This is a genomic window from Reyranella sp. (assembly GCF_965229815.1).
Lineage (GTDB): Bacteria > Pseudomonadota > Alphaproteobacteria > Reyranellales > Reyranellaceae > Reyranella.
In genome coordinates, this window is the sequence record NZ_CBDDJN010000002.1 from 1,846,966 (window position 1) to 1,901,262 (window position 54,297).

A 54,297-nucleotide genomic window follows, 5' to 3' on the forward strand; every position below is an offset into this window, starting at 1 on the left:
TGCGGCTCTCCTCGCGCAGCTTGACCTCCTCCTCGGAATAGCCGTCCTCGACGATGCGGTAGTTGAGCGGCACGACGTTGAAGGCGATCGGCGCCGCCCACTTCTCCGGCGTCGGGAAGGCGAAGGCGCGACCGTCCTGCATCAGCGCCGAGGCGCCCATGCCGGCGCACTGCATCTGGCCCTCGAGCTCCTCGACGCCCGCCAGGCCGGCGCCCGACACGGCCTGGTAGGTGCTGACCACGAGGCGGCGCAGCCCGGCGCGGCGGTGCAGCGGCTTCAGCACCGGCATCGCGGCCATGGTGGTGCAGTTGGGGTTGGCGACGATGCCCCTGGGGATCGACTTCAGGGCGTGGGCATTCACCTCCGACACGACCAGCGGCACGTCGGGATCGCCGCGAAAGGCCGAGGAATTGTCGATGACGATGGCACCGGCGGCGGCGACCCGGGGCGCCAGCCGGCGCGAGGTCTCGCCCCCGGCCGAGAAGAACACGATGTCGAGGCCGCGATAGTCCGCGGTCCAGGCATCCTCGACCGCGACGTCGCCGTCCTTCCAGGCGCGGCGCTTGCCGGCCGACTTCGGCGAGGCGAACAGGCGCAGCGTTGCCACCGGGAAGTCGCGCTCGGCGAGGATGGACCGGATGATGTCACCGACCAGGCCGGTGGCGCCGACGATGCCGACGGCCAGCGGCCGGTTGGTAGGCGGGATCTCTGACATGGCTGCGTCTCCTGCGTTGGGCCGACAGGGGACGCCTCAGAATGACAAAGGCCCCGTCCGGTCGGCGGGGCCTCAAGGTTTGCTTGCTCTGACTGACGTCTACCGCGCGCACATCCTTTCCGTCCCCTCGCAATGAGCGGCTTTTTTGACGACGACGGTGTGGCCTCGGAAAGACATCGCGATCCTTATACGGCGAAGCCCGCAGTTTTGCAAAGGCAGACGCGCGCTTGCGTGTATTCTGACGCTCCTCGAGCGCGTTTCAGCGGAGCCAGCGTCGACCATGCCCAACACCTACGATGCGATCGTCCTCGGCCTGGGGGCCATGGGTTCGGCGGCCGCCTGGCAGCTCGTGCGGCGCGGCGCCCGGGTGCTGGGGATCGATCGCTTCGCGCCACCGCACGACCAGGGCTCGACGCACGGCGAGACCCGCATCACCCGCATCGCCTGCGGCGAGGGACCGGAGTACGCGGCTTTTGCCCGCCGCAGCCACGAGATCTGGCGCGAGCTCGAAGCGGCGCAGGGCGTCGACCTGTTCACACAGAACGGCTTCCTCGCGATCTCGGGCGCGGGGCCGCGCTCGGCCAACCACGGCGTCGAGGATTTCCTCGGTGGCACGGTGGCGGCCGCGAAATCCGCCGGCGTGCCCTACGAGCTGCTCGATGCCGCCGCGATCCGTGCCCGCTACCCGGCCTTCGGCGTCGCCGACGGTGATCGCGCCTACCACGACGGCGAGAGCGGCTTCGTGCGGCCCGAGCGGGCGGTCGCCGCGCAGCTAACCGCCGCGACCGCCGTCGGTGCGGTGTTGCGGCTCGACGAGACGGTGACGTCGTTCGCGCAGGACGGGGGCTCGGTCACGGTGACGACCGACAAGGCGCGCTACCGCGCCGGGCAACTGATCGTGGCCGCCGGCGCCTGGCTGCCGACGCTCCTGCCGCCCGAGCTGTCGCAGCCCTTCAGCGTGCTGCGCCAGGTCCTCTACTGGTTCCGCGCCACCAGCCCGGCGGCGCATGCCGAGTTCGCGCCCGAGCGCTTCCCCGTCTACATCTGGCAGCTCCCGGCGCCGCAATCGATCTACGGCTTTCCTGCCGTCGGTCCGTTCGAGGAGGGCGTCAAGCTCGCGACGGAGCAGTACGACGTCTCGACGACGGCCGCCGCGGTCGACCGCGCGGTGACGCCGGAGGAGACGCGCGAGATGTACGACACCTACGTCGCGCCCTTCTTTCCCGGCCTGTCGCCGCATTGCGTGCGGCACAAGGTCTGCCTCTACACCTGGGTCGACAATGCGCGGTTCGTCATCGACCGCCATCCCGGGCTCGATCGCGTCATCGTCGCCTCGCCCTGCTCGGGACACGGCTTCAAGCATTCGGCCGGCATCGGCGAGCTGCTGGCCGAGATGGCGCTCGAGGGCCGCAAGTCCGACCCGAAATTCGCCTTCAGCCCGGCGTAGCTCGCGACAACGCCTCAGTCCGCGCGTGCGCGCGGCGGGGCGCAGATGCGGCAGATCTGGTCGACATGGCGGTGGTCGGTGCCGCAGCAGCCGCCCAGCACGGTGAGGCGCGGCAGCAGCGCCTGCAGCGCGCGGTACTCGGCGCCCAGCGCCACCGGGTCGCCGTCGTCGAGGTCCGGCGCCTGGTCGAGTTCGGCATGGCTGCGCCGCGAGGCATTGGCGCGCAGGCCGCGCACGCGGTCGAGCCAGGGCGCGCGGCCGCCCAGCACGTCGGCGAAGTGGCTGGGATGGGCGCAGTTGATCATGTAGTAGTCCGGCGCGCCGTCCGTCGCGCGGTCCGTCGCCTCGATCGCGTCGCCCAGCGTCTGTCCGGTGGGCAGGCGGCCGTCGGTTTCCAGCGTGAACGAGATCACCGACGGCAGGCCGTGCGCCCGGGCCGCGCGCGCCACGCCGATCGCTTCGGGGACGTTGGTCAGCGTCATGGCCGTCACCAGATCGGCCTCGGTGGCGGCGAAGGTCGCGATCTGCTGGCCATGATAGGCCTCGGCCTCGGCCTCGCTCATCACCTGGCCGGGGTCGTAGCCATCGCCGCGCGGGCCGATATTGCCGCTGACGACCACCGGCGTGCCGCCGCCGGCATAGGCGTCGCGCAGTTCCGCCATCAGCGCCACCGCCTTGGCATTGACCTTGGCCAGCGCCGCCGCGTCGCAACCCAGCCGCGCGCCCCAGTCGGCGTTGGCCCGCCAGGTCGGGGTCTCGAGCACGAATCCCAGGCCCGCGGCGCGGGCGATGTCGAGGTAGGTTCGGTAATAGGCGCGCAGGCGCTCGGCGCCGTCCGGCTGCTCCACCAGCGGGAACGCCGCGAAATGAGGCAGCTCGACTCCCTGAAGGAAGACCAGCGTCGTCTCCATGCCGCCGTCGGTCAGGAAAAGACGGTCGGCCGTCTGGGGGAGCGCGTTCCTGTATGAAGCCATGTCGTGTATCCTTTCGTCCGGGCCACGACCGGCATCCGACGGGAGAGGGTCCCGCCGGCACGTCGTGGTCTCATCCTTTCAGGCGTGAGGAGGACCCTCACAGCGTGAGGCCGCCCGGGGCTGGCCAGGGATGTCGTGCGGCGACGCCAAGTCATCGAGAATCCGGGATTTCCCCACCTGCCGAGGGACAATATGGCCGGCCGCGCCCCCCTGCTGATCCTCCTTCCGTGCGCCGCAGGCGAGGCCGCCGACGAGCGGCTGCTCGCCCGGGGATTCACCGAGGACCTCCAGGCCGAACTCGGGCGTTTCCGCAGCCTCCAGCTCGCCTACGGAGCGGGGGTGGACCCCGCCGGGAGCGATGCTGCAGACGCGGCCGGGCCATCGACGGAGGGCGCCTTCCTGCTGCGCACCTCCCTGCGGCGCCGCGACGACTCGGTGCGGATCACGGCGACGCTCGCCGAGGCCGCGGGCGACCGCCAGCTCTGGCATCAGCGGTACGACGTCGGCGGCTGCGACCTCTATGCCGTCGAGGACGACGTCGTGGCCCGGGCCGCCGTCGGCCTGGCGGCACGTCTCGACGAGGTTGTCCTGCGCGGCAGCCGCGGCAAGTCGATCGACAATCTCGAAGCCTACGAGCTCTGGTTGCGCGGCAAGGCCCTGCTGCTGGAGGGCACGCCGCAGCACGATGCCGAGGCGCGGGCGCTCTTCGAGCGGGCACTCGCCCTCGATCCGGGCTTCGCGCGCGCCTATGCAGGCCTGTCGCTGTCGTGGTTCAACGAATGGAGCTGCCAGCACTGGAACCTCTACAGCGAGAATGGCGGCAAGGCCTACGAGTATGCCCATCAGGGGCTGGCGCTCGACGAGGCCGACCCGTTGCTGCACCTCGTGATCGGACGCGTGCTCCTGTACCGGCGGGAGTTCGATCTCAGCGCCTGGTATCTCGACCGGGCGTACACGCTGTCGCCCAACAATGCCGACTGCCTGATCCAGCTGTCGCTGTGCCACTCCCTGCTGGGCAACCACGGTCCCGCCGTCGAGTGCGCCGAGAAGGCGTTCGCGGTCCATCCCTTCCATCCCAACTGGTATCATGCCTATGCGGCGTTCCCCTATTTGATGGCGCGCCGCATCGACGAGGCGATCGCCTGCGGACGCAAGGCGCTCGGCGTTCCGATCGTCGACCTGCCGGCCGGGCTCGCCATCTGCCACGCGCTGAAGGGCGAGCGCGACGAGGCGCGGCGCTGGTACGCCGCCTTCGAGGACCAGTTCCGGCAGAAGATCACCGGCGGCCGCGAGCCGCGCCCGGGCGAGGCGATCGAATGGCTGCTCGACATCAATCCCGTGCGTCGCGCCGAGGACGTCGCCTTCATCCGCGACGGCTTCGACCGCATCGGCTTTGCCTCGGCGCGAACGGCGAGGGGTCGTCCGTCGTCTGCCGCCGCGGAGCCCTCGGACGGGATCTTCGTGCGCGAGGGCGACAGCTGGTCGCTGCACTTCGCCGGCCGCACGGTGGTGCTGCCGCATATGAAGGGGTTGGGCGACCTCGCGACGCTGCTGCAGCGGCCCGGCGACTCCATCCACTGCTTCGACCTGTCCGAGCATGTCGCGGAGTCGGGCGGACCCGATCCGGTCCTCGACGGCAAGGCGCGTCGCGCGTGCCAGGAGCGGATCCGCGACCTGCAGGAGGAACTGGCCGACGCCGAGGACGCCAACGACCTCGGCCGCGCCGAACGCGCCCGCGCGGAGATGGACCGCCTGCTCGAGACACTGTCCGGCGCGCTTGGTCTTGGCGGCCGGGCGCGGCGGCTCGGCAGCATGGCGGAGCGCGCCCGCACGACGGTGACCTGGCGTATCCGCTATGCCATCCGCCGCATCGAGGCGGTGCACGAGCCGCTCGGCCGTCATCTGCGCAAGTCCGTCCGCACCGGACTGTTCTGCGCCTACGATCCCGAGACGCGGGTCGGCTGGCGGACGGTCGCCGGTCAGGCCGCCGCGGGCAGCATCTCGAAGGCCGGTTGATGCCTGCGCCGCCGGCGTCCGGGAAGGGAATCCTTCAACCGCGCTTCATCGCCCGCTCGCGCGCCCGGTAGGCGTCGGCCAGGCGCCCAGCGCGGCTGGCGGCGGTGGTGAACAGGTCCGGCGCGCCGCCGCTCGCGGCGAGCAGCTCCTCCTCCAGCACCGCATGCGGCTTGCGCCTTCCGTCGGCCAGGAGATGCTCGACCGTGGCGCCGCGCTCGGCCAGCCGCCGCGCCACCAGGACGGTGCGGTGGCAGTCGAGCGGCTCCTTCTCGGCGCACATCAGGCAGGAGACCGTGTCGGCGGCGCCGGCGACCAGCCGGTCGATCGCCTGGGCGAAGGCCGGGCGCGCCGCGAGATCGTCGTAGCTAGTGCCGTCGTGCGGCTTGCCGCCCAGCGCCGCACCCTCCCAGCGGTAGAGCAGCCCCGCCGCCGACAGGCTCTGCGCCAGCCGCTCGCGGCCGAACTGCGGCCAGCGGCGCGAGTAGGGGGTCGAGCGCACGTCGACCACCGTCTCGACGCCGCCCGCCCTGAGCAGGTCGAGGAAGCGCTCGATCGGATGGTTCGAATGGCCGATGGTCTTGATCATGGTCATGCGAGGCGGCGCACCAGGTCGACGAAGCCCAGGGTGGCGGCCGAGCGTTCGTCGGCGCGGCAGGCGAGGTTCAGCGGCACCTTGACCGCGGGCCGTCCCTTGAGCGTCCGGTAGACTACACCCTCCAGCGGCAGGCGACTCAAGGAGGCCGGGACGATCGTGATGCCGAGCCCCGCGGCCACGAGGTTGAGGGTCGACACGATGCGCGGCGCCTCCTGACCGACATGCGGGCTGAAGCCCGCCTCGGCGCAGGCCGTGACGATGACGTCGTAGAGCCCGCGCCCGTCGGGCCGCCGGTAGAGGATGAACGTCTCGGCGGCGAGGTCCCTGAGCGTGAGCCGCGGCCGGCGCGCCAGCGGATGGCGGACCGGCAGGGCGGCCGCCATGTCCTCGCGCAGGAGCGCGTGCACGGAAAGCCCCTGGGGATCGGCCAGGCCCGAGCGGATGAACGCGATGTCGAGCCGCTCCTCGCGCAGGCCCGCCACCAGCTCGCCCGACCCGGTCTCCTCCAGCACGAAGGAGACGTCCGGCCGGGTCGCGCGGAACTCTCGGATGGCGCGGGCCACCAGGGGATGGAAGGGCGCCGAGGTGGTGAAGCCCACGGCGATGCGCCCGGTCTCGCCGCGCGCCGTGCGGCGGGCGCGCACGGTGGCGCCCTCGACCGACGCCAGGATCGCCTCGGCGTCGGCGAGAAACGAGCGGCCGGCGTCGGTCAGGCTGACGCCGCGCGGATGGCGCAGGAAGAGCGGCGCCCCGATCTCGGCCTCCAGCGCCTTGATCTGCTGGCTGAGCGGCGGCTGCTGCATGTTCAGCCGCTCGGCCGCCCGCGTGATGTGCCCCTCGCGGGCGACGGCGACGAAGTAGCGGAGATGGCGCAGTTCCATGGGAGATCGCTCCGCTGTCGGAGTGACAGACGCACAAAGTATGGAGAAGCCATATATCATATATTTGATGTGTGCATCCGGCGGGCGCATCGTCCGGTCATCGTCAACCGGACGCCCGACCATGACCGCCCTGCTCGCCGCCAGCCTGTCCTGCCTCATGATCCTCACCGCGCTGCTCTCGGGCGTGTTCGGCATGGCGGGCGGGCTGATCCTGATCGGCGTGCTGCTGGTCATCATGCCGCTGCCGCAGGCCATGGTGCTGCACGCGGTGACCCAGATGGCCTCCAACGGCTGGCGCGCCGTCCTGTGGTGGCGCCATATCGAGTGGCGGATCGCGGCGGCCAGCGTCGCCGGCAGCGTGATCGCGGTCGGCCTGTGGTCGATCTGGCTCTACGTGCCCGACAAGGCCGTGGCCCTGCTGCTGCTCGGCATCTCGCCCTTCATCGTGCGGGCGATCCCGGCCAGCGTGCTGCCGAAGACGCTGGGACCCGGCCAGATGTTCGTCGGCAGCGCCATCTGCATGATGCTGATGCTGGTGGCGGGCGTCACCGGGCCGCTGCTCGACACGCTGTTCCTGCGCTCCTCGCTCGACCGCCGGCGCATCATCGCCACCAAGGCGGCCTGCCAGCTCTTCAGCCACGGGCTGAAGCTCGTCTACTTCGCGGCCCTGATCGACCAGGCGGGCTCGGTCGAGCCGTGGTTCCTCGCGATCGCGGTGGCCTCGTCGATGCTCGGCACCTCGCTCGGCAAGCTCCTGCTGGAGAAGCTCAGCGACACGCAGTTCCGCCTGTGGTCGAACCGGATCATCACGGTGATCGCCACCTACTATGTCGGCTACGGGCTGGTGCTGATGACGCGGATCGTCTGACGGTCCGCATCGGGCCGGGGGTCGCGGGCATCGTTGCGGGCGCCCGTGACCCCTCCGGCCTTTCGTGCTCTACAGGCGCCGTGTCGAGTTCCTCCGATGTCCCGCCCGGCTTCCGCCGCCTCACCGAAGCCACCGGCTTCGCCGCCGCCAACGGTCCCTGGTACGAGAGGATCGAGAACGGCCGCGTGATCCGCGGCTTCCGCCCCGGTCCGCAGCACGCCAACGTCCTCGGCATCGTGCACGGCGGCATGCTGGCCGCGTTCCTCGATTCGGCGATGGGCACGGCGGTGATGCACGCGCTCCAGCGCCGCTCCGTCACGGTGCGCCTGTCGCTCGACTATCTCGCGCCCGGCTTCGTCGGCGACTGGCTCGAGGCGGAAGGCGAGGTGGTCGGCCACGACGAGCAGGTGGCGCAGGTGCGGGGCCGCCTCTATGGTCCGCGCCACGACGTGCTGACCGGGCAGGGCGCCTTCGCGCTGCTCAGCCGGCTGCGCCCGCTTCACCCCCGGAGCTGACCAGAGTTGCTGCAAGACAATCCGCCGCCCGGCTTCCTGCGCATCGATTTCGATCGCGGCCGGCCCGATCCGACGTTCAACAGCCATGTCGGCACGCTCTATGCCCGGCGCGGCGAGAAGGGCACGCGCGACGAGTTCGTGCTGGGCTTCCGCGTCCATCCCCACATGTGCAACCCGGCCGGCGGCCTGCACGGCGGCATGATGATGACGGTGGCCGACCTGGTCGGCACGATGGGCGGCGGCACGCTGGCAGGGCTTCGCAAATTCCTGCCGACGGTCAGCATGACCTTCGACTTCGTGGCGCCGGCCCGGGCCGGCGACTGGGTCGAGGGCCGCTGCGAGATCGTGCGCCAGACCCGGTCGCTGCTCTTCACCAACATCTTCCTCAGCGTCGGCGAGGAGCGGTTCCTGCGCGCCTCGCAGATCGCCAAGATCCCCTCGGGCGAGGGGCTGGCCTTCGGCAGGGCGCGGCTCGATCGAACCCAGTCAGACGGCGGCGCCGAAGTCGCGGCTGAGCGCCCGCCGGCCTGAATCGGTCAGCCGCACCGTGCGGCTGCGGCGCAGCTTCTCGGCCCAGCCGCGCAGGAAGAACGTGTCGGCGATGGCGGCGCCCAGGGCGCCCGAGATATGCGGCCGCCGCTCGCTCCAGTCGAGGCACTGGCGGGCGAAGTGCCGGGTGCCGGCGCGGCGCGCGCCCGCCAGGTCGACGCCGATCCTCTGGCAGAACAGCTCGCCCGAGCCGGTCAGGCTCCAGTCGCGTGCGCCCTGCGGCTCGATGTGCCCGGCGCGGGTCAGCGAATCGGTGACGGCGATGCCGACCTGCCCGGCGAGATGGTCGTAGCAGGTGCGGCAGAAGCGCAGGTCCGGATCGCGACGCCAGGCGGCGCTCATCGAGGCCGGCGGCGCGCGCGTGCCGGCCAGCGCCATCAGCGATTCGATGGCGTGCGCCACGTCCGAAGAGGCCAGCCGATAGAAACGGTTGCGGCCCTGGGCACGAGCCGCCAGCAGGTTGCCCTCGACCATGCGCCCGAGATGGCCGCTCGCGGTCTGCGCCGTGATGCCAGCGGTGAGCGCCAGCTCCGACGCGGTGTGGGCGCGTCCGTCCATCAGCAGCGACAGCATGGCGGCACGCGCCGGATCGCCCATCAGGGCGGCGACTTCGGACAGGGCGTTGACGGTGGTCATGCGCCGACTCTAGGCCCGCGCGCGGCGGCGGGCGACGGTCAATCGTTCGGTGGCGGCCGAAGAATGCCAGCGCCATCGCTGGGGGGCCGGCACTCCAGTGCCGCTCATGGGATGGCGCAACGATGAGGATGAGCGCCACTGGTGTGGCGCGTCCCCAGCGAAGACTTGGGCGAGCCGGAGGCTCGCGGTCCAGAAGAGAAGAGTCACGTCAGCGGAGGTTCATCGCTGGGAGCGGGCCACTCCAGTGCCGCTCTTGGGATGGCGCAACGATGAGGATGAGCGCCACTGGAGTGGCGTGCCCCCAGCGAAGACTTGAGCGAGCCGGAGGCTCGCGGTCCAACAGAAGAAGATCATGATCTTCCGGACCGCGAGCCTCCGGCTCGCTCATCACGTCTCTTACCGCCACTTCGGATTGGCGATGGCGATCTTGTCGGCGATCGTGGCGTCGAGATGCGCCATCAGGGCGGCGTCGCGCTCGTCGCGCTCGCCGGCGCGCAGCTGGCGGGCGAGCTCGCGGTTGAGGTCGTCGAGCGGGGCGTCCCGGCCCAGCAGCGCCACCAGCCGGCGATGCTCGCCGGCATTTGCCGCGGGGCCGAGACGCGCCTCGCGTTCGAGGATGGCGAGCGCGTTGGCCGCCACGCGCATCTGGAAGCCGAGCCGCGGATCGGCCAGGTCGAGCGCCGGCGTCGCCTCCTCGCGCAGGAAGTCGACGACGGCGGCCAGCATCTCGGCCGCGGTGGGACGGTCCTGGGCCATCAGCCGTTCTCCTTCAGGAGCTGCAGCAGGTCGACCTCGGTCTCGACGGCGCGGCGACCGATCGCCGCCAGCTCCATCGACTTCACCGAGCCGCCGAGATGCCGCCACGCCTGCTGGTGGCAGATGACGCCCCAGCGCACCGTGCCGAACACCTCCCACCAGCGCGCCCGCGCCGGATCGACCGGCGCGCCGCCGGCCTGCTCGTAGGCTGCCCACAGCGTCTCCCGGCTGCCGAATCCGCCGGCCGGCCGGTCGACCGCGCCGAACCGCCAGCTCTTGACGCACAGCCAGCCGAGATCCTCGACGGGATCGCCGAGATGGGCGCCCTCCCAGTCGAGGATCGCGGTCACGCCGGTCTCGTCGGCGAGATAGTTGCCGGTGCGATAGTCGCCATGGACCAGCCGCGGCGCGGCGCCCGGCGGAGGCCGGCGGCGGTCGAGCCACGACAGGGCGAGCTCGAACACCGGCTGCGGCTGGCCGAGCGTGTCGAGCGCCTGGCGGAGCGTCGCGATGCCGTCGGCCGCCTCGCGATGGGGGAGCGGCGGCAGGGTCGCGATGTCGACGGCATGGATGGACGCGAGGATGGCGCCGAGCTGCCCGGCGATCACGCCGCGCGCCCGGGCGTAGGGCGGGTCGCGCAACAGCTTGCGGGCGATCGCGATGCCGCCGACGCGGCGCATCACATAGGCCTCGCCCAGCCCGTCTTCGGGCGTGAGCTCGAACAGGACCTCGGGCGCGCGCACGCCGGCGCGGTGGGCGGCCGCCAGCACGCGGAACTCGGTGGCGCGGTCCAGCGCCGTGGCCGGCCGGTCGGCGGCGCCGCCGGCCGAAGGCGGGTCGCGGCGCAGGATCAGGGGATGGCGCTCGCCGCCGGCCACCGCGTCGAAGCGCCACGTCTGGCGCGAAGCGCCGCCGGAATCGCGGCCCAGCCCCTCGATGGTCGCCGGGGCGGCGAAATGGCGACGGGCGGCCCGGGCCAACGCGTCGCGAACGAGGTCGGCTTCCGTCGCCGGGTGAACGGTCATTCATGCGACTGTGGCACAGGGCCCGCCGCGTGGTAAGAGGTCCGCGCCCAAACAAGGGGAGACCGCATCCACGTGTCGAACGCGTTCGCGGCCATGAACGGCCTTTATCTCGAGGATCTCAAGCCCGGCATGTCGGCGATGTTCGGCAAGACCGTGACGGAGGCCGACATCGCGGCCTTCGCCGGCGTCTCGGGCGACACCAACCCGATCCACCTGCACGACGGCTTCGCGCGCACGACCCGCTTCGGCCAGCGCATCGCCCACGGCATGCTGGGCTCGTCGTTCATCTCGACGGTGATCGGCACCAAGCTGCCGGGGCCGGGTGCGGTCTACGTCTCCCAGTCGCTGAGCTTCCTCGCGCCCGTGCTGATCGGCGAGACCATCACCGCCGTCGCCACCATCACCGAGATCGACCAGAAGCGCCGCCGCGTGACGCTGAAGACCCAGTGCCTGAACGGCGAGAAGGTGGTGATCGACGGCGAGGCGACGGTGCTCGTGCCGCGGCGCGACGTCGCCTGAGCGGACCATGGTGCCGGCCTTCGACGACTGGCGGGACGTGCCCGCGTCCTGGAAGGGCGCGGTGGTGGCCCTCGGCAATTTCGACGGCGTGCATCGCGGCCACCAGGCGCTGATCGCGCGCGCCGGCGAGGAGGCCGCCGCCCGCGGCGCGCCGCTGGTCGCGCTCACCTTCGAGCCGCATCCGCGCCGCTTCTTCGTGCCCGACACCGGGCCGTTCCGCCTCACCCTGCCGCCGGCCAAGCTGCGCCTGCTGGCGCAGTATGGCGTGCAGGCCGTGCTGGCGCAGCGCTTCGACGCGGCCTTCGCCGGGCTGTCGCCCGATTCCTTCATCGACGACGTGCTGCTGACCGGGCTCGGCGCACGCCACGTCGTCTGCGGCTACGACTTCACCTTCGGCGCCCGCCGCGGCGGCAATGTCGAGCGATTGCGCGAGGAGGGAAGGCGCAAGGGCTTCGGCGTCACCGTGCTCGACCCGGTGATGCGCGAGGGCGAGATCTATTCCTCGACCCGCATCCGCGAGGCGTTGCGCGCCGGCTGGGTGAGCGAGGCGGCGGAGCTGCTGGGCCATCGCTGGGAGATCGAGGGGCCGGTCGAGCTCGGCGACCAGCGTGGCCGCACCATCGGATTCCCGACTGCCAATGTCGGGCTGGGCGAGCACCTGCGGCCGCGCTTCGGGGTCTATGCCGTGCGCGTCCTGCGCGACGGGCAATGGCGGGCCGCGGTCGCCAACCTCGGCCGCCGGCCGACCTTCGGCAAGCTGCAGGAGAATTTCGAGGTCCATCTGTTCGACTTCGCCGGCGACCTCTACGGCCAGGCGCTGCGGGTCGAGATGGTCGACTTCATCCGGCCCGAGATGAAGTTCTCCGGCCTCGACCAGCTCAAGGCCCAGATTGAAGCCGACGGCCGGGCCGCTCGCAGCAGGCTGCTGGCCTGAGCCGGATTCCCGGGCGGTGTGCCTGCACTGCCGTCAACCCACCGCTTGTGGGTGGGGGCTTCCCGTCCTCTATATGGACCCCCCTTCCGGAGCCCAAAAAGTCCCGTTTGCGAAATTGGCGTCGGCGTCCCGGGCACGCCTTCTTGCTCCGATTGAATACTCGAGTTATGATGGGCGGGCGCCGTTTTCGCGGGCTGCCATCTCCTTGACCCCCCGGACCCCCATCCCTAGATTGCGCGCCCTATGCCTACCAGGGTCCTTCGGGAGCGAATTATCCGCCCGGTCCGCTGACCGCGGCCGGGTCATCCTGCCTGTTCGCGGCTGCCGTCCGGGCGGCCGCCGTCGCTCCTCCCTGAATCCGGGTTTCTCGTGACAACCGATTACAAATCCAGCGTTTTCCTGCCCAAGACCGACTTCCCGATGCGCGGCGGCCTGCCCAAGAAGGAGCCGGAGCTCCTGAAGCGGTGGGCCGACATGAAGCTGTTCGACCGGCTGCGCAGCGAGAGCCGGGGCCGGCCCAAGTTCGTGCTCCACGACGGGCCTCCGTACGCCAACGGCCACCTTCATATCGGCCATGCGCTCAACAAGATCCTGAAGGACCTGATCACCCGCAGCCAGCAGATGCTGGGCAAGGACAGCCACTACGTGCCGGGCTGGGACTGCCATGGTCTGCCGATCGAGTGGAAGATCGAGGAAGAGTACCGGGCCAAGAAGCAGGACAAGGACCAGGTGCCGATCGGCGAGTTCCGCCGCCAGTGCCGGGCCTTCGCCGACCACTGGATCACGGTCCAGCGCGAGGAGTTCAAGCGGCTGGGCGTCGAGGGCGACTGGGACCACTACTACTCGACCATGGCCTACGAATCCGAGGCCGTGATCGTGGGCGAGCTCGGCAAGTTCCTGATGAACGGCGGCCTCTACAAGGGCTCCAAGGCCGTGCTGTGGAGCGTGGTCGAGAAGACGGCGCTGGCCGAGGCCGAGATCGAGTATCACGACCATACGTCGGACACGGTCATGGTGCGCTTCCCGATCCTGTCGTCGAAGGACGGCAAGCTCGACGGCGCGGCCGTGGTCATCTGGACGACGACGCCGTGGACCATCCCGGGCAACCGGGCGCTCGCCTTCGGTCCCGACATCGCCTACGCGCTGGTCGAGGTCGCGGCGGCGGGCGAGGGCAGCCGCGCCCGCGTCGGCGAGAAGATGGTGCTGGCGCGCGACCTGGTGGAAGCGGTCGCCGCCGAGGCGCAGTTCACGCCGAAGGTCCTGGCCGAGCTCGGCGCCGCCGACCTCGAGGGGCTGGTGGCCGCCCATCCGCTGCGCGGCCAGGGCTACGAGTTCGACGTCCGCCTGCTCCCGGGCGACTTCGTCACCGCCGACGCCGGTACCGGCTTCGTGCACATCGCGCCGGGCCACGGCGCCGACGACTACGAGCTCGGCGTCGCCAACGGCGTCGAGGTGCCCGACACGGTGGCCGAGGACGGCAGCTACTACGGCCACGTGCCGCTGTTCGCCGGCCTGCAGGTCTACACGTCGGTCGGCAAGAAGGGCCCGGCCAACAAGGCCGTCGCGGAGGCGCTCGACAAGGCGGGCAAGCTCGTCGCCTCGGGCCGCATCACCCATTCCTATCCGCATTCCTGGCGGTCGAAGGCGCCGGTCATCTTCCGCAACGCGCCGCAGTGGTTCATCGCCATGGACAAGCCGATCGCCGAGATCGGCGGCACCCTGCGCCAGAAGGCGCTCGATGCGATCGACGCCACGCGCTTCGTGCCGCGCGCCGGCTACAACCGCCTGCGCAGCATGATCGAGCAGCGGCCCGACTGGTGCGTGTCGCGCCAGCGCGCCTGGGGCGTGCCGATCGCGGTGTTCGTCGACAAGAAGACCGGCGAGCCGCTGCGCGATCCGGAGGTCATGACGCGCGTCGTCGAGGCCTTCCGCAGCGAAGGCGCCGACGTCTGGTTCGAGAGCCCGCCCGAGCGCTTCCTCGGCAACAAGTACAAGGCCGAGGACTTCGAGCAGGTGAAGGACATCCTCGACGTCTGGTTCGACTCGGGCTCGACGCACGTCTTCACGCTCGAGGGCAATCCCGAGCTCAAGTGGCCGGCCGACCTCTATCTCGAAGGCTCGGACCAGCATCGCGGCTGGTTCCATTCCTCGCTGCTCGAGAGCTGCGGCACGCGCGGCCGCGCGCCCTACGACGGCGTGCTGACGCACGGCTTCACGCTCGACGAGCAGGGCCGCAAGATGTCGAAGTCGCTGGGCAACATCACGGCGCCGCAGACGGTGTGCGACCAGTACGGTGCCGACATCCTGCGCCTGTGGGTGGTCGGCACCGACTACACCGAGGACCAGCGCATCGGGCCGGAGATCCTGAAGCACCAGGCCGAGGCCTATCGCCGGCTGCGCAACACGCTGCGCTACCTGCTGGGCAGCCTCGATGGCTTCTCGGCGGCGGAGCGTGTGCCGGCGGCCGACATGCCGGAGCTCGACCGCTGGGTGCTGCATCGCCTGGCCGAGCTCGATGCCCTGTTCCGGCCGGCGGTCGACGATTTCGACTTCCACCGGATCGCGACCGAGCTGCACAATTTCTGCGCCGTCGACCTCTCGGCCTTCTACTTCGACATCCGCAAGGACGCGATCTACTGCGACGCGCCGGGCACGCTTCGGCGGCGGGCGGCGCGCACGGTGATGGCCGAGCTGTTCTCGTTCCTCACCGCCTGGCTGGCGCCGATCACCTGCTTCACCGCCGAGGAGGCCTGGCTCGCCCGTCCGAACGACATGCCGGACGGTGCTGTCGAGAGCGTTCACCTGCGCGTCTATCCGGCCGTTCCGGCGGCATGGCTCGACCCCGCGCTGGGCGAGAAGTGGAAGACGGTGCGCGCGCTGCGGCGGGTGGTCACGGGCGCGCTCGAGCTGGAGCGCGCCGAGAAGCGCATCGGCTCCAGCCTGCAGGCGGCGCCCCGCGTCCATGTGGCGCCGGAATACCTGAAGGCCCTCGACGGGCTCGACCTGACGGAGATCGCCATCACCTCGGGCAGTACGCTGGTCGAGGGCCCGGCGCCGGCCGGCGCCTTCACGCTGCCCGACGTCGCCGGCGTCGCGGTCGAGCCGCTGCCCGCGGCCGGCGTCAAGTGCGCGCGCTGCTGGCAGGTGCTGGAGGAGGTCGGCAAGTCGCCGGCCCATCCGCTGCTCTGCGTGCGCTGCGAGGACGCGGTGACGGCATGATCAAGACTTCTCGACATGCATTTCCTCCCCACGCCTCGCGTGGGGCTTGGCGCTTTTGGCCGCAAGGCGGCCAAAACGCCTGGTCCGCGCAGCGGACGGAGGGGGCATGCGCCGCGGCGACGCCCTGCCCCCTGACCCCACCGTCGCCGTATGACGGCGACACCTCCCCAACTTCGTTGGGGAGGAGCATCCGGTCATGAGACCCATCGACCGCCAGGCCATGATCCTCGTGCTCCTCACGGTCCTGGCCGACCAGATCTCGAAGCAGCTCCTGCTCACCCATCTCCTGGAGGTGGGCAAGGTGGTCCCGGTGATCGACGGCTTCTTCCGTCTGGTCATCGTGTGGAATCGCGGTGTCAGTTTCGGTCTGCTGGGTGGCGACACGCCCCTGCCGCCCTGGTTCCTGTCGGCCGTGGCGATCGCCGTCTGCATCGGCCTCTTCCTGTGGCTGCGACGAACCGACCACCGCCTCACCGGCTGGGGCATCGGCCTTGTCATGGGGGGCGCCATCGGTAATGTTATCGACCGCGCCCGCTGGGGAGCGGTTTTCGACTTCGCCGATTTCCACATTGGCCACTGGCATTGGCCGGCGTTCAACGTTGCCGATTCGGCGATCGTTGTCGGCGTCGGGCTGATGCTCATCGATTCCCTCGTCGGTGACAAACAACGCGCGCCCTGATGCGGCCACGATCGGGGAACACAAGCAGAGCCTTAAGGACGAACGAATGAAGCGGACGATCCTGACCCCCGTAGCCCTCCTGGCCCTCGGCACCCTCGCCCTGGGCGGCTGCAGCGCCTTCGAGAATCTCGGCGGCGGCAAGAAGGTCTCGCCGGACGAGTTCAAGATCGTCTCCTATTCGCCGCTGACCATGCCGCCCAACGCCGAGCTCCGCCCGCCGCGGCCCGGCGCGCCGCGACCGCAGGAAGTCACGCCGGCCGACCAGGCCAAGGAAGCCCTGTCGCCCGCGCTGGCCGGACGGCCGCAGCGCAACGCGGTGTTCACGGGCACGTCCAAGGCGGTGCCGACCAGCTCCGAGCAGGCGCTCGTGCAGCGCGCCGGCGGCAGCAACATCGACCCGGAGATCCGCAGCCGCGTCAACCAGGACACCAAGACCATCAACGACAGCGACAAGTCGTTCATCGACGGCCTGATCTTCTGGCAGGACACGCCGCCGAGCGGCGTGGTGCTCGATCCGACCAAGGAGCAGCAGCGCATCCGCGACGCCCAGGCCTCGGGTCAGCCTGCGACGGGCGCGACGCCGACGATCACGCGGCGCCAGCGCGGCCTGCTCGAAGGCATCTTCTGAGGCCGCGGATCCTGTTGGGCCGCCGGGGCCTGCTCGGCGGCCTCGGCGCGGCGGGCGTGCTGGCGGCTCCCTTCGCGGCGCGCGCCAAGCTCTATTCCGTCGAGCGGCGCCGGTCGTTCAGCTTCACGCTGGCCAACGGGTTGCAGGTCGTGGTCCTGCCGTCGAGCCGCGCGCCGATCGTCAACCAGCTCCTGGTCTACAAGGTCGGCGGCGCCGACGAGGTCTGGGGCAAGACCGGCATCGCGCACTTCCTCGAGCACATGATGTTCAAGGGCACCGCGTCGGTGGGCCCGACGGAGTTCTCGCGCATCGTCTCGCGCAACGGAGGCCGCGACAACGCCTACACGGGCTTCGACACGACCGGCTACTACCAGATCGTCTCGCCCGACCGGCTCGAGATGGTCATGCGCATGGAAGCCGATCGCATGGCCCATCTGCGCATCACCGAGAAGGAGCTGATCCCCGAGCGCGAGGTGGTCCTCGAGGAGCGCCGGATGCGCATCGAGAACTCGCCCGGCGCGATGCTGAGCGAGTCGGTGCAGGAGCAGCTCTACGGCCGGCGCAAGCCCTACGGCATGCCGATCAGCGGCTATCCGGCCGACGTGAGGAAGCTCGGCGTCGGCGACCTGCAGGCCTTCTATGCGAAGTGGTACGCGCCCAACAATGCGGTCCTGATCGTGGCCGGCGACACGACGCCCGAGCAGGTGCGCAAGCTCGCGGAGAAGCACTACGGACCGATCGCGAGGCGCAAGGTCGAGGCACGGCGTCGTCCGGCCGAGGGCGCGCCCGACCTGCCGCAGCGCGTGACGCGCGCCGATGCCCGCGTCGCCGAGCCGCGCTGGTCGCGCTACTACCTCGCGCCCTCCTACCACAAGGGCGAGACGCGCCACGCCTACGCGCTCCAGGTGCTGTCGCGCCTGCTGGGCGGCGGCGAGACCAGCCGCCTGTGGAAGAGCCTGGTCGACGAGCGCAAGCTCGCTCTGTCGGCCTGGGCCGGCTACAGCGCGGCCAGCCTCGGCCTCAGCCAGTTCGACATCGGGGTCCATCCGGCGGCCGACACGCCGATGGCCGCCATCGAGACCGCGGTCGGCGAGATCCTGGCCCGACTGCTCGACGAGGGCGTCACGGCGGCTGAGGTCGAGCGCACCCAGAACCAGCTGCTGGCCGGCGCCATCTATGCCCAGGATTCGCTCCAGAACGGCCCGCGGCTCTACGGCGGCGTGCTGGGGATCGGCGGCACCATCGCCGACATCGACGCCTGGCCCGAGCGCATCGCCGCGGTGACGCCGGTCGAGGTCGTCGCGGCGGCGCGCCATGTCTGGCGCGACGGCGGCATGGTCACCGGGCTCCTGACGCCGCAGACGGGCGTGCGATGAGGCGGACGCTGGGGCTGCTGGTCGCGCTGGTCGCCGCCTGCCTGTGCCTGCCGGCCGCCGCCGGCGCCGTCGACATCCAGACCGTCACGACGCCGCTCGGCCTCAAGGCCTGGCTGGTGCGCGACAAGAGCGCGCCGGCGCTGGCGCTGTCCTTCTCCTTCGAGGGCGGCACGGCCTCCGATCCGGCGGGCCAGTCCGGCGTCACCGAGCTGATGGCGGCGCTGCTGACCGATGGCGCGGGAGCGCTGCCCGGCCCGGCCTTTCGCCAGCGCCAGGAGGATGCCGCCGTGTCGCTGGGCTTCAACGCCTCGCTCGACCGGCTGGGCGGCGGACTGCGCACCCTGTCGGCCAACCGCGAGGAGGGGTTCGAGCTCCTGCGCATGGCCCTGACCGAGCCCCGCTTCGACGCCGACATGATCGACCAGCGGCGCAACCAGACGATCGCGAGCCTCAACCAGGCCAAGCAGCGGCCCAATTCGGTGGCGGCCCGCACGCTGATGGAGACCGAGTTCGCGGGCCATCCCTATGCCGCCGATCCCAGCGGCACGCCCGACGATCTGCGCGCGCTCACACGGGAGAAGATCCGCCAGCGCGCCGCGGCGCTGCTGCTGCGCAACAGCCTGACGATCGCGGCGGTCGGCGACATCGAGCCCGACGAACTGGCGCGTCTGCTCGACCGCGCCTTCGGCGCGCTGCCGGTCGGCACGCCCCCGCCGCTGCCGCCGCAATGGACCCCGCCGGCGAAGTCGCGCACCGTCGTCGTCGAGCGGCCGGTGCCGCAGAGCACGGCGTTGCTGGCGCTGCCCGGCGTGGCGCGCGACGATCCCGACTGGTACGCCGCGCTCGCCATGAACCACATCCTCGGCGGCGGCGGCCAGCAGTCGCGGCTGTTCCACGAGGTGCGCGAGCGGCGCGGCCTGGCCTACGGCGTCTCGTCCAGCCTGCGCACCTACCGGCGGGCCTCCCTCCTGGTCATCTCGACGGCCAGCGCCAACGAGCGCATCGCCGAGTCGATCCGCGTGGTGCGCGCGGAGCTGGCGCGGCTGCGCGCCGAGGGGCCGACCGAGCAGGAGCTCGCGGACGCCAAGACCTATCTCACCGGGGCGCTGGCGCTGGCGCTCGATTCCTCGGGAGCGATCGCGGGCCTGCTGCATTCCATGCAGGTCGACAAGCTGCAGCCCGACCACCTGACGCGCCGGGCCGCGCTCATCGCCGCGGTGAAGATCGAGGATGTCCGCCGTCTCGCCCGCCGCCTGCTGGCCGACGATTCCATCACCACCGTGGTGGTCGGCAAGCCGGTCGGCATCGTCTCCTCGCCCTGACCGCTCCGGCCCGTGACCGCGCCCGTCCCTCAACCGGCCGCCGGTATCTTTCCGCAAGGCCCCGGACGTAGAGTGGGGACGCCATGAGCGTCCGCACCGCACCGGCCCTTCGCCGCCTGCCCTCGACCCTGGTCAACCGCATCGCCGCCGGCGAGGTGGTCGAGCGGCCGGCGAGCGCGGCCAAGGAGCTGGTCGAGAACGCGATCGACGCCGGCGCGCGGCGCATCGCGGTGTCCCTCAAGGAAGGCGGCCGCACCTTCATCTCCGTGGTCGACGACGGCGTCGGCATGACGCGCGAGGAGCTGGCGCTCGCCGTCGAGCGTCACTGCACCTCCAAGCTGCCCGACGACGATCTCGACGATATCCGCACGCTGGGCTTCCGCGGCGAGGCGCTGCCCTCGATCGCCTCGGTCAGCCGCTTCACCATCACCTCGCGCCCCCGCCCGGACAGGCCCGGCGCCGACAGCGCCTGGAGCCTCGAGATCGACGGCGGCGCCAAGGGCGAGCCGCGGCCCGCCGCCCATCCCGAGGGCACGCGCGTCGAGGTCCGCGACCTCTTCTTCGCCACGCCGGCGCGGCTGAAGTTCCTCAAAGAGCCGCGCACCGAGGCCTCGCACGTGGCCGACGCGCTGCGGCGGCTCGCCATGGCCCATCCCGCGGTGGCCTTCCGCCTCGACAGCGAGGGGCGCACCCTGATCGACCTCGCGGCGGCGGCACCCTCGATGCTCGATGCGCCCGATGCCGCGCGCCTGCAGCGGCTGGCCGCCGTGATGGGCCGCGAGTTCGCCGACAATGCGCTCGCCATCGACGCCAACCGCGAGGGCTTCCGCCTCACCGGCTTCGTCGGCCTGCCGACGCTCAACCGGCCGACCTCGCAGCACCAGTACCTGTTCGTCAACGGCCGGCCGGTGCGCGACAAGCTGCTGGTCGGCGCGGTGCGCGGCGCCTACCAGGACTTCCTGGCGCGCGACCGCCATCCGATGGTGGCGCTGTTCCTCGAGGCGCCGCCGGCGCTGGTCGACGTCAACGTCCATCCCGCCAAGACCGAGGTCCGCTTCCGCGACGCCGGCATCGTGCGCGGCCTGATCGTGGGCGCGCTGCGCACCGCGCTGGCGGCGGCCGGCCATCGCGCCAGCACGACCGTGGCGGACGCGGCCCTGGGCGCGCTGCGGCCGCACACCGGCTTCGCCACGGCCCTGCCGCTCGGCCGCGGCGGAAACGGCGGCGCCTATGTGCCCGCGATGCCGCGCGGCCTGGCCGAGGCGGCGGCGCAGTTCATGGCGCCCTTCGCCGCTCCGTCGGCGCGGGTCGAGGCCCCGGCCGAATCCGCCGACGGCGCGGCGCCGCACTATCCGCTGGGCGTCGCCCGCGCGCAGCTGCACGAGACCTACATCGTCGCCCAGACCGATCAGGGCGTCGTGATCGTCGACCAGCATGCCGCGCACGAGCGGCTGACCCACGAGCGGCTGAAGGGGCAGCTCGAGGCCGATGGCGTGAAGCGCCAGGCGCTACTGCTGCCGGAGGTCGTCGAGGTCGGCGAGGACGGCGCGCGGCGGCTCACCCAGCGCGCCGCCGAGCTCGGCGAGATGGGGCTGGTGGTGGAGCCGTTCGGCCTCGGCGCCGTCGTCGTGCGCGAGACGCCCGCCGTGCTGGGCGAGGTCGATGTGCAGGGCCTGGTCCGCGATCTCGCCGACGAGCTGGCCGAGATGGGCGACCACCTGTCGCTCAAGGAGAAGATCGAGGAGGTCTGCGGCACGCTCGCCTGCCACACCTCGGTGCGCGCGGGACGGCGGCTCACCGTCGAGGAGATGAACGCCCTCCTGCGGCAGATGGAGGCGACGCCGCATTCGGGCCAGTGCAATCACGGCCGCCCGACCTATGTCGAACTCAAGCTGGCCGACATCGAGCGGCTGTTCGGAAGACGATGAAGCAGATCCTGGCGTTCCTGTTCCTGCTGGCCGGCGCGGCCTCGGCGACCGCGCAGACGCGCGCGCCGGCGCCCCAGCCCGCCGCCGCCGAGCCGGTGCCGACCTCGACGCTCGACGGCAACTGGCGCGGCCAGAGCGACGGCGGCTCGTGCAAGGCGCCGCTCGACTACGTGATCCGGATCGAGAACGGCTTCGTCGACGGCTCGGCCTACGACACGACGGCGCACGGTCCGGTGCCCAACCTCAAGAAGGCGCCGGCACCGGCGCCGACGCCGAGCCTGTGGCAGATCCACGGCGTGGCGCGCGACAACGCGCCGTTCAACCTGATCGCCGTCGCGTCGGTGAAGACCGACGATCGCCGCTCGGGCAAGCTCACGGCGCGGCGCGAGGGCGACAGCCTGGTGATCAGCGAGGCCGGCGGCTGCCGCCGCACGGTGCGCCTGGTCAGGGGCTGACCCGCCGGCGCGCCCGGAGCGCCAGCAGCACGCCCGAGCCGGCGCGCCGGGCGAACTTGGGGATGGCCGCGATCGTCGCGGCATCGGCCCGCATCGTGTCGAAGACCGGCGCTTCGAAGCCCGCTGCCGCCAGCGCCGCCGTGAACTCATCCTCGTCATGGACGTGGCTCGGCAGCGCGTAGGTCACGCCGTCGCGCGCGAAGTGGCCGCCGAGATCGCTCGCCAGCATGTCCGGATGGATCTCGGCCACGAACAGCAGGCCGCCCGGCCGCAGATGCTGCGCGACGCGCGCGATCACGGGCGCGACCCGCGTCTCGTGCTCGAGCACCAGGGTGATGACGGCGAGATCGGCGTCCGTCGGCACCGCCGACCAGTCGCCGTCGAGCGGGGCCTGCACCAGCCGCGCGCGGCCGGCCGCGACCGCAGGCGCGAGGCGCGCGGTCGCGCGGGCCAGCATCTCCGGCGAGCCGTCGAGGCCGGCCGCGAAGGCCGCGCCCTGCGCGAGCGCGCGCGCCAGCACGCGGCCGGTGCCGCAGCCCATGTCGAGCACGCGCGCGCCCGCAAAGGGCAGGGGGTGGAGGTCGAGATGGCGCTCGGCCGCGGCGATCATCGGATTGTCCTGGGCGTCGTAGCCCTCGGCCCAGGCGGCATAGCCCTGGCGGACATCGGTGTCGATGGGCTGGCGGGTCGGTGTCGTCATGACGGTCTTCTCCTGTCGGCGGCCTGACCCGGCCGCATGAGGAGCACTGATTTGGCGCCGGCCCGAGGCCGACGGTCCGCCAGACGCGGGCGATGTAGCAGCGCCGTCGCGCGGGCACAAGCCGGACCGTTCAGCCGGCCGCGATGCGCTCCTCGCGCCCGGCCAGCAGGCGGAAGAAGGCGTCCTGCGGCTTCTCCAGGACGAACATCGCCCGCGCATCGAGGCCGAGATTGAGGCCGCGCAGCACGGCGCCGCTGACGCCGTGGCCTACGACCACCGTACGCGTGCGCGAAGCGGCGATCTCGGCCAGCACCGCTGCCGAGCGTTCGCGCAGCTGGCTGTGCGTCTCGCCGCCGGGCGGGCAGTAGCCGTGCGGATCGGCGCGCCAGTCGCTGAGCGCCGTGGGATGCGTCAGCTCGATCTCCTTCCAGCTGAAGCCTTCCCAGTCGCCGTAGCCCAGCTCGGCCAGCCGCGCATCGTCGCGCCATTCGGCCGGATCGAGGCCGAGGACGCGGCCGACGATCTCGGAGGTCTCGCGCACGCGGCCGAGCGGGCTGCGCAGGAAAACGGTGGGGCCGGGATCGCGCGCCAGCTCGGCGGCCAGCGTGCGGCCCATCGCCAGCGCCTGGGCGCGGCCGCGCTCGGTGAGGGCCGAGTCCTTGGTGCCCTGCATGCGGCGCTCGGTGTTCCACGCCGTCTCGCCGTGGCGCAGCATGTAGAGCGGCGCGACGAGGGTCATGACCGCCGGAGGATCACGATCTTGGCCGCGCCGTAGCGCCGCTCGTCGACGGCGGTGAAGCCGGCGGGAGGTGCTAGGTCCTCGTTGTGGGCAAGCTCGACCGTGGCGATGGCGCCGGGCGCCAGCCAGCCGGCGGCCGCCAGTGCCTCGAGCGCCGGCCCGGCCTGGCCCGACCGGTAGGGCGGGTCGAGGAAGGCGAGGTCGCAGCCGGTGCGGGCGAGGGGCGGGTGCGTCGCGTCGGCGCGCACGACCTTGGCGGCGCCCGTCTCGCCGAGCTTGCGGAGGTTCTCGCCGATCAGCCGCACCGCCGTGGCATCGGTGTCGAGGAAGGTCGCGTGGGCGGCGCCGCGCGACAGCGCCTCCAGCCCCAGCGCGCCCGAGCCGGCGAAGGCGTCGAGCACGCGCGCCTCGACCAGCGGCGAGGTGCCGTCGTCGCGCCAGCCGGCATGCGCCAAGATGTTGAACAGCGCCTCGCGCGCCCGGCTGGCGGTCGGTCGCGTCGCCTGGCCTTCGGGTGCGGCGATGGTGCGGCCGCGATGCCGGCCGCCGACGATCTTCAGCATCAGGGACGCCGCGGCCGCGGTTTCGCGGCGGGCCTTGCGTGCGGCCGGGCCTGTGGCCTGGCTTGCGGCCGCGGCTTGGCCCAGCCGGCCTTGCGCGGCGGCGGCTTCAGGCCCAGCGCGTTGTCGAGCGCCTGGGCCGGCACTTCCTCGACCGTGCCGCGCTCCAGCTCGCCGAGATGGAACGGGCCGAAGCCGACACGGATCAAGCGCATCACCGGCAGGTCGAGATGGGCGAGCACGCGCCGCACCTCGCGGTTCTTGCCCTCGGTCAGCGCGACCTCCAGCCAGGCGTTGGTGCGCTGCTGGCGCTCCAGCCGCGCCTGGATGGCGCCGTAGCGCACGCCCTCGATGGTGATGCCGTCGGCCAGCGCCATCAGCCGCTCCTCGTCGACAAGGCCGTGCACCCGCGCGCGGTAGCGGCGAATCCAGCCATTGGCCGGCAGTTCGAGGCGGCGCGCCAGGCCGCCGTCGTTGGTCAGCAGCAGCAGCCCTTCCGACATGAAGTCGAGACGGCCGACCGTGACCACGCGCGGCATGTTCCTGGGCAGGGCGTCGAAGATGGTCGGCCGGCCCTGCGGGTCGCGTGCCGTCACCATCTCGCCCGGCGGCTTGTGGTAGCGCCAGAGGCGCGCCCGCTCGGCGTCGGGCAGGGGCTTGCCGTCGACCTCGATGCGGCTCTGTCCCGTGACCGTGAAGGCCGGCGTGTCGAGCACCTGTCCGTCGACCTTGACGCGGCCGGCGGCGATCCAGCGCTCGGCGTCGCGGCGCGAGCAGAGGCCGGCCCGCGCCAGCCTCTTGGCGATGCGTTCGGGTTCGCTCACGGGGCCGCTGCCGCTCCCAGGAAGGCGCGGAAGAGCCTCGCGTCGCCCTCGGAGATCAGGAACTCGGGATGCCACTGCACGCCGATGCAGAAGCGGTAGCGCGGCGCCTCGATCCCTTCGATGACGCCGTCCGGCGCGGTGGCGTTCACGACCACCCCGTCGGGCGCGTCGGCGGCGGCTTGGTGATGGGCGCTGTTCACCGCCAGCTCGTCGGCGCCGACGATGCCGTGGAGCTGGGTGCCGCGCGCCACCGTGACGATATGCCCGGGCTCGTCGCGCGGGTTCGGCTGCTCGTGGGCCAGCGCCGCGGCGACGGCGTCGGGGATGTGCTGGATCAGCGTGCCGCCCAGCACGACGTGCAGGAGCTGCTGGCCGCCGCAGATGCCCAGCACCGGCTTGTTGCGGTCGAGCGCGCCGCGGGTGACGGCGAACTCGAAGGCGGTGCGCCGGTCCTTGGTGACCACGGTCGCGTGCGCGGGCCCGCCGCCATAGTAGGCGGGGTCGACGTCGAAGGCGCCGCCGGTCACGACCAGCGCGTTGATGCGCTCGAGATAGTCGCCGACGCGGTCGGGCTCGTGCGGCAGGGCCACCGCCAGCCCACCCGCCGCGTCGATGGCATCGAGATAGTTCTGGCGCAGCGCATACCAGGGAAATTTCGAGTAACCGCCGGGCTTTTCAGCATCCAGGGTCACGCCGATCAGGGGGCGGGGCATACGCTCAAGATATCACATTTTGAGTCGTCCTGAGCGCAGCCGAAGGGCCTGCCCTGAGCGCAGCCGAAGGGACCTCATCGCCGCCTGCCACCGGCATGAAATCCTTCGCTCCGCTCAGGATGACAGTGGGTTACGACGAGGCGGCGATGTTCCTCGGCACGTCCTTGAACGGCTTGGCGGTGTCGACGCTGGGCTCCTTGGGCATCTTGAGGACGCGCTCGGAGATGATGTTGCGCTGGATCTCGTCGGTGCCGCCGGCGATCGAGGTGGCGGGAACGGAGACCAGGATCTCGGCGATCACGCCGCCCATCGGGCTGTCCTCGCCGGTCAGCAGGGCATCGGCGCCCGACAGGTAGGTGTGGACGCGGGCCGCCTGGCGCGCGACGTGGCTCGACACGAGCTTGCCGAGCGAGCCCTCGGGGCCCTGCGGCTTGCCCTGCTCCTGGGCCGCCCGCGCGCGGCGCGCCGTCCATTCGGCGGCCTTGGACATGATCAGGAGCTTCGCGATCTCCTGGCGGATCACCGGATCCTTGATCCTGCCGGTCTCCGTGGCGCGCTGCATCACCAAGTCGACGCGTCCGGCGCGCTGCGGATACCACTTGTAGGGCTCCATGGTGGAGGCGATCTCCGCCTTCTCCTCCTCGTAGATGCGGCCCTGGCGGTTGGAGGCCTGCGCCCAGCTCCTGAGCCCGTCGGCGCCGCGCCGCTCGTGCATCAGGGTGGTCGTGGCGACGGTCCAGCCGTCGCCCACGTCGCAGACCATCATCTCGGGTTCGACCATGGCGTCGGTCATGAACACCTGGTTGAACGAGGCATGCCCGTTCATCTGCTTCAGCGGATGGACCTGCACGCCGGGCTGCTTCATGTCGAGGATGAAGTAGGCGAGGCCCTTGTGCTTGGGCACGTCCCAGTTGGCGCGCGCCAGCAGCAGGCCCCAGTGCGCCTTGTGGGCGCTGGTGGTCCAGACCTTCTGGCCGTTGATCACCCACTTGTTGCCCTTGCGGTCTGCGCGCGTCACGGCGCCCGCCATGTCCGAGCCGCTGCCCGGTTCGCTGAAGAGCTGGCACCACGTGTCCTCGCCGGTGAGGATGCGGCGCAGGAACTTCTCCTTGTGGAGGTCGGTGCCGTGATCGAGGATCGTCGCGGCGGCCAGGGTGCGGATGCCCGCCTTGGCGACGCCGACCGCGCCGATGCGCGCGAACTCCTCCTCGACGATGGCGTTGAACTTCACCGGCAGGCCGCGGCCGTACCATTCCCTGGGATAGTGCGGCGCGCCCCAGCCCGATTCGATCAGCTTGGTGCGCCATTCCACCAGCCCGTAGTCCGGGTTCCAGTTGGCTTCCAGCCAGGCCCGCACTTCCTCGCGGACGGAGCTTTCGGTCGGTTCGCTCATGGTCCGTCCCCCTCAGTGCTTCCAGTGCTGCATCATCGCTTCGCGATGCTGGTTGGCGTCGCCGAACAGCACCTCCGAGCTCTTGGCGCGCTTGAACCAGAGATGCGTGTCGTTGTCCCAGGTGAAGCCGATGCCGCCGTGCATCTGCACCGCGTGGATCGCGGTCTGCAGATAGGCCTCGGCGGCGCAGGCCTTGGCCAGCGAGGCGATCGCCGGCAGGTCGTCGTCGCCCTCGTCGAGTGCCGCGGCAGCATAGTAGGCCGCCGACTTGGCGAGCTCGACGTCGACCAGCATGTCGGCTGCCTTGTTCTTGGTGGTCTGGAACGAGGCGATCGAGCGACCGAACTGCATGCGCATCTTGGTGTAGGCGAGCGCGTCCTCGCGCAGCCGCTCGGCGCCGCCGACCATCTCGTTGGCCAGCAGTACGGCCGCCTGGTGCACGGTGAGGGCGAGTGCCGCGGCCGCCCCTTCAGCCTCGCCGAGGCACTTGGCCTCGACCGAGTTGAGGCCGACGCGGGCAAGCTTGCGCGTCTCGTCCATGGTCTTCAGGCGTCGCCGCTCCAGTCCCGGTGAATCGCCCTCGACGACGAAGAAGGACAGGCCGTCCTCGCCCTGCGAGCCCGGCCGGCGGGCGACGACGACGATCAGGTCCGCGGTGTGGCCGTCGAGCACGAAGCTCTTGGTGCCCTCGAGGCGCCAAGTGGCGCCCGATGGCGTCGCCGTCGCGGCCACGCCGCCGGCATCGTTGCGGCCGTCGTCCTCCGACAGGGCGAACGTCACCGTCCGGTCGCCGGCGGCGATGGCCGGCAGCAGCGCCTTCTTCTGCTCCTCGCTGCCGGCATTCAGAATCGCGAGCGAGCCCAGCACGGTCGACAGGAAGGGTGCGCAGAGCAGGCCGCGGCCCATCTCCTCGAGCACGATCGCGACATCGGCCAGGCCGAAACCGCCGCCGCCATAGGCTTCGGGAATGTGGATCGCCGTCAGTCCCAGCTCCTGGTTCAGCTTGCGCCAGGCGTCGCGCTCGAACCCCGCCTCGGTCGCCATCAGGCGGCGCACCTCCTTGGTCGGCGAGCGGGCCTCGAGCGCCCGCCGCAGACTGGTGCGAAACTCCTCCTGCTCCGGCGTGAAGCTGAAGCGCATGATCGACTCCTCCCGAACCGTTCTTCGGCTATTTTCCCCGTTATGACCGGCCCCACAAGAGCGTCCCCCATGGAGCGCGCACTTCGCGAAGCACGCGCAGCCGCAGAGCGGGGCGAGGTGCCGATCGGCGCCGTGATCGTCGGTGCCGATGGCGCCCTCCTGGCAGCGGCAGGCAACCGGACCGAGGAGACGAACGATCCCACGGCCCATGCCGAGATGCTGGCGATCCGCGCGGCGGCGACGGCGCTCGGCGCGCCGCGGCTGGTCGGCTGCGATCTCTACGTGACGCTCGAGCCCTGCCCGATGTGCGCCCAGGCGATCTCCTTCGCCCGAATCCGCCGGCTCTACTGGGGCGCTGCCGATCCCAAGGGCGGCGGCATCGAGCACGGTCCGCGCATCTTCGACCAGCCGACCTGCCATCACCGGCCGGAACTCTATCCCGGGCTCGGCGAGAGCGAGGCGGCCGCGCTGCTACGCGACTTCTTCCGCGAGCGCCGCTGACCATTCGGCGTGCACGTCCGGATGCTCGTCGCGGATGGCCCCGCGACGCCGGGCGAATTCCTGGGGCGCCAGGCGTGACAGCGCCCAGACCGCGGCGCCGCGCACCAGGGGCGAGGGATCGCCGAGCAGACGCTCGATTGCCGGGAGCGCCGCCGCCCGCCGGGCGCTGTTGCCGAGCGCATAGGCGACGTTGCGCAGGAAGCGGTCGCGGCCGATGCGCTTGACGGCGGTGCCGGCGAAGCGTCGGCGGAAGCCCGCCTCGTCGAGCGTGGCCAGCTCGGCCAGCAGCGGTGCGTCGAGCGCGGGCCGCGGCATCAGCGCCGTCTCGCGCGCCCGCTGCGCGAACTTGTTCCAGGGGCAGACGGCCAGGCAGTCGTCGCAGCCGTAGATGCGGTTGCCGAGCAGGGGGCGCAGATCGCGGTCGACCGGGCCTTCATGCTCGATGGTGAGATAGGAGATGCAGCGCCGGGCCTCGAGGCGATAGGGCGCCGGGAAGGCCGCGGTGGGGCAGACGTCGAGGCAGGCGCGGCACTGGCCGCAATGGTCGGCCTCGGCCTCGTCGGCCGGCAGCTCGACCGACAGCAGGATCTCGCCCAGGAACAGCCACGAGCCGAATCGGCGAGAGACCAGGTTGGTGTGCTTGCCCTGCCAGCCCTGGCCGGCGGCCTGGGCGGCCGGCTTCTCCATCAGCGGCGCGGTGTCGACGAAGACCTTGAGGTCGTGCCGCCAGGTGTCCCAGATGAAGCGGCCCAGCGCCTTCAGCTTGCTCTTCATCACGTCGTGGTAGTCGCGGCCCTGGGCGTAGACCGAGATGGCCGCGCGGTCGTCGTGCCCGAGGGCGGCCATCGGATCGACCGCCGGCCCATAGTTGAGCGCCAGCGAGACGACCGTCCGGGCCTCGCGCCACAGCGTCTGCGGATCGGCGCGTTCGTCGGCGCGTTCGCCCAGCCAGCCCATGTCGCCCTGCCAGCCGGCGGCGAGGAAATCGCCCAGCCGCTGCAGACGCTCGCGCCGCGCCTCGGGAGCGAGCGCCGCCGGCGCGAAGCCCACGGCATCGAAGCCGAGCCGCAGCGCTTCGTCGCGAATCGCCTGCCGCAGCGCCGCCGGCGTCGCCGGTCGCGGCGGCCGCTTGGGCACGGGGGGCAGGCGCGTCATGGCGTCGTCGGCCTATCCGCGGCCCCGGTAGGGTGCGACCCCGGGATCGGGCAGCCAGAGACCCCGCGGCGGCTGGCCGGTCTGCCAGAAGACGTCGATCGGCATGCCACCGCGCGGATACCAGTAGCCGCCGATCCTGAGCCATCGCGGCGCCAGCTCCTTCGCCAGCCGCATCCCGATGGCCAGCGTGCAGGCCTCGTGGAAGTCGGCGTGGTTGCGGAAGCTGCCGAGGTAGAGCTTCAGCGACTTGCTCTCGACCAGTCTGGCTCGCGGCGCATAGTCGATCACCAGGTGCGCGAAGTCGGGCTGGCCGGTGACCGGACAGAGGGTGGTGAACTCGGGCGCCGTGAAGCGCACGAGATAGAGCGCGCGGGGCTGCGGGCTGGGCACGGTCTCGAGGACGGCCTTCGCCGGCGAGTCCGGCAGCGGCGCCGGCTTTCCGAGCTGACCGAGCTTTGGGTATTTAGTCATGTAACCATCATATGCTAAGCGGGCTGTCATGACCCACCGCGTTGCCATCGTGGGCGCGGGCCCGTCGGGTTTCTACGCTGCCGACGGCATGTTGCGTGCGCGCCCGGACCTGCATATCGACATCATCGACCGGCTGCCGACGCCGTACGGCCTGGTGCGCGCCGGCGTGGCGCCCGATCACCAGGGCACCAAGGCGATCGTCCGCCAGTTCGAGCGCCTGCTCGCCCAGCCTGACGTCCGCTTCGCCGGCAATCTCGAGATCGGCCGCGACCTGACCTGGGACGAACTGAACGAGGCCTATGACGCCGTGATCGTCGCCACAGGCATGACGATCGACCGACGGCTCGGCATCCCCGGCGAGGACCTGCCCCATGTCTGGGGATCGTGGCGGTTCGTCGCCTGGCTGAACGGCCATCCCGACTTCCGCACCGGACCCGATCTGTCCGCCGTCAGGAGCGTCGCGGTGATCGGCAACGGCAACGTCGCGCTCGACGTCGCGCGGCTCCTGGCCAAGAGCCCAGAAGAGATGGCCAGGAGCGACATCGTGCCGGAGGCGGGAGCGGCCATCGCCGCCGCGCCGCTCACCGACATCTACGTCATCGGCCGGCGCGGCCCCGAGCATGCCTCCTTCACCAACAACGAGCTGGCCGAGATGGGCCGCCTGACGCGGGCCGTCGCGGTGACCGATGCGGCAGGGCTCGACGCCGCGCCACCGGCCAGCGATCCCACGCCGGAGCGGCTGCGCAAGGCCAAGAACCTCGACATCCTGAAAGGCTTCGCGGCCAACCAGGCCGGAGCCAAGCCTCTGACCGTGCATTTCCTGTTCGGCGCCGCGCCGGTGGCCATCCATGCCGCGGAGATCGAGCTGTCGACCGGCCGCCTGCCGGCCGACCTGGTGGTGACCTGCATCGGCTACGAGGGCCTGCCCTTTCCCCGGCGGGAGGACGTCTTCCCGGTCGGCTGGGCGCGGCGCGGACCGACCGGCACCATCCCAACCAATCGCGCCGAGAGCCATGCCGTCGCCCAGGAGGTGCTGGCGTTCCTCAAGGAGCGAGATCCCAAGAGCGGGCCTGACATCCTGCCGGCCGCCATCGACGCCGCGGGCTGGCATCGGATCGACAAGCAGGAGGTCGCCGCCGGCGCAGCCGCGGGACGTCCGCGCGTGAAATTGACGGATTGGCAAGCCCTATTGGATGTCGCGCAGGCCGACTGAGGGCCCTATTCTTGCATGATACCGGGGGGTCAATAGGGAGCTTTCATGTTGAAACTGGGACGTCGCCTCGTCGGCGCGCTGGCGGTCGCCGCCGCATTCGCCACGCCTGCCTATGCGCAGACCACGCTCAAGGTCGCGCTTCATTCCGATCTCAAGATCATCGATCCGATCTGGACCACGGCGCTGATCTCCACGCATCACGGCAACATGGTCTACGACACGCTGTTCGCCCTCGACGACAAGCTCGAGGTCAAGCCGCAGATGGTCGACAAGTGGGACGTCTCGCCGGACAAGCTCACCTGGACCTTCACGCTGCGTGACGGGCTGGAGTGGCACGACGGCAAGCCGGTGACGGCCGAGGACTGCGTCGCCTCGATCAGGCGCTGGGGCGCCAAGGATTCGATGGGCCAGAAGCTGATGGGCGTGGTCTCCGACCTGTCGGCGCCCGATGCCAAGACCATCAAGATGGTGCTGAAGCATCCTTACGGGCTTGTTCTGGAGTCGCTCGGCAAGTCGAGCTCCAACGTCCCCTTCATGATGCCCAAGTCGGTGGCCAGCACCGATCCCAACACGCAGATCACGGACGCCACGGGCTCGGGTCCCTTCATCTTCAAGAAGGACGAGTGGAAGGCGGGCGAGAAGGCGGTCTACGTCAAGAACCCGAAGTACAAGCCGCGGGCCGAGCCGCCCTCGGGCCTGGCCGGCGGCAAGGTGGCCAAGGTCGACCGCGTCGAGTGGATCACCATCCCCGACCAGCAGACCCAGGTGAACGCGCTGCTGAACGGCGAGGTCGACCTCGTCGAGATCGTGCCGCCGGACCTGCTGCCGCTGCTGGCCAAGGACAAGAACGTCAAGACCACCGTCGTCAACAAGGCCGGCCGCCAGTACGCGATGCGCTTCAACGTGCTCTTCAAGCCGTTCGACAACGCGAAGGTGCGGCAGGCGGTGCTCTACGCCCTGTCCCAGAAGGAGTTCCTCGAGGCCAACGTCGGCAACCCCGACTACTACAAGGAGTGCAAGTCGCTGTTCCCCTGCGGCTCGCCCCTCGAATCGACCAAGGGCTGGGAGGACAAGCTCTCGGGCAACGTCGCCAAGGCCAAGCAACTCCTGGCCGAGGCGGGCTACGACGGCACGCCGATCGTGCTGATGCACCAGACCGACACGGCCGGGCACAACAACCTCGCCACTGTCGCCAAGCCGCAGCTCGAGCGGATCGGGCTGAAGATCGACCTGCAGCCGATGGACTGGCAGACGCTGGTCGCGCGGCGCTCCAAGAAGGATCCGCCGGACAAGGGCGGCTGGGGCGCCTTCTTCACCTCGTGGGGCGCCACCGACGTGCTGAACCCGGTGTCGGCGGCCTTCCTCAACGCCTCGTGCGAGAAGGCGACCTTCGGCTGGCCCTGCGACGCCGAGCTGGAGAAGCTGCGCGACGCCTATGCCGCCGAATCCGATCCGGCGAAGCAGAAGGAGATCGCCGAGAAGGTGCAGCTGCGCGTGCTCGAATATCCGACGCACGTGCCGCTCGGCCAGTTCACGACGCCGACCGCGATCCGCGCCAACGTCAACGGCCTGCTGCACACGCCGTCGCTGGCGCTGTGGAACGTCGAGAAGAAATGACGGCCTCGCCGTCCTGAACGCACGCTGTCATCCCGAGCGCCAGCGAGGGACCTTTCTGTTGCCGAAGGGTCCCTCGCTGCGCTCGGGATGACAGGGGTTTCGTTGCCCTGCCATGTCTCCGGCCCGCTCATGAAGCTTGAGCGAGCCGGAGGCTCGCGGTCCCGAAGAAGGGTCCCTCGCTGCGCTCGGGATGACAGGAGTTTCGCTGCTGCGTCCCCCGCTGTCATCCCGAGCGAAGCGAGGGACCTTTAGCGTCCGCGAGACTCAATCCAGCCGGACGGCGATGCCCTTCAGGTCGTCGCGCGAGGGCGGGTATTTCTTCATGACCTCGGCGTCGTGGCCGGGCACGACCATGTCGACGCGGCCCTCGGCCAGCTTCAGCAGCCTGTCGTAGCCGGCCAGCATGTCGGCCACCGAGTAGACGATCGAGAACAGCTTGCGGTCGCGGATACCCCAATAGTAGTGGCTGGCGTCCGATGCCAGCACCAGCCAGCCGTTGCGCGTCATGACGCGCACGGACTGGATGCCCATCGTGTGGCCGCCGATCAGGTGCAGCGACAGGCCGGGCTGCAGCTCGTCGTCGCCGTCGTGGAAGACGACCCGCTCGCCGTAGACGGCGCGCACCAGGCCGACCACGTCCTCGACCTCGTAGGCATGGCGGAACGGGCCCTGGCACATGTGCCGGCCCGTGGCGAACTGCATCTCCTTGTCCTGCAGGTGGAAGCGCGCCCTGGGAAACTTGTCCCAGTTGCCGGCATGGTCGTAGTGCAGGTGGGTGATGACGACGTCCTCGACGGTCTTGGGATCGACGCCGAGATCGGCCAGCAGGTCGGCCGGGTTGCGCTTGACCTCGCGGCCGCGCTGCTGGCCGACCTGGGCGTTGAAGCCAGTGTCGATCACCACCGGCTTGCCGCCGATCGCCCGCTTGCCGGCCTCGTCCAGCGGGATCGCGACCCAGACGAAATAGTCCATCGGGAAGTCGGCATCGTGCGGATCGGGGTTGATCTGCACTTCCCAACCCTTGCGCGGCAGGTGGGCGTACTTGATCGCGTGCACTTCGTAGACCGGCGTCGAACGCATCTTTGTTTCCATCCCTTCGTGAGCCGAGGAAAGCGTAGCCTGCGGGCCGCCGGTGACGCTATAGTGCCGTCATGGCCCGCATGGACCTCCTGGTTCGGCGAATTAGCACCCCGGTTTGCGATGCAAACCGGCCGTTGCCGTTCGTCCGCCTTTTCCGGGAGTCCGTCCATGTCGTCCGTGCCCTCCGCCGTCCTCGCGCTTAGGCGCAATTCCTCCACCGTCCGCTACTGTTTCGAGGCCGATCCCGAGCCCGGCGTGCTGCCGCGCGCGCTCGAACTGCTGGCCAAGCGGGGGCTCGTCCCGGCGCGCGTCTTCGCCCAGGCCGACGAGGACCTGCTGTCGGTCGAGATCGAGGTCGAGGGGCTGGAGCCCGGCACCGCCGACCATGTCGGCCGCTGCCTCGGCGAGATCGTCGGCGTGCGGCAGACGTTCTGAGGGTGGGAGCGCATCGCGAGGGGTGGAGCTATTGGAGCGCGGACCTCCAGGTCCGCTCATGATCATGATGCGGACCTGGAGGTCCGCGCTCCCCATGAGGCGCCACAACGCGGCGTCCTCTCGGCACTACGCGGCCAGCCGCTCCACGATCGCGTCGATGTGCACGCGCGCGCAGTCGATGCAGGGGAAGCCTGCCGTCTCCTCGTCGAAGATGACCGCGAGGTCGGTGCCGGCCAGAAGGACGGCCTCGACACCGTCGCGGCGCTGCAGCTCGGCGGCGAGGCGGCGCAGGCCTTCGGTCTCGGCCGCATCGCCCTGCTGGGTGTCCAGCAAGCGCTGGTAGGCGCGGCCGACGAAGTCGATCTCGTCGGGGCGTGGCTTCACGATCTCGACCTGCGGCGCCGGGCCGGAGAGCTGGCCCCACAGGCTGCCCTGCATGGTGAAGGTGGTGCCGAACAGCGCGACGCGCCGGAGGTTCCTCCGCTTCACTTCGCCGCCGATCGCCTCGACGATGTCGATCAGCGGCAGGCTGATGCGCGGCCGAAGCTCGGCGATGCAGATGTGCGGCGTGACGGCCGGCAGCACGGCGGCCTCCGCGCCGGCGCGCTCCAGCCGCCCGATGAAGCCCGCGAGATACTCGGCCAGGGCCTCGAGCCGCCCGTCGCGCACGTACCCCTGGCCACGATCGACGTCGGCATGGACGATCGCGAGGTCGGGAACGACGCCGCGCGCCCGGCAGGCCGCCGTGATGCGCCGGTAGTAGTCGACCGTGGCGCCGACGCCGAGCCCGCCGACGATGCCGACGCAGCTCATGACGGGAAGTTGCGCTTCCAGACCTCGGCCAGTTCCGGGCGCTGGTCGGCGCGGCGGGCGATGGCGAACAGGCGCGGCGTCTCGGTCTCGAACCAGCCCCGCTTGGGCCGCCAGCGCGTCATGATGCCGATGTAGATGTCGAGGGCCGAGAAGCGCTCGCCCAGGAACCAGGGGCTGCCGGCCTCGCGCTCGATCTGGCGCCACAGGCGCTGGGCATAGGCGTCGGTGGCGGCGCGGAACGGATCGCGCGCGGCATTGACCGACACGAAGCGCGCCGGATCGTCGGCATAGGTGAAGGTCGGGTAGATGTTGGCGACGATGAACACCAGCCAGCGCAGGAACTTCGCCCGCTCCGGCGCTCCCGGCCGCGGCACCAGCGAGTCCGTTCCGCTGATGTCGGCCAGCAGCAGCGTGATGGCCGCGCTCTCGCTCATGATGCTGCCGTCGGGCATCACCAGGGTCGGCACCTGGGCCAGAGGATTGACCTTCTCGAGCTTGGACCGCGACTCGGGCTGGCGCAGCAGGTCGCCGACCGGCTCGAAGGCGTAGGGAAGGCCGTACCAGACGAGCTGGGCCTCGACGATGGTCGAGCCCCAGCCCTCGCGGCCCCACAGCGTGTAGCCGCTCATCGCCGGGCGCTCACGGCTTCTGCAGCGGCTGGATCAGGCTCGACGTGTCCCAGCGGCCGCCGCCGCGCTCCTGGACGCGGGCATAGAACTGGTCGACCAGCGCGACCAGCGGCATGGCGGCCTTGGCGCGCTTGCCTTCGGTCAGGGCGATGCCGAGATCCTTGCGCATCCAGTCGACGGCGAATCCATAGTCGAACTTGCCGGCGATCATGTTCTGCCAGCGATTCTCCATCTGCCAGCTCTGCGCCGCGCCCTTGGAGATGGCGGCCAGCGCCTTCTCCATGTCGAGGCCCGAGCGTTGGCCGAGGTTCAGCGCTTCGGCCAGGCCCTGGACGATGCCGGCGATGCACATCTGGTTCATCATCTTGGTGATCTGGCCGGTGCCCGGCGGGCCGATCAGGGTGATCGCCTTGGCGTAGGAGTCGGCCACCGGCTTCGCCTTCTCGAAGGGCGCGGCCTCGCCGCCGCACATCACGGTGAGCTGGCCGTTCTCGGCGCCGGCCTGGCCGCCCGAGACGGGCGCGTCGATGAAGTCGATGCCCTTCTTCTTGCCCTCGCCGTGCAGCTCGCGGGCGATGTCGGCCGATGCCGTGGTGTTGTCGAAGAAGATCGTGCCCTTGCCCATGCCGGCGAAGGCGCCGCTGTCGCCCAGCACGACCGAGCGCAGGTCGTCGTCGTTGCCGACGCAGCAGAAGACGATCTCCTGTCCGGCCGCCGCTTCCTTCGGCGTCTTCGCCGCCTTGCCCTTGTGCTTCTGCGTCCAGGCCTCGGCCTTGGCGAAGGTGCGGTTGTAGACCGTCACCTCGTGGCCCTTGGCGGCGAGATGCCCCGCCATCGGGAAGCCCATCACGCCCAGTCCCAGAAACGCCACCTTGGCCATCGTTCTCTCCCGCGGATTCGTTCGCGGGGGATCATAAGACCTACGGGATGAACCGCAATGCGGGCAGCACACCCGCGAGCCACGGCCGCACGCCGGCCAGGCGTGCGAAGAACGACTCGCCGCCATAGGTGTCGCTGGTTCCGCTGGCGTTGACGCCGACCACCATCCAGCGCCCGTCGATGCGCGCCCAGGCCGAGCCGCCGCTGTCGCCGCCGCCCAGGATGCCGTCGAGCCGGCCGCCGCCTTCCGCTTCGCGCCGCAGCGTGACGCGCAGCCAGTTGCCCGAATCGTCGTCCGGCGTGTCGCGTGCGCTGGGCGGCGTCACCGCGTCGACCGTGTTCTCCGCCGCCGTCCTGTTGTCGTCGGGATCGTCGCACTCGCTGTCCTCGCCGGTCGAACCCAATCCTCGGGCGCCGAAGCCGACGATGACGATGCGCAGGCCGACGCGGATGTCGCCGGCATAGAGGAGAGGCGGCGCGCCGGCGTCGGTCACCTGCCCGTCGAGCTGCACCAGCGCGACGTCGTAGCCGCTGCGATTGTCGCCGTTGCCGTCGTAGCGCGGGTGCACGTAGAGCCGGTTGCCGTGCAGCACCGTGCCGGTGCGCGTGCGGTAGAGATAGGTGTCGGCGCCCTCGCCGCTCTTGAACACGTGGGCGGCCGTCAGGACCCAGCCGACGCCGCCGAAATTGCCGATCCAGGTCCCCGAGGCATCGTCCCAGGCCGCGCCGTCGTCCTCCGAGAGGGCGATCAGCCCGGCGAACTGCGGCTGGTTGGCGAGCGCGACATGGGCGCGGAAGCCGTCGGTCTCGTGGCCCGGCCGTCCGCCCTCGGCGCGCCAGGTGCTGTCGAGGATGACGATGGCGCCGGCGCGGCGGGCGCCGGCGAGGGGCAGGATGCCCAGGCCAGCTCCCAAGCTCGTTCGTAGCCCGGCGAGCAGGACGCGACGGCGCGACGGAATCATGGCGGCGGCAGGAGCAGCAGCATCGTGACGGCGAGCAACCCGGTGAGCAGGGACGGCAGGGCGAGCGGCCAGGCCCGACGGTAGAGCGCCGCCTCGGGCGCGGCGAGGGCCAGAATGGCCGCACCCATCGAGACCCGGATGGGCGACAGCATGGTGAGGTTGGTGCAGACGCTGTTCTGCACCGCCGCGATCCAGGCCGGGTCGAGGCCGGTGGCGCGGGCCAGCGCCGTCGCCATCGGCATCAGCATGGCGTTGGCCGCCGCGCCGCCGCCGGTCAGGAAGCCGCCGATCCCGGCGAACAGCGGCACGCCGAGCGCGGCGCCGCGCCCGGCCGCGCCGCGCAGCGCCTCCGCGATCGTCTCGGCCATGCCCGAGCCGACATAGAGCTCGGCCATGACCACGAACAGGATGGTGACGGTGCAGGCCCGCCAGGCGCCGCGCGCCGCTTCGGCCGCGACCCGTGCCAGCGAGGCGCGCGCCCGCCACACGACGATCAGCCCGATCGCCACCAGCCAGAAGCCCGGCGCGTAGAAGGGCGCGAAGGCCGGCTGGTTGTCGAACGGCCGCAGCGACCAGAGCGGCTTCAGCGTGTCGCGCAGCGGCGGCACCAGGCGGGTGGCGCAGAGCGCCGCGGTCAGCGCGACATAGGGCGCGTTGGCGGCGAGCGCCGCGCGCAGGCGCGGCCCGTCCGGCCGCTCGTCGCGCCAGAAGCGCAGCGCCAGCAGCAGCGCCGTCGGCGCTGCGCCGGCGATCTCGACGTCGCTGTAGCGGTTGCAGAGCCAGATCAGGGCCAGCAGCAGCGCCGTCCAGGCGACGTCGTCGAGCTTCTGCGCCGCCGGCACCGTGATGCCGGCCGTGCGCGCCAGCCGCCAGTAGATCACGAGGTAGAGGGCATGGATCGGCACCTGCAGCAGCGCCGAGGCCTCGCCGAGCGTCGACGGTGCCAGCCCCGCGAGGGTGGCGCCGACCGTGGTGCCGATGGCGAGCGCGCCCCACGGCACCAGCGACTGGCTGTAGAGGCCGAGCAGCAGGGCGGGGAGGCCGCCCAGTCCCAGCCGGCGCAGTGCCGTCAGCGCGATGATGTAGCCGATGCCGAAGCCCGTCACCGATTCCCCGAAGGGTGCCAGCAGGAAACAGACCGCCCACAGGCGCCGCGGCGTCGCCTCGACCGTGCCCCCGGCCGCGGCCGCGCCGTCGCGGGCCTGCAGGCAGCGATGGAAGAACATGCCGGCGGCGATGATCGCCACGACGTGCCACGACAGCCACAGGCCGGCCGCCGTCTCGCGCAGGAAGAGCGGCAGGAGCGGCGGCGCGCCGGCGCCCTCTCCCGCGCCGCCGGAGGGCCAGAGGAGCGCCAGCGCCGCCGCCACCGTGGCCAGCAGGCCGGCGGCGCCCGCGACCAGGGCGCCGGCGCGCCCCGAGGCGAGCAGGCCGAGCACGAGGAGGAGCGGCAGGAGGGCGATCAGGGTCGTCATGGGGCGCGCACTCTATCCCGCGCAGCCCGCTCGCAAAGTTCGGCCGGGGCCGAATCGTGTGAATCGACGGGGTCAGGGGCCGAAAGGGCTCCGTTGCTTCCGGTGTGCGGACGGCTTGCGCGTCCCCCGGCTTTCGCCTAGAACCCGCGCCGTGCCCCGATAGCTCAGCTGGTAGAGCACGTCATTCGTAATGATGGGGTCGGCGGTTCGATTCCGTCTCGGGGCACCATCCACACTCCTTTCCGTTGCTCAGGCCTCCGCAAAATTCTTGCGGCGTATGGGCTTGCGCGTTTAGTCCTACTCACAGTGAGGCGGCAAGCAGCTGTGCCGCAGCTTGTCCGGCAGTTCCTCGGGGAAAATTGACCCCGCCAACCAGCCGCTCCTGCCGAACCAAGCTCACGTGCATATCCCGACCGTAGAAAGCCAAGGTCGGAGACGACGAGCTGGCTTTTGAAGTGGCTCATGAGCAGCGCCCCCAGGGCGAGCGCGTCGAAGTCGCCCAGCTCGGCATGGCTCAGGCTGGCTAAGATCATGGAGCGGGGGCAGGCGAGGCGAGCGGCTCGCCGATCATCCCCTCGACTTCTTCATCTCCCTTCACCCTGTCCGGTCGATCCTGCTGAGAGCATGGCTCTGAGCAGAGCCCGCTTACCGTCCTCACTGTCAGCGTGTTCTCGCCTTGGGGAGCGAGAGCACGTCCGCGAACTAGCGGGCCTTCTTGTCGTCGATGTCGTTGAGCGGATTGAAGTTGTGCTTGAACGGGGCGAAAACTCGCGCTCGCGGGATCTTCGCTACTTCGCGATCTATGAAAAGGAAGCCACCTGTATTGGGCAGCGTGATTGATTCGGAAGAGCCGACATAGAGCTGATTCATGGGCGGGCAGCGCAGACGAGCAAAAGCTTCGTGCGCCGAGACAAAGGATGCTCGCGGCAACTTCCGGCCGCGAAACGAGGAGCACGGCGCTTACATTCTACCCCAGTCGGTCATGGCAGGTCGGCGATTGTGGCAGACATGGGATTGTACGGGAGTTGAGCACGATGGCTCGGACTGAGATCAAGATCGACACGTCGATACCGCCGTATGAGACGCGCTATTGCGCGTTCGTAGACATTCTTGGGTTCCGTTCTCTAATCCGTGAGCTCGACAGCGGCTCGGTCGACGTCAGTACCATGCGTGACATTCTCTATCGGGTGCATGGTCGGCCGTTCCTCTCGGCTAAGCGACATGCGCTCGATCTTAAAGTGCACACAATCTCCGACGGCATTTGCGCCTCGTGCGCCGTAACAGCGGCCGACCTTCAGTATCTCCTATTTAGCCTTGGATCGCTGACACACGGGCTTTTGGAGCACGGATACTTTGTCCGCGGTGCGGTGGTAAAGGGGAAACTTTTCCACGATGCACTCTTTGTGTTCGGGGCAGCCTTGGTAAAGGCGTATGAGCTTGAAAGCACCGTCGCAGTCTATCCGCGTATCATGCTTACCAAAGAAGTCGCGGCGGACGTCAGGACCTACCAGGCGGCCGACCCTCACTATGGCGACCGTGTGCGCCAGGCGAACGACGGTCCGTTCTTTCTGCACGCACTGGAGTTCATCAGATCAAGCCTAGGCGCTCGCGAGACTGACGCCGAACGAGCGATTCAGGCAGAGCATTTCAACGCAATTGGCCGCCGCATCCAGCAGCGCTTCGATGAATCCGTGGACACGCCGAAGCACTTCGAGAAGGTGAAGTGGTTTGCACGGTACTGGAACGAGAGCACGAGTGACCATCGCCAGTTTGTATTCCCAGTGAAGGGGCCGGGCACCGACACGTGGGACTAACACCGATCACTACGCAAACTTCTTGGAGATACGATAGGACTTCGGGATGTCGCGGCACTCGGTTCGCCTCGTTGAAACTCTCGGAGAAAGTGCGCGCCGCTCACGCATGTACTCGCCTTCCAAAGCCGACCGGTGTCCTCGTCTTGAAGTGGAGCCTAGAAGCGAATAGCCAGATGCATTCTGATCAGGGACGTCCTCAAGGTGATAGGGCACACGCCACTTTTGGCACCCGGCCAGAGCTGGGAATAAGGCCTACTGGCTGATGTCCATGAAATAACAGGTCGCAAAGTGGGTCTTGGGCGTCACGCACCCGCGATCCGACGAGCTGCATCGTCATTTCGCATCAGGAAACGAAAGACAGCCTCCGAGGCCATCATCGCGTCCTCGTCCTGCAGCGCCTTCTGCGGCCACACGATGCTGGTTCCTGTGTAGGGCCAGATCCGAACGACATTGAGGCCCGCGCCATCGGACCGCCTAAATCGGAACTTCGCGGCGAAGCCTTCGTACGGAAGATTTGTGACGTGGATGTAGAGGTCCTTGATTATCTGGATTGTTACGTGCGCGTTGTAGGCCGCCTTGCGGCGCGGCGATTTCTCCGCATCCGTGCGCACTGCAACCGGCCACGACAGCCACTCACCTTCCCAGTCTCTCCTATTGTAGTTCGCGATCCACACTGCCCAATCCTTCGGAGGCCTTTTGGCCTTCTTGAGAAACTTGCGGCGCGTGTGATGGACCCACTTGTTGTGCACGACCATCGACTTCATAACCGCCCAGGCCGCGATCTGCTCACACTGCTTCTCGAAGAGCCGCGTCTGCTGGCCGAGAATAAGCGGCATCATGAGAGGCTCGACTGCGGTGTCGAGTTGGCTCATCCAGCCATTGTTGCACGGACCGCAGACGCATCGGATCTGCCAATCCCGGATCGGCCCCGGCAGCTTGAAATTGGCGCCAACCACTCTGTCGATGTGCTTGACGGCCACGTAAGACTTGGCTTTCCCCGGCTTGGCCGGGAGCATGTACTTGTGCGTCCATCGCGAGAAGATGTGCTCGTCAGTCGTCGGCGTAGCGCCGCAGAAGATGCATTCCGCGGTGTCTCGGTAGGTCTGTTCGAGCAGTTTGACCTTCTCGCGGATTGCTCGTTTCACGATCGGCTCTCCATTTCATCCGACGGGCGGAGCGCCTGCTGGCGAGTAATCTAGGCGTCCCGGTCTTTCACCTTGAAACAGCGTGTTCGCGATCGCACCTGGTCGGGATGAAAGTAGGCGCCGCGTGCGAAGATCAGCCAGATGACGAACACGGGCACCGTGCCGACCAGGATCTGCCACGCGGCGTTGATGGTGACATCGCCCGCAACCGCCATTCGCTTGGTGAGGACGGTGCCGATGCTGAAGGAGATCGCTGCCAGCAAGGTGAGCAGCGTGCCGACCGGCGCCTCACGGGCCCGCGTGCGGCTCGGGCTGAGTGTGGCGATGCCTGCGATCAGGAAGATCTGGAAGAAGCCCATGTTGAACAGGCCGGTCAGCGAGATCTGGCCCCACAGACGCCGGCCGGGCAGCGCCGCCGCGCCGCCCAGGACGCCGAGGGCCAGCAGAATCACGCCCGAGATCGGCATGATGATCAGTCGGCTGGTGAAGAGGTCGACGGCCTCGAGCGACCAGCTCATCAGCTGATAAGACAAGCCCCAGGCGATCCAGACGCAGGGCAGCAGAAAACGCGTCACGCCCGGCAAGCTTGCGCTTTCTCAACTGACATCGGGCGCAGGACGCCCCTCTACGGCATTGATGTCAATACCGTGCGTCGGCTTCGCTGCCAGAGATGGCGGATGACGAGCGGCCTCCCAAATTGCGGAGGCCCGACCCTTGCAGCAGGAGGGAATCGCGATCGCATTTCGGCATCGCTAAGCTGCTGAATCTGAATTGGTTTTTGGCCGAACTCTTGCTTCCGGAGCGGCATGACAAAACCGTTCCATCTCGCCTGGTTCCTCGGCCAGAGTTTCGCTTCCAAGAACTGGCGTTCGATGTGGGCTGGCAGTGCCAGCGACGTCAAACGCTGGATGATGCCCGACCTCTTCATCGACCTCGCCAAGGGGATGGAGCGGGCGTGCATGGACTACATGATCATCGAGGATTCCTCGAACGTGCCCTACACCTACAAGGGCAATCACGACACCTACCTGCAGTACGCCCAGGGAACGCCCAAGCTCGACCCGGCGGTGCTGGTGCCCTGGCTCGCGCAGGCGACGCAGAATCTCGGCCTGGTGCCCACCCTCTCGGTGTCGGAGTATCCGCCGTACCTGGCGGCGCGCCTGATCAATTCTCTGGATCATGTCACCGAGGGCCGCATCGGCTGGAACTGCGTCACCGGCAGCAACGACGGCACCGCGCAGAACTACGGCAAGGACAGGCACCTGCCGCACGACGAGCGCTACGAGCTGGCCGACGAGTTCGCCGACGTCGTCACCCGGCTCTGGGAGGCCTGGGACGCGGATGCGGTCGTGCTCGATCGCGACATCCCGATGTTCGCTGACGGCAAGAAGGTCCGCCCGATCCACCACGAGGGCAAGTACTTCAAGGTGCGCGGGCCGATCAACGCGCCGCGCTCGCCGCAGGGGCGCGTGCCGATCTGCCAGGCCGGCGGCTCGGCGGCGGGCAAGAAGTTCGCCTCGAAATGGGCCGATACGATCATCACCGAAGGCAGCGACATCGGGAAGATGAAGGCCTATCGCGAGGAGGTCCGCAGCAACGCCGCCGCGATGGGGCGCAATCCCGACGACATCAAGCTCCTGTTCCTGTGCTCGCCGATCGTCGACACGACGATGGAGGCGGCGCGCGAGCGGCGCCGGCTGCAGCAGGAGGACTCGCTGAAGTACGTCGACATGCAGCTCTCCGGCATGTCGCGGCTGACCGGCATCGACTTCTCGAAGTTCGATCTGGACGAGCCGCTGCCGCTCGACCTGAAGACCAACGGTCACCAGTCCTCGCTGGCCCGCTGGCTCGGCAAGCCCCTGCGCGAGATCGTGCGTGGCTACGCCAGCAAGGGCAGCCTCGACTACACGGGCACCCCCGATCACGTGGCGGGGGTGATGGCCGAGGTCATGCAGGAAGTGGGCGGTGACGGCTTCCTGTTCTCCGACACGCCGATCGAGCGCCGCGCCATCATGGAGATCTGCGACGGGCTGGTGCCCGAGCTGCAGCGCCGCGGCCTCGCCCGCACGGCCTATGCCCACAAGCATCTGGCCGACAACCTGAAGGAGTTCTGAGGCACGGCCGGCGCCGGCCATGCCGGCGCCGGTTCAGTCCCCGTGGCACAACCGCTGATCGTTGGAAGTTATCCGCTTTATTCACGTATCCTGCCGTTTCGTCGGCATCCGGCGCCGGCTACCATCGGGAAAGAGACCAAGAAACGGGAGCACGCGGTCAGCAATGTCGCGCCAGATGCCGGGCAAATCCGGAAAACCAACCCGCGGGCCGCAGGCCGAGGAGTTGGCGCAGTTCAAGAAGTTCAAGCAGGCCGCCAGGGACGGAGGGGTGAGCGCGACGGAAGCGCAGTTCGCGGAGATGATCCGCGTCGTCACCAGGACCAACGGCGCCCCCGGGCGGGCCGAGGAGAAGAGCTAGAGCCGCCGAGACCCCGATTGCCACGCACGAGGCCGCCCGCCGCCCTTGCCTCGTGAGGACCGCTTCGGGCGTCCCGTACGCCCGCGCTCCCCGGCAGGCCGCTGCAATTTCCTGCCGACGTCGGCCACAGGGGCGTGTCGCCGGCCGGGCGTGGCGCCGTACGGGTTGACGCCGCGGAGCGTCCCTGTCGTATTTCCGGTCTCGTTCTGGGTATTTGGGGAGCCCGGATCCTGGGCACAGGCTCGGCCGGGGAGGGAACCTGCCTTGATCTTCGACTTGCGACGGCTGCGCCCCGAGCGTGCATTCTCGTGGGGGCAGCCTCCGCTCCTGACCGAGATCGGTCCCCGGTTCCTCACCATCTCGATAACGATCGCGGTCGTGGCCGCGAGCGGGCTGGCCCTGTTGCTGCCGAGCACCGTCTATTCGCGGGTGATGGCCTGGGATTTCCTGTTCAACCTGTCGGGCGCCTGGGCGATCCAGAGCGGGCTCACCCTGCATGTCGACGTCCATGATCCGCTGGGGGCACTGACCTTCTGGCTCACGATCCTGGGGTTCTACGTGGACGGTCCGTCCGTCCGGGCGTTCCTGATCGGCAACCTCGTCATGGCGGGCGCGATCTGCGCGATCGCGACGGTCGTGACCTGCCGGCGGCTTCCGCCGATTCCGGCCGCCATCTTCGTCCTCATGGTGTCGCAGCTCTGCCTGGCGCCGATCAACGCCGGCGACCTGCTGGACGATTTCACGTTCGCGATGTCGTACAATGTCTACGGGTGGGCGGCCATCACCACGCTGGCGCTGACGCTGCTCGTGCCGGCCGCGCCGCGCGGTCGCTCGCCGTGGATCGACCTGGTCGCCACCGGCGTCCTCCTTCTCATCCTCTACTACCTCAAGATCACCTACTTCCTCGCCGCGGCGGGCGTCTTCGTGCTGGCCTTCTTCGTGAACGCCGAGGTGCGCGCGGCCTGGCGACACTGGGCCGGACTGGCCCTCGTCGTCCTCGTCCTGGCGGCGGCGCCGTGGAACTGGGCCTACCTGGGCGATATCGCATCGGCGCTCGACTCGGGCGCCGCGCGGGCGCGGGCCCACCATCTCCTGTTCATGTTCTCCGCCAATCGCGCGGAGTTCGCGCTCTGGATGATCGTGCTCGTGGCAGCGACCGCGCTCTGGGTCGAGGGCCGCACCTCGCTATGGATCGTCCTCGGCATCGCCGCGATCTACATCGCGAGCATCGCCATCCTCAGCCAGAACGCGCAGCAGCGCAGCCTGCCACTCTGCATGGTGGCGCTGTTCATGCTCTATCGGGAGCTCAGCGCCGAGCACAACCGGGGCATCCGGTCCCTCGCGCTCTGTCTCCTGGCGCTGCTGGTGCCGCCCGCCGCGAGCATCCTGAACAACACGTTCAGCATCGCGCTCTATGCGAAGCGGGCGATCAATCCCATCGAGACCGAGATCGTCGAGCGCACCAATCTCAAGGGGCTGGCGGTGCCCATCGAGACCGTGCCGGCGTGGCAGATCCTGTCGGGCCGCGGCGGCTATTCCACGGGATCGACGCGGGCGCGCTCGATCTTCGGCACGGCCCCGCTGACCCAGGCGCACTATGTCCGGACGCTCCTCGAGGCGGTCTCGCTGCTCGGCAAGAAGAAGCCCGGCGGGATCGCGATCCTCGACCAGATCAATCCCTTGCCCTTCGCCCTGGGCTGGGTTCCGGCTGCCGGCGGAAACCTCTGGTACGACGAGAGCTTCCCGTGGCCGCCGGCCGAGCGCGTCTTCGGCCAGGTCGACTATGTGCTCGTCCCTAAGTTCGCGACGAGCCTCGTGGTCCTGAAGGAGGCCGAGGCGCGCTATCGACCGTATCTCGACAGGCATTTCACCGTGGAAACCGAATCCGAGAGCTGGTCGCTCCTGACGAAAGCCCGGTGAGCGGCGCGGCCGCGGGCTGACGCCGCGGTGGGCGAGCTATTCGCGCTCGTCGTTCGCCAGAGCGACAATCGCCTCCCGGCTGAGGTCCTTCATGCCGGTCTGCTGGTCGGTGACGACGACCCCTTTGGTCGACTTCAGGTCGTTCAGCGCGTCCAGGACCTCGTCGGCCGTGTTGCATCCCATGTCGGCCTTGCCGGGAACCTGGATCAGGAATCGCGTCTTCGGCATGTTTCTCCCCTGTGTCGTCGCCCATTCTCGAGGACGGCCAGCATGCCTCCTCGCGGCCGTCGGGTCGAGCGCCGCGCCAAGGCGTAACGGGATTTGGGGCGCCTCATCGGAGCGCGGACCTCCAGGTCCGCTCGTGATCATGAGGCGGACCTGGAGGTCCGCGCTCCGATAGCGTCACGACCTCGGAGTGGCGTGACTGAGCTCGAGTCATCCCGCCTAGCGCCGGGTGCGCGCTTTGTATTCCAGCCACGCGATGATGTCGTCGATGTCGCGTGCGGTGAGCGACATGGCCTCGGCGCCGGCCATCTTCATGTCGGGCCAAGAGCGCACCGACTTCGGATCGTGCAGGAACTTGCGCAGCGCCGGGAGCTGGAAATAGTCGACCGGGTTCATCGGCCGCGCGAGGTCTGGGCCCATCTCCGCCTCGCCGGCGCCGTCGAAGCGATGGCAGGCCATGCAAACGGACACGAAGCGGTCGAGACCGCGCCGGATCGGATCCGCGGCCGGCACATCGGCGCCCACGGCGAGGACGGACCACCTTTCGACCGGGCTGTCCGTGACGGTGAGCGAGACGGTGGCGTAGGCCCAGTACTCGCTGCTCACCGGCGTCGGGCCGGCGGGTTGCCAGACGACATAGAACGGTCCCGCGCCCGAGCCCTTGCCGGGGATCGCGGGCCACGGCGCGGCGGGATCGTCGATGGCGAGGAAGGCGAGCGGGGCGGCGGGATCGGTATTGAGCAGCAGGCGGGCCGGGATGGCGACCGAGAAACCGTCGCTCGCCGTCACCTGCACATAATCGTCGGGCGCGACCGCAAGGCCCTTCAGCAGATCGGCCACCGGCACCGCCCGGTAGGTCATGGAGCGGCGGAAGACCGGATCGGCCACGGTGACCGCGCGCCGCTGCGGCGAGGCTAGGAGCTCGCGGACCGTGTAGGTCCGGCTCGCGCCCCGGTCCGTGACCGTGAGCGTCGCCGTCTGCGCGAGGGCGGCGAGAGGCGCGAGCAGGGCGAGCCAGGCCCCCAGCAGAGCGATGCCGAGGCGGGCCCGTCGCCGGGCGCCGGGCGATCTCATGGGCTGCCGGCCGGTCGCCAGGCCTGGCCCCAGCGGTCGGCGAAGGTGACCTCGGCGACCGGCCTGCGCGTGAGCGGGCCGTACTTTCGCGTCGGATAGCCGATCGGCATGAGGGCGAAGGTCGAGACCTCGGCGGGGATGCCGAGCGCTTCCTTCACCTCCGGCTCGTAGAGCATGTGGTTGGTGGTGATGACCGTGCCCAGGCCGAGCCCGCGGCAGGCCAGGATGACGTTCTGGATGGCGGGATAGATGCTCGACCCGCTGACCCGGGCGACATTGTCGAGATGCTCGGCGTAGCGCGCCTGCACGCTCTCCGGCAGCGTCTCCTTCACCGGGCGCGGCCGCCGCGTCAGGCAGGGCACGAGGATCACCGGCGCGTCCGCCATGTGGTCCCAGAGGAAGCCGCTGTTGGCCAGGAACTGCCGGTACTGCTCGTCGGTGAGATGCTGGGGCTTGGGCTGCGCGGCATAGACCGCGGCCTGGTGGTCCGAGGCCTTGCGGTAGATCGCGCCCAGCCGCGCGCGCATGGCGGGGTCGCGCACGACGATGAAGGTCCAGTGCTGGGTGTTGCCGCCGCTCGAGGCGCGGATGGCGGCGTCGAGCACCTGCTCGATCAGCGCGGCCGGAACGGGATCGGGCCTGAAGTGGCGCAGCGAGCGGGCGCTGTAGATCGCCTCGAAGAGGCCGATCCCCGGCAAGGACGATGGCGACGCCGATGCTGGCGTTGGCGACGATGCGGTCACGAGGTTACTCCTCTGGGCGGGCCGGATGCGCGCCGTCTCTCAAGTTCCGTGCCGCGCCGGCGTCAGCCGGACGCGGGCCGCGGCGGCAGGGGCGCCCACTTCTCCGGGTGCAGTTCGTGATACTCGATCCACGGTCCGGTCTCGGCAAAGCCGTTGTCGAGCACGCCGACATCGCTCACCCAGAAGCCGAAGGATCGCCGGTTGGCATCGAAGCGCCAGACGCCGACGACGATCTCGTCCGCGACATGGCCCTTGAGGCTCGGGCAGTAGAGCAGGACCGGCGCGGCATCCTTGGGCGCGGTGGCGATCGGCTGCCACTCGGCGGTGGCGGCGTGGCGCAGCGCCTCGATCTCGCGGGCGGCCCGCCAGCGGACGTCCCGGTCGAGAAGCTGGCGCTCGTCCTCGGTCGGATTGGCGGCGTCGGCGACGATGTCGTGCGCGGCCAGGCACTCGGCGCGCAACTCGTCGACGATATCCGGCCTAGCGGCGCTCATCGGCGTCCCGTCCGGCGGCCGGTGCATGCAGATCGGTCAGCAACGTATCCCTCGCTTCGTAGACCTTGGCGGCGAGCCAGGCCGACCCGCCGCGATCGGGGTGGACCAGCCGCAGCAGCCGCTTGTGGGCGGCGCGGATCTCGACCTCGTCGGCGCCGGGCTCCAGCCCCAGCACCTCCAGCGCCTCGCCGCGCGGCATCGCCGGGGGCATGGCCTCGCCGCGGCCCGCGGTGCGCTCGTCGCGCAGCGCCAGCAGCGATTGCCGGCTGAGATAGGCTTCGAGGACAGAAGCGGCCCGCCGCACGGTCTCGGGATCGCCCGGATCGTCGGGCCAGACTTCCATGTCGAAGGGGCGGGGGCGCGGCCGCATTCCGTCGAGGAATCCGCGCAACGGTCCCACGACGCTCCGCCACTTGAGGACGGTGGGCACGATCAGCACCACCGCGCCCACCAGCATCGCCGCCGCCCACTGGCGCCCGGCGATCAGGATTCCCAGGAGCGGCAGGCAGGCCAGAAGCGCCAGCAGCAGCATCCACCGCGTGGTCCGCACCATCGTGCGCGGGTCGCTGTGGAGGAACCAGTCGAGGAACTTGGCCAGCGTCGCCAGGACCGAGAGGCCCAGCACCACCGCGCTGATCACGACCATGTAATCCATCGACGCTCCCCCGGCGGTCTCGCCGGCCTGCCGCCGCCCGCCGGCCTGCCGCTGCAAGACTACCGCGACCGGAGCGGGATGCCAGCGTTGCATCGCTGGTCCCGGCGTCGACTGCTTCCGGTTTTCTCCGGGCCTGTCTAGTATCGCGTCATCGAGAGGGGAGAACAGGCATGGCCAAGCGCGGGCAGCGGACGACCACGGGGAAGCCGCAGCGTGGAGCGCCCGGCGTGCAGGTCGAGCCGGAGGGCGGCAGGGTCCCCGCCCGGGTCTCTCCCGAGGAATTCGTCCGCCGGCGCACCGAGGTCGAGCAGCAGGACCACGCGGCGTTCCAGACCTACGTCGCGGCGAAGGCCGACGCCGATGCCCGCAAGGCGATGGCGGTGGCGATGGCGGCGCCCACTCGGCGTCGCGGCTTCAGCCGGCGCAGCATCTTCAATGCCGCGGTCGGAACCGCGGTCGTCGCCGAGGCCGGCGTGCTCGGTTACAATGCCTTGAACGGCAGCGGCTCGACCGCGGGCGGCACGCACACGGCGGGTGCCGTCAGCACCGCGCCGCAACGCGCGGGCATCGCCCGCGAGGTCGTCGACAGCCGGGCCGATGTCAGGGGCCAGAGCCTGGGCAACTGGGTGGCGCTGCTGCCGACCAAGATGGGCGGCGGCACCTACGCCATCGACCTCAATTCCAATCGCGTGCTGGGCTCGATCTGGTACTGGAACTACGGCGACTACAATCCGATCAGCCACCATCTCTGCGCCTTCCCCTCGTCCGATCCCGCGCACGGCTTCGAGTTCGTCAACTCGACCCAGGGCGGCCAGAACTCGCTGATCTACGGCATCAACACCAGCGTCACGGCGGAGACCGTGCCGGAAGGCACCAACATCTATCGCGTGCGCTTCGACGGCACGCAGATGCAGCTGGTCGAGAACGTCTCCGAGACGACGGGGCTCGGCCTCGGTGTGCACGTCACGGTCAATCCGAAGGATGCGCAGTCCTACTTCGTCACCGATGGCCAGAAGGACATCGCCGCCTGCTTCGACCGCACGACGTCCAGGGTCAAGGCGGCGCTGCGCTTCGACTGGACGCCGAACGTGCCCGAGCTGCGCGATGCCTGGATCAAGGGCGGCACGCTCACCATCAAGAAGATCTACCCCGATCCCACGACCGGCCTTTACGACTACAAGGGCACCAAGGGCAACAAGATCGACTGGGAGATGGTGCCGATGGGCGAGCTCTTCGTCGAGGAGGGTGTGACACCCGGCGCGGCACCGCTGTCGCTGACCGGCGCCGATGGCACGGTCTGGCATCCCGAGGGCCGCTGGGCGGCGACGGTCGTGCGGCTGTGCGGCGGCATCGCGATCCTCGACCCTGAGAAGAACTTCGATCCCGTGGCCTTCCTGCAGTTCAACAAGGACTCCCAGGACCAGTATCCGGTCGAGCCGGTCGACAAGGACACCTGGCGCGTCGTGTTCGACAAGATCCATTCGCCCGGCCACGAGATCGGCTTCTCGCCCGACGGCCGCTTCCTGGTGATGATGAACAATCTGCGGGAGAACAACTGCTCGATCTTCAGCTGCAGCGATCCCGATCCGAAGAACTGGCGCAAGGTGGCGCATGTCGAGGATCCGCTGTGGCGCGGCAAGTACCCCAACCCGTTCCACATGGTGTTCTCGCTCGACAGCTCCAAGCTGTACCTGTCGATCCTCCATCCATCGCCTGCCTACAGCGGCATCATGGTCGTCGATACAAAGACCTGGACGATCATCAAGGAGATCCAGGGCATCGGCCCCGACCTGCAGACGCCGGCGATCACCTACGACGGCAAGTACGTGCTGACGCCGTTCTCGGGCTTCCAGCGCCAGTCGAGCGGCATCGCCGTCGTCGACACCGCGACCGACACGCTGATCGGCATCCTGCCGAGCAACGGTGGGCATCATGACTGCGTCATCATCCCGACCAAGCTCGAGCACATGAAGCATACGAGGTCCTGCACGCTCTGATGCGCCGGCTGCTGCTGAGCCTCGCGCTGCAGAATCTCGGGCGCCGCCGGGGGCGCAGCCTGCTGCTGATCGCCGCCGTGGCGCTCGGCAGCGGCGTCGTCTTCACCGGCGCCGTCCTGATGCGCTCGATCGACCGCAGCATGGAGCTGGGCTTCGCGCGGCTGGGCGCCGACCTGATGGTCGTGCCCGAGGGCGCGCTGACCAACATCACGGCGGCGCTGCTGGTGGTCGAGCCGACCGACCTCGCGCTCGACGCCGGCCTGCTGGACAAGGCAGGGCTCGCCAGCATCGGCCGCGTCGCGCCGCAGAAGGTCGTGCGCATGGAACATTCGGGCGTCGGCAGCCAGCACGATTCCGTCGACCTGATCGGCTTCGAGCCGGCGCACGATTTCACCGTCCAGCCGTGGCTGGCCGAGCGCCTCAACCGGCCGCTGGCGACGGGCGACGTCATCCTGGGGTCGGGCCGCGCCGGCGCCCTCGGCTCGCAGTTCCTGATCTTCGGCAAGCCGCACACGGTCTACGGCCGGCTGGCCCGAACCGGCGTCGGCACCCACGAGCGCGGCGTCTTCATGTCGTTCGCCACGCTCGACGAGCTGGCCGAGATCTGCCGCCGCGAGAAGCCGGCGCCGGTCCTTTCGCCTGGCAAGGTCACGGGCTTCCTGGTCGAGCTGGCGCCCGGCGCCACGGCCCTGCAGGCGCGCTTCGCCATCCTCTCGAGCGTCCAGGGCGTCAAGGTGGTGACCGGCGACACGACCCTGTCCGGCATCCGCCAGGGGCTGGCGGCGCTGCTCGACGGCATCCTGGCGCTGATGGCGGCGATGTTCGCGAGCTCGGCCCTTCTGGTGAGCGTGCTGTTCTCGGCCATCGTCACGGAGCGGCGCGGCGAGCTCGGCCTGCTCAAGGCGATCGGCGCGCGGCGCGGCCAGGTGCTGGGCATGATCGTGGGCGAGGCCGTGCTGGCGACCGGGATCGGCGGGCTGCTGGGTGTCGTGCTGGGCGTGCTGGCGATGCGGCTGTTCGAGCGCTCGCTGGTCTTCTACCTCGAGACGGTGGGCGTGCCCTTCGTCTGGGTCGGCGCGTCGCTGCTCGCGGCCTTCGCCGCCGCGACGGTCGTGCTGGCCTGCGCGATCGGGGCGGCCGGCGTGCTCTACCCGGCCTGGCGGGCGAGCCGGCGCGACGCCTACGAGCTCGTGCGCGGCGGGGCCTGACCGGTGCTGTCGTGCCGCGACCTGCGCAAGAGCTACGTCACCGAGCGTGGCGCGGTGACGGCGGTCGACGGAATCGACCTCGATGTCGAGGCCGGGCGCTTCGCCGCCATCATCGGCCGCTCGGGCTCGGGCAAGTCCTCGCTGATGGCGATGATCGGCGGGCTGAGCCGCCCGTCCGGCGGCACGGTGACAGTCGACGGCACCGACCTCTGGAGCCTCGGCGACGACGGCCTGGCGGGATTCCGCAATGGCCGTATCGGCTTCGTCTTCCAGTTCGCGAGCCTGCTGCCGACCCTGCGGCTGGTCGACAATGTCGCCCTGCCGGCGATGCTGGGCGGCACGGCGGTCGACGCGGCGATCTACGGCAAGGCCGCGACGCTGCTTGCGCGCCTGGGGCTCGGCGGGCATCTCGACGCCTACCCGTCGGAAGTGTCGGCCGGCGAGCAGCGCCGGGCGGCGATCGCCCGGGCGCTGATCAACGACCCGGCGCTGCTGCTGGCCGACGAGCCGACCTCCGATCTCGACGAACAGACCGAGATCGAGATCATGGACGAGCTGCTGGCGGTGAATCGCGAGCAGGGCACGACCCTGCTGCTGGTCACCCACAATCTCGCCCTGGCCGAGCAGGCCGAGCAGATCGTGCACATCGCCGGCGGGCGGATCGTCGCGTGAGGGGCGCGGCATGAGCGGCGGCGTCCCGCCCGCTGGACCATCCGATCCGGCCGGCCTCTCCCCGCAGGAGAAGGACGCGCTGATCCGCGAGCTGCGGCGGCAGGTGGCGGCCGGCCGGTCGGAGGTTCGTCTGCTGCGCCGCCGGCTGGGGTTTGCCGAGCAGGCGGCCGACCGTTCGGCCGGCGAGCTGCTCGACCGGCTGCGCGAGGCCGATCCGCGGCCGACCGCGGCGCCGCCGGCGACGCTCGCCGTCAGGCTCGGGCGGGGGCTCGGCCTGTGGCAGTCGCCGGTCGTGCTGGGCACCGCGGCCGCCGTGCTGATGGCCTTCGCCGTCGATGGCGCCATCGGCATCTGGCAGGAGCGGTCGCTCGCCGCGCAACGCGAGGCGCGGCTCCTGATGGAGCACGAGGCCCTGACCTCGATGTTCGTCGAGCTGAAGCGGATCGTGCCCGAGCCCGACGGGCGTTCGTTCCTCATGACGCTGTTCATGCAGAACGTCGATCCGGCGGTGCCGCTCTACGTCATGCTGAACGCGGTCGGCG

At 70.0% G+C, this 54,297-nt stretch carries 56 protein-coding genes and 1 tRNA gene (2 of these 57 cut by a window edge); 27 read left to right on the forward strand and 30 right to left on the reverse strand.

What is annotated here, in order from left to right; all coding sequences use genetic code 11:
* Nucleotides 1–715: the 5' portion of an aspartate-semialdehyde dehydrogenase gene (locus ACO073_RS09280; protein WP_421996927.1), read on the reverse strand. 377 nt of this gene lie to the left of the window's left edge; only the first 715 of its 1,092 coding nucleotides appear in the window; it begins with the start codon at nt 713–715; its stop codon lies off the left edge, out of view.
* 280 nt (nt 716–995) lie between these two features.
* Here ACO073_RS09280 and solA point away from each other — a divergent pair, with 280 nt between their 5' ends.
* Nucleotides 996–2,162, forward strand: coding sequence for an N-methyl-L-tryptophan oxidase (solA, locus tag ACO073_RS09285; RefSeq protein WP_421996928.1), 1,167 nt, complete (start codon nt 996–998; stop codon nt 2,160–2,162).
* Nucleotides 2,163–2,176: 14 nt separating this feature from the next.
* On the opposite strand, the gene ACO073_RS09290 is transcribed toward solA, so the two are convergent.
* Nucleotides 2,177–3,136 (reverse strand): homocysteine S-methyltransferase family protein, encoded by a 960-nt coding sequence (locus ACO073_RS09290; protein WP_421996929.1) that lies wholly within the window; start codon nt 3,134–3,136, stop codon nt 2,177–2,179.
* Nucleotides 3,137–3,328: 192 nt separating this feature from the next.
* Here ACO073_RS09290 and ACO073_RS09295 point away from each other — a divergent pair, with 192 nt between their 5' ends.
* Nucleotides 3,329–5,152 carry a tetratricopeptide repeat protein gene (locus ACO073_RS09295; RefSeq protein ID WP_421996930.1) on the forward strand — a complete coding sequence of 608 codons (1,824 nt, stop codon included), beginning with the start codon at nt 3,329–3,331 and terminating at the stop codon, nt 5,150–5,152.
* Between the two features lie 34 nt (nt 5,153–5,186).
* On the opposite strand, the gene ACO073_RS09300 is transcribed toward ACO073_RS09295, so the two are convergent.
* The gene (locus tag ACO073_RS09300) at nt 5,187–5,744 is read right to left on the reverse strand and encodes a DUF488 family protein (protein ID WP_421996931.1); all 558 of its coding nucleotides are present in this window, start codon (nt 5,742–5,744) and stop codon (nt 5,187–5,189) included.
* Nucleotides 5,741–6,628 carry a LysR family transcriptional regulator gene (locus tag ACO073_RS09305; RefSeq protein ID WP_421996932.1) on the reverse strand — a complete coding sequence of 296 codons (888 nt, stop codon included), beginning with the start codon at nt 6,626–6,628 and terminating at the stop codon, nt 5,741–5,743. Before ACO073_RS09305 ends, ACO073_RS09300 begins: the two co-directional genes overlap by 4 nt.
* Before the next feature lie 121 nt (nt 6,629–6,749).
* Here ACO073_RS09305 and ACO073_RS09310 point away from each other — a divergent pair, with 121 nt between their 5' ends.
* The 3 genes from ACO073_RS09310 to ACO073_RS09320 all read left to right on the forward strand — a co-directional run bounded on the left by ACO073_RS09310 (nt 6,750) and on the right by ACO073_RS09320 (nt 8,542).
* Nucleotides 6,750–7,496: a TSUP family transporter gene (locus ACO073_RS09310; protein WP_421996933.1), complete on the forward strand. Its 747-nt coding sequence runs from the start codon at nt 6,750–6,752 to the stop codon at nt 7,494–7,496.
* Nucleotides 7,497–7,576: 80 nt separating this feature from the next.
* Nucleotides 7,577–8,011 (forward strand): PaaI family thioesterase, encoded by a 435-nt coding sequence (locus tag ACO073_RS09315; RefSeq protein ID WP_421996934.1) that lies wholly within the window; start codon nt 7,577–7,579, stop codon nt 8,009–8,011.
* A gap of 6 nt (nt 8,012–8,017) precedes the next feature.
* Nucleotides 8,018–8,542, forward strand: coding sequence for a PaaI family thioesterase (locus ACO073_RS09320; RefSeq protein WP_421996935.1), 525 nt, complete (start codon nt 8,018–8,020; stop codon nt 8,540–8,542).
* On the opposite strand, the gene ACO073_RS09325 is transcribed toward ACO073_RS09320, so the two are convergent.
* The 3 genes from ACO073_RS09325 to ACO073_RS09335 all read right to left on the reverse strand — a co-directional run bounded on the left by ACO073_RS09325 (nt 8,498) and on the right by ACO073_RS09335 (nt 10,977).
* A complete protein-coding gene (locus tag ACO073_RS09325; protein WP_421996936.1) occupies nt 8,498–9,196 on the reverse strand; it encodes an ArsR/SmtB family transcription factor in 699 nt (232 codons plus the stop codon). The genes ACO073_RS09320 and ACO073_RS09325 overlap by 45 nt on opposite strands.
* 396 nt (nt 9,197–9,592) lie before the next feature.
* Nucleotides 9,593–9,952: a DUF6285 domain-containing protein gene (locus ACO073_RS09330; RefSeq protein WP_421996938.1), complete on the reverse strand. Its 360-nt coding sequence runs from the start codon at nt 9,950–9,952 to the stop codon at nt 9,593–9,595.
* A complete protein-coding gene (locus ACO073_RS09335) occupies nt 9,952–10,977 on the reverse strand; it encodes a phosphotransferase family protein (RefSeq protein WP_421996939.1) in 1,026 nt (341 codons plus the stop codon). The genes ACO073_RS09330 and ACO073_RS09335 overlap by 1 nt, the downstream gene beginning before the upstream one ends.
* A gap of 72 nt (nt 10,978–11,049) precedes the next feature.
* Here ACO073_RS09335 and ACO073_RS09340 point away from each other — a divergent pair, with 72 nt between their 5' ends.
* From ACO073_RS09340 to ACO073_RS09380, 9 genes are all read left to right on the forward strand, one after another.
* On the forward strand, nt 11,050–11,496 hold the full coding sequence (locus ACO073_RS09340; protein ID WP_421996940.1) for a MaoC family dehydratase: 447 nt from the start codon (nt 11,050–11,052) through the stop codon (nt 11,494–11,496).
* Nucleotides 11,497–11,503: 7 nt separating this feature from the next.
* Nucleotides 11,504–12,430, forward strand: coding sequence for a bifunctional riboflavin kinase/FAD synthetase (locus tag ACO073_RS09345; protein WP_421996941.1), 927 nt, complete (start codon nt 11,504–11,506; stop codon nt 12,428–12,430).
* 420 nt (nt 12,431–12,850) lie between these two features.
* Nucleotides 12,851–15,649, forward strand: coding sequence for an isoleucine--tRNA ligase (ileS, locus tag ACO073_RS09350; protein WP_421997416.1), 2,799 nt, complete (start codon nt 12,851–12,853; stop codon nt 15,647–15,649).
* Between the two features lie 196 nt (nt 15,650–15,845).
* Entirely contained in the window at nt 15,846–16,328 is a 483-nt protein-coding gene (gene lspA, locus ACO073_RS09355; protein ID WP_421996942.1) for a signal peptidase II, read from the forward strand.
* Between the two features lie 46 nt (nt 16,329–16,374).
* On the forward strand, nt 16,375–16,956 hold the full coding sequence (locus ACO073_RS09360; protein ID WP_421996943.1) for a DUF3035 domain-containing protein: 582 nt from the start codon (nt 16,375–16,377) through the stop codon (nt 16,954–16,956).
* Between the two features lie 14 nt (nt 16,957–16,970).
* Nucleotides 16,971–18,332: a M16 family metallopeptidase gene (locus tag ACO073_RS09365; RefSeq protein WP_421996944.1), complete on the forward strand. Its 1,362-nt coding sequence runs from the start codon at nt 16,971–16,973 to the stop codon at nt 18,330–18,332.
* Nucleotides 18,329–19,654, forward strand: a complete 1,326-nt coding sequence (locus ACO073_RS09370; protein WP_421996945.1) for a M16 family metallopeptidase — start codon at nt 18,329–18,331, stop codon at nt 19,652–19,654. Before ACO073_RS09365 ends, ACO073_RS09370 begins: the two co-directional genes overlap by 4 nt.
* 83 nt (nt 19,655–19,737) lie before the next feature.
* Nucleotides 19,738–21,582: a DNA mismatch repair endonuclease MutL gene (gene mutL, locus ACO073_RS09375; protein ID WP_421996946.1), complete on the forward strand. Its 1,845-nt coding sequence runs from the start codon at nt 19,738–19,740 to the stop codon at nt 21,580–21,582.
* A complete protein-coding gene (locus ACO073_RS09380; RefSeq protein WP_421996947.1) occupies nt 21,579–22,037 on the forward strand; it encodes a hypothetical protein in 459 nt (152 codons plus the stop codon). The genes mutL and ACO073_RS09380 overlap by 4 nt, the downstream gene beginning before the upstream one ends.
* On the opposite strand, the gene ACO073_RS09385 is transcribed toward ACO073_RS09380, so the two are convergent.
* From ACO073_RS09385 to ACO073_RS09415, 7 genes are all read right to left on the reverse strand, one after another.
* Nucleotides 22,027–22,737 (reverse strand): class I SAM-dependent methyltransferase, encoded by a 711-nt coding sequence (locus ACO073_RS09385; RefSeq protein WP_421996949.1) that lies wholly within the window; start codon nt 22,735–22,737, stop codon nt 22,027–22,029. The two genes, ACO073_RS09380 and ACO073_RS09385, sit on opposite strands and share 11 nt — an antisense overlap.
* Before the next feature lie 130 nt (nt 22,738–22,867).
* Nucleotides 22,868–23,476, reverse strand: coding sequence for a histidine phosphatase family protein (locus ACO073_RS09390; protein WP_421996950.1), 609 nt, complete (start codon nt 23,474–23,476; stop codon nt 22,868–22,870).
* The gene (gene rsmD, locus ACO073_RS09395; RefSeq protein WP_421996951.1) at nt 23,473–24,039 is read right to left on the reverse strand and encodes a 16S rRNA (guanine(966)-N(2))-methyltransferase RsmD; all 567 of its coding nucleotides are present in this window, start codon (nt 24,037–24,039) and stop codon (nt 23,473–23,475) included. Before rsmD ends, ACO073_RS09390 begins: the two co-directional genes overlap by 4 nt.
* Nucleotides 24,039–24,860 carry a pseudouridine synthase gene (locus ACO073_RS09400; RefSeq protein ID WP_421996953.1) on the reverse strand — a complete coding sequence of 274 codons (822 nt, stop codon included), beginning with the start codon at nt 24,858–24,860 and terminating at the stop codon, nt 24,039–24,041. Before ACO073_RS09400 ends, rsmD begins: the two co-directional genes overlap by 1 nt.
* Nucleotides 24,857–25,573: a gamma-glutamyl-gamma-aminobutyrate hydrolase family protein gene (locus ACO073_RS09405; protein ID WP_421996954.1), complete on the reverse strand. Its 717-nt coding sequence runs from the start codon at nt 25,571–25,573 to the stop codon at nt 24,857–24,859. The genes ACO073_RS09400 and ACO073_RS09405 overlap by 4 nt, the downstream gene beginning before the upstream one ends.
* Before the next feature lie 130 nt (nt 25,574–25,703).
* Entirely contained in the window at nt 25,704–26,966 is a 1,263-nt protein-coding gene (locus tag ACO073_RS09410; RefSeq protein ID WP_421996956.1) for an acyl-CoA dehydrogenase family protein, read from the reverse strand.
* Nucleotides 26,967–26,978: 12 nt separating this feature from the next.
* Nucleotides 26,979–28,106 carry an acyl-CoA dehydrogenase family protein gene (locus ACO073_RS09415; RefSeq protein ID WP_421996957.1) on the reverse strand — a complete coding sequence of 376 codons (1,128 nt, stop codon included), beginning with the start codon at nt 28,104–28,106 and terminating at the stop codon, nt 26,979–26,981.
* A gap of 69 nt (nt 28,107–28,175) precedes the next feature.
* Here ACO073_RS09415 and ACO073_RS09420 point away from each other — a divergent pair, with 69 nt between their 5' ends.
* The gene (locus tag ACO073_RS09420; RefSeq protein WP_421996958.1) at nt 28,176–28,607 is read left to right on the forward strand and encodes a nucleoside deaminase; all 432 of its coding nucleotides are present in this window, start codon (nt 28,176–28,178) and stop codon (nt 28,605–28,607) included.
* On the opposite strand, the gene queG is transcribed toward ACO073_RS09420, so the two are convergent.
* Both queG and queF read right to left on the reverse strand, forming a co-directional pair.
* Nucleotides 28,578–29,762 (reverse strand): tRNA epoxyqueuosine(34) reductase QueG, encoded by a 1,185-nt coding sequence (gene queG, locus ACO073_RS09425; protein ID WP_421996960.1) that lies wholly within the window; start codon nt 29,760–29,762, stop codon nt 28,578–28,580. The genes ACO073_RS09420 and queG overlap by 30 nt on opposite strands.
* A gap of 12 nt (nt 29,763–29,774) precedes the next feature.
* The gene (queF, locus tag ACO073_RS09430) at nt 29,775–30,233 is read right to left on the reverse strand and encodes a preQ(1) synthase (protein WP_421996961.1); all 459 of its coding nucleotides are present in this window, start codon (nt 30,231–30,233) and stop codon (nt 29,775–29,777) included.
* A 28-nt stretch (nt 30,234–30,261) separates the two neighbouring features.
* Here queF and ACO073_RS09435 point away from each other — a divergent pair, with 28 nt between their 5' ends.
* Together ACO073_RS09435 and ACO073_RS09440 are read left to right on the forward strand one after the other, a co-directional pair.
* On the forward strand, nt 30,262–31,446 hold the full coding sequence (locus ACO073_RS09435; protein WP_421996962.1) for an FAD-dependent oxidoreductase: 1,185 nt from the start codon (nt 30,262–30,264) through the stop codon (nt 31,444–31,446).
* 45 nt (nt 31,447–31,491) lie between these two features.
* A complete protein-coding gene (locus ACO073_RS09440; RefSeq protein WP_421996963.1) occupies nt 31,492–33,063 on the forward strand; it encodes an ABC transporter substrate-binding protein in 1,572 nt (523 codons plus the stop codon).
* Between the two features lie 264 nt (nt 33,064–33,327).
* Here the strand turns inward: ACO073_RS09440 and ACO073_RS09445 are convergent, their stop codons facing one another.
* Nucleotides 33,328–34,143 (reverse strand): N-acyl homoserine lactonase family protein, encoded by an 816-nt coding sequence (locus ACO073_RS09445; RefSeq protein ID WP_421996965.1) that lies wholly within the window; start codon nt 34,141–34,143, stop codon nt 33,328–33,330.
* Between the two features lie 168 nt (nt 34,144–34,311).
* Here ACO073_RS09445 and ACO073_RS09450 point away from each other — a divergent pair, with 168 nt between their 5' ends.
* Entirely contained in the window at nt 34,312–34,578 is a 267-nt protein-coding gene (locus tag ACO073_RS09450) for a hypothetical protein (protein WP_421996966.1), read from the forward strand.
* 126 nt (nt 34,579–34,704) lie between these two features.
* On the opposite strand, the gene ACO073_RS09455 is transcribed toward ACO073_RS09450, so the two are convergent.
* Genes ACO073_RS09455 through ACO073_RS09475 form a run of 5 tightly spaced genes read right to left on the reverse strand, consistent with a single transcriptional unit; the run spans nt 34,705 to nt 39,336 of the window.
* A complete protein-coding gene (locus ACO073_RS09455; protein WP_421996967.1) occupies nt 34,705–35,391 on the reverse strand; it encodes an aspartate/glutamate racemase family protein in 687 nt (228 codons plus the stop codon).
* On the reverse strand, nt 35,388–36,020 hold the full coding sequence (locus ACO073_RS09460; RefSeq protein ID WP_421996968.1) for a glutathione S-transferase family protein: 633 nt from the start codon (nt 36,018–36,020) through the stop codon (nt 35,388–35,390). Before ACO073_RS09460 ends, ACO073_RS09455 begins: the two co-directional genes overlap by 4 nt.
* A gap of 10 nt (nt 36,021–36,030) precedes the next feature.
* A complete protein-coding gene (locus ACO073_RS09465) occupies nt 36,031–36,900 on the reverse strand; it encodes an NAD(P)-dependent oxidoreductase (RefSeq protein WP_421996969.1) in 870 nt (289 codons plus the stop codon).
* A 40-nt stretch (nt 36,901–36,940) separates the two neighbouring features.
* Nucleotides 36,941–37,813 carry a trypsin-like peptidase domain-containing protein gene (locus tag ACO073_RS09470; RefSeq protein ID WP_421996970.1) on the reverse strand — a complete coding sequence of 291 codons (873 nt, stop codon included), beginning with the start codon at nt 37,811–37,813 and terminating at the stop codon, nt 36,941–36,943.
* A 44-nt stretch (nt 37,814–37,857) separates the two neighbouring features.
* Nucleotides 37,858–39,336, reverse strand: a complete 1,479-nt coding sequence (locus ACO073_RS09475; protein WP_421996971.1) for an L-lactate permease — start codon at nt 39,334–39,336, stop codon at nt 37,858–37,860.
* Between the two features lie 153 nt (nt 39,337–39,489).
* Here ACO073_RS09475 and ACO073_RS09480 point away from each other — a divergent pair.
* Nucleotides 39,490–39,565: transfer RNA gene (locus ACO073_RS09480), tRNA-Thr, on the forward strand.
* A 473-nt stretch (nt 39,566–40,038) separates the two neighbouring features.
* On the opposite strand, the gene ACO073_RS09485 is transcribed toward ACO073_RS09480, so the two are convergent.
* Nucleotides 40,039–40,206, reverse strand: coding sequence for a hypothetical protein (locus tag ACO073_RS09485; protein WP_421996972.1), 168 nt, complete (start codon nt 40,204–40,206; stop codon nt 40,039–40,041).
* A 164-nt stretch (nt 40,207–40,370) separates the two neighbouring features.
* Here ACO073_RS09485 and ACO073_RS09490 point away from each other — a divergent pair, with 164 nt between their 5' ends.
* On the forward strand, nt 40,371–41,150 hold the full coding sequence (locus ACO073_RS09490; protein ID WP_421996974.1) for a hypothetical protein: 780 nt from the start codon (nt 40,371–40,373) through the stop codon (nt 41,148–41,150).
* A 302-nt stretch (nt 41,151–41,452) separates the two neighbouring features.
* Here the strand turns inward: ACO073_RS09490 and ACO073_RS09495 are convergent, their stop codons facing one another.
* Together ACO073_RS09495 and ACO073_RS09500 are read right to left on the reverse strand one after the other, a co-directional pair.
* Nucleotides 41,453–42,295 carry a hypothetical protein gene (locus tag ACO073_RS09495; protein ID WP_421996975.1) on the reverse strand — a complete coding sequence of 281 codons (843 nt, stop codon included), beginning with the start codon at nt 42,293–42,295 and terminating at the stop codon, nt 41,453–41,455.
* Between the two features lie 50 nt (nt 42,296–42,345).
* Nucleotides 42,346–42,879, reverse strand: coding sequence for a hypothetical protein (locus ACO073_RS09500; RefSeq protein ID WP_421996976.1), 534 nt, complete (start codon nt 42,877–42,879; stop codon nt 42,346–42,348).
* 222 nt (nt 42,880–43,101) lie between these two features.
* On the opposite strand from ACO073_RS09500, the gene ACO073_RS09505 reads away from it, so the two are divergent.
* The 3 genes from ACO073_RS09505 (at nt 43,102) to ACO073_RS09515 (ending at nt 46,687) form a co-directional block, all read left to right on the forward strand.
* On the forward strand, nt 43,102–44,409 hold the full coding sequence (locus ACO073_RS09505; protein ID WP_421996977.1) for an NtaA/DmoA family FMN-dependent monooxygenase: 1,308 nt from the start codon (nt 43,102–43,104) through the stop codon (nt 44,407–44,409).
* Nucleotides 44,410–44,584: 175 nt separating this feature from the next.
* Nucleotides 44,585–44,767, forward strand: a complete 183-nt coding sequence (locus tag ACO073_RS09510; protein WP_421996978.1) for a hypothetical protein — start codon at nt 44,585–44,587, stop codon at nt 44,765–44,767.
* Nucleotides 44,768–45,031: 264 nt separating this feature from the next.
* A complete protein-coding gene (locus ACO073_RS09515; protein ID WP_421996979.1) occupies nt 45,032–46,687 on the forward strand; it encodes a hypothetical protein in 1,656 nt (551 codons plus the stop codon).
* A 36-nt stretch (nt 46,688–46,723) separates the two neighbouring features.
* Here ACO073_RS09515 and ACO073_RS09520 read toward each other — a convergent pair whose 3' ends face one another.
* From ACO073_RS09520 to ACO073_RS09540, 5 genes are all read right to left on the reverse strand, one after another.
* On the reverse strand, nt 46,724–46,915 hold the full coding sequence (locus tag ACO073_RS09520; RefSeq protein WP_421996980.1) for a hypothetical protein: 192 nt from the start codon (nt 46,913–46,915) through the stop codon (nt 46,724–46,726).
* 216 nt (nt 46,916–47,131) lie between these two features.
* The gene (locus tag ACO073_RS09525; RefSeq protein WP_421996982.1) at nt 47,132–47,986 is read right to left on the reverse strand and encodes a c-type cytochrome; all 855 of its coding nucleotides are present in this window, start codon (nt 47,984–47,986) and stop codon (nt 47,132–47,134) included.
* Nucleotides 47,983–48,684, reverse strand: coding sequence for a nitroreductase family protein (locus ACO073_RS09530; protein WP_421996983.1), 702 nt, complete (start codon nt 48,682–48,684; stop codon nt 47,983–47,985). Before ACO073_RS09530 ends, ACO073_RS09525 begins: the two co-directional genes overlap by 4 nt.
* A gap of 107 nt (nt 48,685–48,791) precedes the next feature.
* Nucleotides 48,792–49,223, reverse strand: a complete 432-nt coding sequence (locus ACO073_RS09535) for a hypothetical protein (RefSeq protein WP_421996985.1) — start codon at nt 49,221–49,223, stop codon at nt 48,792–48,794.
* Entirely contained in the window at nt 49,210–49,878 is a 669-nt protein-coding gene (locus ACO073_RS09540) for a hypothetical protein (protein WP_421996986.1), read from the reverse strand. Before ACO073_RS09540 ends, ACO073_RS09535 begins: the two co-directional genes overlap by 14 nt.
* A gap of 170 nt (nt 49,879–50,048) precedes the next feature.
* Between ACO073_RS09540 and ACO073_RS09545 the strand changes: the two genes are divergently transcribed.
* The 4 genes in view from ACO073_RS09545 to ACO073_RS09560 are tightly spaced (at most 10 nt apart) and all read left to right on the forward strand, a layout consistent with a single transcriptional unit that may run on beyond the window.
* Nucleotides 50,049–51,875: a hypothetical protein gene (locus tag ACO073_RS09545; RefSeq protein ID WP_421996987.1), complete on the forward strand. Its 1,827-nt coding sequence runs from the start codon at nt 50,049–50,051 to the stop codon at nt 51,873–51,875.
* Complete coding sequence (locus ACO073_RS09550; protein ID WP_421996988.1) at nt 51,875–53,083, forward strand: ABC transporter permease; 1,209 nt, start codon at nt 51,875–51,877, stop codon at nt 53,081–53,083. Before ACO073_RS09545 ends, ACO073_RS09550 begins: the two co-directional genes overlap by 1 nt.
* Before the next feature lie 3 nt (nt 53,084–53,086).
* The gene (locus ACO073_RS09555) at nt 53,087–53,755 is read left to right on the forward strand and encodes an ABC transporter ATP-binding protein (protein ID WP_421996990.1); all 669 of its coding nucleotides are present in this window, start codon (nt 53,087–53,089) and stop codon (nt 53,753–53,755) included.
* Between the two features lie 10 nt (nt 53,756–53,765).
* Nucleotides 53,766–54,297, forward strand: partial view of a hypothetical protein gene (locus tag ACO073_RS09560; protein ID WP_421996992.1) — the 5' portion only. It continues 338 nt past the right edge of the window; only the first 532 of its 870 coding nucleotides appear in the window; its start codon is at nt 53,766–53,768; its stop codon lies off the right edge, out of view.

What these genes read in the sequence shown, in the direction of transcription:
- ACO073_RS09295 (WP_421996930.1), top strand. Translation starts at nt 3,329, where the DNA reads ATGGCCGGCCGCGCCCCCCTGCTGATCCTCCTTCCGTGCGCCGCAGGC.
- ACO073_RS09450 (WP_421996966.1), top strand. Translation starts at nt 34,312, where the DNA reads ATGTCGTCCGTGCCCTCCGCCGTCCTCGCGCTTAGGCGCAATTCCTCC.
- lspA (WP_421996942.1), top strand. Translation starts at nt 15,846, where the DNA reads ATGAGACCCATCGACCGCCAGGCCATGATCCTCGTGCTCCTCACGGTC.
- ACO073_RS09440 (WP_421996963.1), top strand. Translation starts at nt 31,492, where the DNA reads ATGTTGAAACTGGGACGTCGCCTCGTCGGCGCGCTGGCGGTCGCCGCC.
- ACO073_RS09490 (WP_421996974.1), top strand. Translation starts at nt 40,371, where the DNA reads ATGGCTCGGACTGAGATCAAGATCGACACGTCGATACCGCCGTATGAG.
- queF (WP_421996961.1), bottom strand. Translation starts at nt 30,233, where the DNA reads ATGACTAAATACCCAAAGCTCGGTCAGCTCGGAAAGCCGGCGCCGCTG.
- ACO073_RS09510 (WP_421996978.1), top strand. Translation starts at nt 44,585, where the DNA reads ATGCCGGGCAAATCCGGAAAACCAACCCGCGGGCCGCAGGCCGAGGAG.
- ACO073_RS09380 (WP_421996947.1), top strand. Translation starts at nt 21,579, where the DNA reads ATGAAGCAGATCCTGGCGTTCCTGTTCCTGCTGGCCGGCGCGGCCTCG.
- ACO073_RS09360 (WP_421996943.1), top strand. Translation starts at nt 16,375, where the DNA reads ATGAAGCGGACGATCCTGACCCCCGTAGCCCTCCTGGCCCTCGGCACC.
- ACO073_RS09325 (WP_421996936.1), bottom strand. Translation starts at nt 9,196, where the DNA reads ATGACCACCGTCAACGCCCTGTCCGAAGTCGCCGCCCTGATGGGCGAT.
- ACO073_RS09305 (WP_421996932.1), bottom strand. Translation starts at nt 6,628, where the DNA reads ATGGAACTGCGCCATCTCCGCTACTTCGTCGCCGTCGCCCGCGAGGGG.
- ACO073_RS09370 (WP_421996945.1), top strand. Translation starts at nt 18,329, where the DNA reads ATGAGGCGGACGCTGGGGCTGCTGGTCGCGCTGGTCGCCGCCTGCCTG.
- ACO073_RS09330 (WP_421996938.1), bottom strand. Translation starts at nt 9,952, where the DNA reads ATGGCCCAGGACCGTCCCACCGCGGCCGAGATGCTGGCCGCCGTCGTC.
- ACO073_RS09290 (WP_421996929.1), bottom strand. Translation starts at nt 3,136, where the DNA reads ATGGCTTCATACAGGAACGCGCTCCCCCAGACGGCCGACCGTCTTTTC.
- mutL (WP_421996946.1), top strand. Translation starts at nt 19,738, where the DNA reads ATGAGCGTCCGCACCGCACCGGCCCTTCGCCGCCTGCCCTCGACCCTG.
- ACO073_RS09410 (WP_421996956.1), bottom strand. Translation starts at nt 26,966, where the DNA reads ATGAGCGAACCGACCGAAAGCTCCGTCCGCGAGGAAGTGCGGGCCTGG.
- ACO073_RS09540 (WP_421996986.1), bottom strand. Translation starts at nt 49,878, where the DNA reads ATGGATTACATGGTCGTGATCAGCGCGGTGGTGCTGGGCCTCTCGGTC.
- ileS (WP_421997416.1), top strand. Translation starts at nt 12,851, where the DNA reads ATGCGCGGCGGCCTGCCCAAGAAGGAGCCGGAGCTCCTGAAGCGGTGG.
- ACO073_RS09300 (WP_421996931.1), bottom strand. Translation starts at nt 5,744, where the DNA reads ATGACCATGATCAAGACCATCGGCCATTCGAACCATCCGATCGAGCGC.
- ACO073_RS09520 (WP_421996980.1), bottom strand. Translation starts at nt 46,915, where the DNA reads ATGCCGAAGACGCGATTCCTGATCCAGGTTCCCGGCAAGGCCGACATG.
- ACO073_RS09415 (WP_421996957.1), bottom strand. Translation starts at nt 28,106, where the DNA reads ATGCGCTTCAGCTTCACGCCGGAGCAGGAGGAGTTTCGCACCAGTCTG.
- ACO073_RS09420 (WP_421996958.1), top strand. Translation starts at nt 28,176, where the DNA reads ATGGAGCGCGCACTTCGCGAAGCACGCGCAGCCGCAGAGCGGGGCGAG.
- ACO073_RS09550 (WP_421996988.1), top strand. Translation starts at nt 51,875, where the DNA reads ATGCGCCGGCTGCTGCTGAGCCTCGCGCTGCAGAATCTCGGGCGCCGC.
- ACO073_RS09335 (WP_421996939.1), bottom strand. Translation starts at nt 10,977, where the DNA reads ATGACCGTTCACCCGGCGACGGAAGCCGACCTCGTTCGCGACGCGTTG.
- ACO073_RS09525 (WP_421996982.1), bottom strand. Translation starts at nt 47,986, where the DNA reads ATGAGATCGCCCGGCGCCCGGCGACGGGCCCGCCTCGGCATCGCTCTG.
- rsmD (WP_421996951.1), bottom strand. Translation starts at nt 24,039, where the DNA reads ATGCTGAAGATCGTCGGCGGCCGGCATCGCGGCCGCACCATCGCCGCA.
- ACO073_RS09345 (WP_421996941.1), top strand. Translation starts at nt 11,504, where the DNA reads ATGGTGCCGGCCTTCGACGACTGGCGGGACGTGCCCGCGTCCTGGAAG.
- ACO073_RS09405 (WP_421996954.1), bottom strand. Translation starts at nt 25,573, where the DNA reads ATGCCCCGCCCCCTGATCGGCGTGACCCTGGATGCTGAAAAGCCCGGC.
- ACO073_RS09505 (WP_421996977.1), top strand. Translation starts at nt 43,102, where the DNA reads ATGACAAAACCGTTCCATCTCGCCTGGTTCCTCGGCCAGAGTTTCGCT.
- ACO073_RS09435 (WP_421996962.1), top strand. Translation starts at nt 30,262, where the DNA reads ATGACCCACCGCGTTGCCATCGTGGGCGCGGGCCCGTCGGGTTTCTAC.
- ACO073_RS09310 (WP_421996933.1), top strand. Translation starts at nt 6,750, where the DNA reads ATGACCGCCCTGCTCGCCGCCAGCCTGTCCTGCCTCATGATCCTCACC.
- ACO073_RS09385 (WP_421996949.1), bottom strand. Translation starts at nt 22,737, where the DNA reads ATGACGACACCGACCCGCCAGCCCATCGACACCGATGTCCGCCAGGGC.
- ACO073_RS09475 (WP_421996971.1), bottom strand. Translation starts at nt 39,336, where the DNA reads ATGACGACCCTGATCGCCCTCCTGCCGCTCCTCCTCGTGCTCGGCCTG.
- ACO073_RS09465 (WP_421996969.1), bottom strand. Translation starts at nt 36,900, where the DNA reads ATGGCCAAGGTGGCGTTTCTGGGACTGGGCGTGATGGGCTTCCCGATG.
- solA (WP_421996928.1), top strand. Translation starts at nt 996, where the DNA reads ATGCCCAACACCTACGATGCGATCGTCCTCGGCCTGGGGGCCATGGGT.
- queG (WP_421996960.1), bottom strand. Translation starts at nt 29,762, where the DNA reads ATGACGCGCCTGCCCCCCGTGCCCAAGCGGCCGCCGCGACCGGCGACG.
- ACO073_RS09535 (WP_421996985.1), bottom strand. Translation starts at nt 49,223, where the DNA reads ATGAGCGCCGCTAGGCCGGATATCGTCGACGAGTTGCGCGCCGAGTGC.
- ACO073_RS09545 (WP_421996987.1), top strand. Translation starts at nt 50,049, where the DNA reads ATGGCCAAGCGCGGGCAGCGGACGACCACGGGGAAGCCGCAGCGTGGA.
- ACO073_RS09390 (WP_421996950.1), bottom strand. Translation starts at nt 23,476, where the DNA reads ATGACCCTCGTCGCGCCGCTCTACATGCTGCGCCACGGCGAGACGGCG.
- ACO073_RS09485 (WP_421996972.1), bottom strand. Translation starts at nt 40,206, where the DNA reads ATGAATCAGCTCTATGTCGGCTCTTCCGAATCAATCACGCTGCCCAAT.
- ACO073_RS09445 (WP_421996965.1), bottom strand. Translation starts at nt 34,143, where the DNA reads ATGCGTTCGACGCCGGTCTACGAAGTGCACGCGATCAAGTACGCCCAC.
- ACO073_RS09455 (WP_421996967.1), bottom strand. Translation starts at nt 35,391, where the DNA reads ATGAGCTGCGTCGGCATCGTCGGCGGGCTCGGCGTCGGCGCCACGGTC.
- ACO073_RS09460 (WP_421996968.1), bottom strand. Translation starts at nt 36,020, where the DNA reads ATGAGCGGCTACACGCTGTGGGGCCGCGAGGGCTGGGGCTCGACCATC.